This window comes from Amycolatopsis balhimycina FH 1894 (assembly GCF_000384295.1).
In the GTDB taxonomy this organism is placed as follows: domain Bacteria; phylum Actinomycetota; class Actinomycetes; order Mycobacteriales; family Pseudonocardiaceae; genus Amycolatopsis; species Amycolatopsis balhimycina.
The window spans coordinates 5,934,559-5,990,978 of the sequence record NZ_KB913037.1 but is presented as its reverse complement, the minus strand read 5'-3'; the positions used below and the strand labels follow the sequence as shown (position 1 = coordinate 5,990,978).

The window sequence follows — 56,420 nt, the reverse complement described above, 5'->3', positions numbered from 1 at the left end:
GTGGCCGGCCGTTGCGGTCGTGGTGGTTGCGGTGGGCGGTCTATCACCTCAAGCTGCCCGGCTGGCTGCACGCCTGCGGTCTCAGCGTCCGGGACGCCGCGCTCCCGGTCGAGGTGACCGTGAACCTGGTGGGTCGGCGGAAGGCTTCGCGGGCGACGGCTCGGCAGTCCGGGGTCCAGGTGCCCAAGGTCCTCGGCGCCCGCTCCGGCCCGTCCTGGGATGAGGTGAGGGTTCGGCTCGTGCCGGGTCAGAAGCCGGAGGACTTCGACGAGGCGGCTCGTGCGTTGGCGTCGGCGCGGAAGGTCGCTCGGTGTCAGGTGCGGGAGTTGGAGCCGAATGTGGTGTCGGTCGACTTTCAGCGCCGGGACCAGCTGGCCGCCGTCGTGCAGGCCCCGGCCCTTCCCGAAGGGCAATCGACAGTCGACCTCCGGCGCGTGTGGGCCGGTCGCACCGAGTACGGCCACGACTGGCGGGTGCCGTTGCTCGGGTCCGGGGCGCACTGCCTGACCGCCGGTGCGTCGGGTGCGGGGAAGAACAGCGTGATGTGGTGCCCGCTGGTGTCGGCGGCCCCGGCGATCCGGTCCGGGCTGGTGCGCATGTCCGGGATCGACCCCAAGGGAATGGAGCTCGCCTACGGTCGCGGCATCTTCACCCGCTACGCGGTGTCCGGCAAGGACGCGGTCGAGCTCCTGGATGGCCTGGTGGAGGAGATGGAATCCCGGAAGCGGGAGTTCGCCGGGCGGGTCCGCACCATCCCGCTGTCGACTGAGTACCCGTTGGAGCTGCTGGAGTTCGACGAGATCGGGGCCCTGACCAAGTACACCGATCGCAAGACCCGGGAACAGATCGTCGAACGCGTCGCTCTCCTGAACACCCAGGGCCGGGCGCTGAACATCTCGGTGCGCGGCTATGTGCAGGAGCCGACCAAGGACACCGTCCCGGTCCGCGAGCTGTTCACCCGCCGCGTCTGCCTTCGGGTCACCTCCAAGACCCACGTCGGCATGGTCCTCGGCGACGGCGCCTATGAGCGGGGCGCGTGGGCCAACCGCATCGGAGACTCCGAGGCCGGGGTCGGGTTCGTGTGGGGCGAAGGCATCCGCGAACCCCTGCGCATCCGCGCCGGATGGGTCTCCGACGAGACCGTGAAGGCGCTGGAGCACTACGTCACCAACGGTGGGGCTCGGCCCGCGCTCGGCAGCGAGGGAGTGGCCGCGTGAACACGCTGATGGTCTACCTCGACGCCATCCGGGACCACCTCGACCTGCACCAGCTCCCGCCGGTCTGCACGGTCAACATCCGCACCCGCTCGTACCCGGTCGCGGTGCAACTGGACGTGGACGGCCTGCCCGAGGTGGCCGGGGGCCTGCTGGCCTGGGCGAACACCCTCGACGACGTGACGGCCTCGCTTTGGCGCGTACCCGGCGCCGACCGGGTGCACCTGACGGTGAATGGCCGGACGCCGTGCGGTGTCCCGATCGAGGTCTACAGCAGCGTCCACTTCGACGCCGACGTGTTCCCGGACCTGCCGGACGGGGCGCGGCAGGACATGCCTGTGTTCCAGCTTCGCCAATGGACCCGTTCCGGGGAGGTGGCCGCCTGATGGCCGACCAGGAACAGATCCAGCCGGCCACCGGGACGCGGGCCGAACGGATGCGGACCCCGCTGGCCGCCGACGTGATCCGGGCGACGGCGGAGAAGCACGGCGTCTGCGTCCGCCCGTTCACGATGGAGGTCGGCGACACCGAGACCGGCGAGCTTCGCTACGTCCCGGTCCCGTGCGGCTCCACGGTGGAGTCGGTGTGCCTGCCGTGCGCGCGGAAGGCAAAGGCGCTCCGGCAGGCCCAGTGCCGCGAGGGCTGGCACACGACCGAAGAACCAGTCCTCGCCGCCGAGCCGCCGTCGGAGGACCACAAAGAGCTGTTGACCTACCGGGCGGACCTGGTGGCGGCGTATCGGGAGGTGGTCGAGCACGACCAGGCGGAGGCGGAGGAACTGCGGGAGGAGATCACCGGGGTCGACGCGGAACTTCGGCAACTCGGCATGCGGGGCCGACTGCCCGCCCTCGACGTCCCGACCAAGCGGGCGGTGAAGCGCTCGACCCGTCGTCGGCAGGACGCGCCGAACCTGCCCCGGCAGAAGGTCGCGAAAACCACCGTGGGCCGGGAGTACGCGGGAAAGTTCCGGCCGTCGATGTTCGTCACGCTGACCTGCGACACCTACGGCCCGGTCCGTGATGGCGCGCCGGTCGACCCGGCCCGGTACGACTACCGGCGGGCCGCTCGGGATGCGGTGCACTTCTCGGCGCTGGTGGACCGGTGGTGGCAGAACCTGCGCCGGGTCGTGGGCTGGGACGCGCAGTACTTCGCCACCGTCGAACCCCAGAAGCGGACCGCTCCGCACCTGCACGCGGCGATCCGCGGGGCCATCCCGCACGACGTCATCCGGCAGGTCACCGAAGCGACGTATCACCAGGTCTGGTGGCCGTCGCACGACCAGATCGTCTACACCGAGCGGCTGCCGGTCTGGGACCCGGATACCCGGGCGTTTCTGGACCCGGACACCCGGGAGCCGCTGACCGGCTGGGACGACGCGGTGGACCAGGTGGAGGACCCGGCGCACGTCGTCACGTTCGGGCGGCAGGTGCACTCGAAGGGCATCCTCGGCGGCACTGAGGAGGCCGGCCGCCACATCGGCTACCTCACCAAGTACCTCACCAAATCCACCGGCGAGGTCGTCGAGGCGGACACGGCGCGGCTGCGCGATCACCACGACCGGCTGCACGCCGAACTATCGGTCACCCCGTGCTCGCCCCGCTGTGCGGTCTGGCTGATCTACGGGGTCCAGCCCAAGGGTGCGAGCAGCAAGACGACGCCGGGGCACTGCAAGGGACGGGCGCATCGGCGGACGACGCTCGGGCTGCCGGGGCGTCGGGTGCTGGTATCGCGCAAGTGGTCGGGCAAGACCCTCGACGACCACAAGGCCGACCGGAAGGCGTCCGTTCAGCAGGCGTTGGCGGCGATCGGGATCGAGAAACCGCAACCAGACCCGGCCCGGCTGGTCTGGCGGAAGGTCGAGCCGGGAGACCCGCAAGTCCCGCCCCGGCCGCACCTCGTCATGCGCGCCATCGCGGAGCGGATCACGTGGAAAGCCGAGTACGACCGGGCGCTACTCGCCGCCGCCGGACCACCCGGGGACGGTCCGGAAACTTCGGCAACTCAGCTCGCAGCCTGATCGACACGGGGGAGAAAGCATGAACACCAGCAAGAACAACGAGGCCTCGAACGTGTCCGACCTGGGCGCGCTGTTGACCACGCCGGAGCTGTGCGAGTTCTTGGGCATCAGCCGAGACACGCTGTACGAGTGGCGGGAGATCAACACCGCTCCCCCGGCAATCAAGCTGCCCAACGGGCACCTCCGGTTCCCGATCGCGGACCTACACGTCTGGTTGGTCGAGCGGCAGGAGCGTGCGGCATGAAGCCGACGCACAAGGTCCGTCTCTGGGAGATCAAGACCATGCCGCCGGACCCGAAGACCGGCAAGAAGCGGCGACGTCCGTACGGCGTTCGCTGGGTCACGGCTGGTCGGGAACACTCGCTGTGGTTTGCCACGAAGGCGCTGGCGAAGGCCGAGCTGCTGAAGCTGCAACAGGCGATGAATCGCGGCGAAGCCTTCGATATCGAGACTGGGCTTCCGGAGTCGATGTACCGGGAGGAGCGTTCGCCGACGCTGCTGCGCGTCGCCAGGGAGTTCTTGGTGTCCGCCTGGCCGGACATGTCGCCGAACTCGCGCGGGCGACTCGTGGACGGGTTGGCTGTGGCGGTGCAGGGCTTCTTGAGCGAACGGCCGGCCGCCGATCCTGCCGTCGTGCGGCGGGTACTGACGACGTTCGCGCTTCCGCCCACTGATGCTCGTGTGGAGCTGAAAGCGGACGGCCGGGAGTTGGCGGCCTGGCTTGAACGGCACTCTCGGCAGGTGGCTGAGCTGAACGATCCGGAGGGCGTGACCGAGCTGAGCCGGGCTCTGCGGACCAACCTCGACGGCAAGAGGGCGGCTGCGAGCACGGTGGACACCAGGAAGGGGGCAGTCGTTCAAGCGCTGAGGTTCGCGGTCGACAAGTCGTACCTCGGCGAGAATCCACTGTCGGGCGTGAAGCTGCACAAGTTCGGGACCGAGCTGGCAGTGGACCCCGGGGTGGTCGTCAACCCGCTGCAAGCTCGTGAGTTGCTGGCGGCGGTGACGTACGTCCGTCCCCGGGGCCAGAACCGCTCATGGCGGGCGTTCTTCGCATCGATGTACTACGGCGGCGTCCGACCAGGCGAGGCTCGGTTCCTGGCGGAGCAGCACTGTGAGCTGCCCCGGCGGGGTTGGGGCGCGTTCGTGCTGCCGGGCTCGTTGGGGCGTTCGGCGGCCCGGTACAGCGACGACGGTCAGACCTACCAGGCTCGCTCGCTCAAGCACCGGGCGGAGGAGCATGTCCGGACGGTGCCGATTCCGCCGCTGCTCGTCCGCATCCTGCTGGACCACCTCGATGAGGTCGGTACGGCGACGGATGGCCGGCTGTTCCGTGGCCTGGACGGCGGGCCGATCAGCAACGCGTCGTACACGGACGTCTGGCGGCTGGCGCGGGCGCTCGGGCTCCCTCCACGCCTCGCCGCGTCGATGCTCGCCGGACGGCCGTATGACTTGCGTCACGCTGCCGTCTCGTCGTGGATCGCTGCCGGGGTGCCGCTCCCCGACGTCGCGAACCGGGCCGGACACACGGTCGACATGCTGACCAAGGTCTACGCCAAGTTCGTGCACGGGACGCGCGATGCCGCCAACCGCCGGATCGAGGACTTCCTCGAAGGTGATCTCGGCTGAACGCGCTACGGTGGATGTGCCCTCGGACAAAACACCAGGTCCGGGGGCACATCCGCGTTCCGGGTTTGTTCCGCGCCTGTTCCGTGGACACCACCGAACCACCGATGATCGTCACAGACAGTCCCAGACGCCGGAACTTCGGCAATCGCACCTTTTGCCTGACACAAGGCGGAAAGTCACTCTCACCAGCGCGCCGAACAGTGACTGAATGTCACCGAAAATCCGCCGGTGTTCTAGCCACGTGAGTGCCAGTCGTGCAAGGAGGGTGCACCCGGGCGTGTGAGCCGCCCACGTGGGCGGCCTGACCGGCCGGTTTGTTCCCCCGGGGGCCGGTCCACCCGGCGAGCTCTTACCCCCTGGGTGAGTTTCTGGTTAGGTGCTCACGTCTGGCACCTGAACCCTGGGGGTTTATGCCCATGTCCCGCCCTGTCCCGAGAACGGCGGCCGTCGCCGCCGCCGTTGCTCTTCTCGCCGGTTTGGCCACTCCCGCGTACGCCGATACCAGCAGTCAGCGGCAGCGTGACTTCGCCGCCGCCGCCGGCGAGTTCGGCGTTCCCGAGAACGTCCTGCTCGGCGTCTCCTACCTGGAGTCCCGGTGGGACTCCAACGCCGGCACGCCCAGCACCTCCGCCGGCTACGGCCCGATGCACCTCACCGACCTGCGCGCGGCCGGGGTGGCGACCAGCCACCACGACGAAGGCAGCGAGGACCCGCGCGGCGACGACGCCCGTCCCGCGCTGCACCCGCAGGCCGGGCCCGCCGTGCCGCCGCCCGCCGAACTGCAGACCGTCGACCGGGCCGCGCAGCTGCTCCGGACCGACGCGGCGACCCTGCGGACCGACACGACCCAGAACATCCGGGGCGGCGCCGCCCTGCTCGCGCAGTTCCAGCGGGAGCTCGGCAAGAACAGCGGCGGCGACGCTCAGGACTGGTACGGCGCCGTCACGCGCTACAGCGGCTCCACGGACGCCACCGCCGCGCAGACCTTCGCCGACGAGGTCTTCGACACCATCGCCGGCGGCGTGACCCGCACCACCGACGACGGCCAGCAGGTCACGCTCGCCGCGACGGCCGGCCTCACGCTGCCGCAGCACGGCGGGAACCCCGCGGGCGTCGAATGCCCCCGGCGCGTCGCCTGCGAGTCCGTCCCCGCGCCCTACCAGCAGCTGCCGAAGGACGACTACGGCAACCACGACCTCGCGAACCGGCCCGAAAGCCAGAAGATCGACCACATCGTCATCCACGACACCGAGGGCTACTGGGACAGCGTCCTGAAGCTCGCCCAGGACCCGACGTACGTGAGCTGGCACTACACCATCCGCTCGAACGACGGCCTGATCGCCCAGCACGTGCCGGCCAAGGACGTCGCCTGGCACGCCGGCAACTGGTACGTCAACGCGAAGTCCATCGGCATCGAGCACGAGGGCTTCGCCGCCAAGGGCACGTGGTACACCGAGGCCATGTACCGCTCGAGCTCGAAGCTCGTCGGCTACCTCGCGCGCAAGTACGGCATCCCGCTCGACCGGGCGCACATCATCGGCCACGACAACGTGCCCGGCACGACCCCGGCGACGATCAAGGGCATGCACTGGGACCCGGGCCCCTACTGGGACTGGTCGCACTACTTCGACCTGCTCGGCGCGCCGCTCGGCGGGTTCGGCCTGCCCGGCTCGTCGCTGGTCACCATCGACCCGGACTTCGCGAAGAACCAGCCCGCGTTCACCGGCTGCGACACCGCCGGGCAGCCGTGCGCGCCGCGCGGTTCCGAGGCGGTCGTGCTGCACTCGGAGCCCAGTGAGACCTCGCCGCTGCTCAAGGACGCCGGCCTCCACCCCGACGGCTCGGTGTCCACAATGGACGTCGCCGACGTCGGCAGCCGCGTCGCGACCGGGCAGCAGTACGCCGTCGCCGAGGTCCGTGGCGACTGGACCGCGATCTGGTACCTCGGGCAGAAGGGCTGGTTCCCCAACCCGCGCAACGCTCGCGTCGCGAAGCCCGCGATCGGCTGGGTCGTGACGCCGAAGCCCGGCCTCGCGTCGGTGCCGGTGTACGGGCGGGCCTACCCCGAGCCGGAGGCCTACCCGGCGAACGTGCCGGTGCAGGCGATCACGCCGCTGCCGTACACGCTGTCCGCGGGCCAGAAGTACTCCTCGGCCGGGACAGCCGGCTCGGAGTACTACTACGCGGTGACGTTCGACGTGTCCGATCACGTCGTCGTCAAGGGCAAGCTCAGGTACGTCCAGATCCAGTTCGGGCACCGGATCGCGTTCGTCAAGGCGGACGACGTGCGGATCCTGCCGGCGTTCTGACGCGATGTCCGTGAATGGCACATTGAGGGACTTCAAGTCCCTCAATGTGCCATTCACGGCTTTTCAGGCGTCGAGCGCGACCTTCGCCCCGGCCGCCTGTTCGGTGTTGCGGCGCGTCTTCGCCCAGCCGTTGCGGCCGCGCACCAGGCGGAACAACGCACGCCACGACGTCACGTAGAACGTGTAGATGTACGCCGCGTAGGCGAGGCCCATGCCCAGGCCGCGCAGGATGTTCTTGCTGCGCAAGCACTTCAGCTGGTAGATCGGGCCCCAGACGAGGAACGGCAGCAGCCCGAACGAGCCGTAGACGGCGAACAGGATCCAGGCGCCGCCGGTGAACCACGTCCACATCTGCGCCGGATCGCCCGCGGTGCCGGCCACCAGCAGCACGAACGGGATCGGGTACAGCAGCGAGCCGAGCAGCTGCAGCCACGGCTGGGCGAGGTAGTACATCATCTCCGCCGCGCCGAGGGTGCTGACGTGCGGTGAATCCCAGATCCGCCGCAGGTAGCGGGCGCACTGCATGGTGCCCTGACCCCACCGCGTGCGCTGCACGAGGAACCGCCGCAAGCTGTACAGCCCTTCCTGCGACACATGGGAATCCGGGGTGAACCCGGTGCGCCAGCCCGCTGTCAGCAGGTGGACGCCGAGTTCGAAGTCCTCCAGCAGCGAGCCGCGCCACGGCTGCCCCTCGCCGCCCGCGATCGAGTCGAGCGCCGTCAGCCGCGTGAACTGGCCGTTGCCGCCCATGGAGATCGTGCCGGTGAACCCGCGGGACGTCTGGATTGCCGCGATCGCCGTCCGGAACTCCAGGTCCTGCAACTGGGCGAGCTTCAGGCCGAACCAGCGGCCGACCGGGTTGCGCGACGGCGGCGGCGTCCCGGCGTTGCCCATCCGGACGTCGAGCTGCACGGCCCCGACCTCCGGGTCGCCGAAGAGGTGGTCCGCCGCACAGACTTCGAGGCAGTTCGGCGCCGGCCGGCCGTCGGCGTCGACGACCACCACGACGACGTCGTCGCGCGAAGCGTCCGGGCCCATCCAGTCGTTCAGGGCCCGGTAGGCGGCGTTCAGCGCGTCCCCCTTGCCGGTCCGGGCCTCCGGCCGCACGCGCGGCACCAGGTGCAGGTACGGGTCGTAGCCGCCGTGGCGCCGCCACAGCATCCGGACGACGCGGGCGGTGCGGTCCTCCGAGTCGTCGTCGACGACCCAGACGTGCGCCTTGCGGAACGTCGTCCGCAGATAGCGGATGGTCTCCCGGATGACCGTCTGCTCGTCGCGGCACGGCACGAAGAAGTGCCAGGTGAAGCCGGCCGGATCGCCGACCGGGGCGGGTTTGCGGCGCAGGTAGGGCACCACGATCACGACCACGTAGACGAGGAACGCCACGCTCATGGTCAGCGCGAACGCCTGCGTGATCGCCAGCAGGACCTTGACGCTCATGCCTTCTTCTTCCGGGTGGCCAGCCAGACGAACAGGACGATCGAGACGGCGCCGCCGAACACGCTGACCATCGAGCCGAGCAGCGTGTGGCCCCAGTAGTAGCCCTCGTCGGTGCCGAACCAGTGCACGAGACCGACGATCGTGAGAATGCGCAGCTGGTTCACCAGAACGACGACGACAGCGGAAATGCCGAGCGAAAAGAAGAGCCGCCGGGCATTCGAAGGCCGGAAGTACATCATGACCATCGTCACAACGACCAAGGGGAGCAAAAGGAACGCCGAAGAACATTCTGGCGTCATTCTCAACCCGAACGGCGCAGCACTGCTCAACCCAAAGTAAACGGACTCCCGATCGGGGGCGACATAAACACCCGATGTAGTGAACAGATCGAGGATGGCCCCGGCGAGCCGCACTTCCAGCTCGCGGTAGAACCGCTCGGCCAGCACCACCGCAACACCCGCGGCAGCCAGCGCGCTCAACGCCATGACCAGCGGAAACTTTGCCATTCCTGCGTTCGGAGCGCTCGCTACGGCCACGACGTTCCTCTCGGTGTCGATTCTTCGATCAAGCTGCGGACCCCGGGCGAGCGTAAGACATGAGTGGCCCACGTTTCCACCCCGAAGGAGGGAAACGCCGACCCAATCGGCTGGACCTTCACCAAACTTGTTCCGCCGTTCGAGTGACGCCGAACGCGACCTGCGGAAACACCGAACGGCCATACCCGATCCGGTGATTCGGGAAATATCGAGTGCTATTCGCGCCGCACTTCGCGATAGTCGATTCGCGTGCCGAGTCGAGGCAAGCCGGTTCCCTCCGCGCCGCGGTCACGCACCCCCCGATAACTCCAGCGAAATTCGGAGGATCAGTTGAAGAAGAGCTCCCTCGCGCGCCGTGGCGGCCTGCTCGCCGCGGTCGTGGCGAGCGTCGTGCTCGCCGGCGCGGCCCCCGCTTCGGCGGCCCCCGGCGACGGATCCGCGTACGGCGTCAAGGTCGACGTCAAGCTGCTCGGCCAGGAAGCGGTGAAGGCGGGCCCGTTCGCGGCCGCGAACACCGCGGGCCCGACCAGCAGCAGCCTGGCGAAGGTCGACCTGCCCGGCATCCTCAAGGCCGGCGCCATCAACACCGAGGCCAAGCGCGACGAGAACTCCGGTGCGGTGACGGCGAAGGCGAGCACCGCCGACGTCGGGCTGCCGCTGCTCAAGCCGGCCCTCGGCGACGTCGGCATCAAGCTCGTCGAGGCCGTCTGCACCGCGACGCAGAAGGGCGTCGAGGGCAGCACCAAGCTGGTCGGCGCGAACCTCGGCAGCATCGGTGCCGTCGACGCCACCCCGGCGCCGAACACACAGATCAAGGTGGGCCTCGGCCCGGTCAACGTCGCGACGATCATCCTGAACGAGCAGATCAAGAACGAAGACGGCAGCCTCACGGTCAACGCCGTCCACGTGAAGCTGCTCGGCGAAGGCCTCAAAGCGCTCGGCTCGGGTGACGTGATCGTCTCGTCCGCGACCTGCGGCCCGGCCGCTCCGCCGATGCCGCTGGCGTCCGGCGCGGGCCTGTGGATCGGGCTCGGCCTGCTCGGCGCGATCGCGGTCCCGGTCGGCACGCGCATCCTCCGCCGTCGCGCGGCCCGGGCCTGAGTGAGGCCCGGATGTACAGGATGCCGGGTGCGGGCGTCGGCGTGGCCGGAGGTGGCGTGGGCACCCTCGCCGCCACCGGCGCCGACCTCGGGTGGTGGCTGGCCGTCGGCGTGCTCCTTGTCCTGCTCGGGACCGGTGTGCTGATCGCCGTCCACCGCCGCAACCGCCGTCTCTCCCAGGCGCGGGATTGAGACACGGGCCGCCGGCGTGTGCCCCTCGCGCGCCGGCGGCCTACGGGAGAAATTGCAGAGCCTGGATACTGGGCAACTCCTACGGCCTGCAGGCGGAAATTTTCCGGGATACTGAACTACGTGGAGAAGGAGCACCGCACGGTGGATGTGATGGTGCTGGCCGGGACCCGGCCGGAAGCGCTCAAGCTCGCGCCGCTCGCACTGGCCCTGGACAGGCATCCGGTGCTGCGGCCGGTCCTGGTGCACAGCGGCCAGCACGCGGGCATGGTCGAGCAGGCCCTGGAACCGTTCGGCCTCGCCGCGGACGCGTGGCTGGACGTGCCGCCGCGGGTCACCGGCAGCCAGGCGGAGCTCGTGGCCGGCCTGCTGCCCGCGCTCGACGGCGTGCTGCGCCGGCACACCCCGGCCGCGCTGGTCGTCCAGGGCGACACGACGACGACGCTCGCGGGCGCGCTCGCCGCGTTCTGGCTGGGCATCCCGGTGGTCCACCTGGAAGCCGGGCTGCGCACGCACGACCTCGCGGCGCCGTTCCCGGAGGAGGCCGCGCGGCAGATGGTGTCGAGGATCGCGGCGCTGCACCTGGCGCCGACACTCGGCGCGGCGGCGGCCCTGCGCACGGAAGGCGTTGCGCGGCAACGGATCGCCGTCACGGGCAACACCATCGTCGACGCGGTGCTGGAGATCGCGGCCCGTGACGTCCCGGCGCGGGACACGGCGCTGGCGTTGCTGGAAATGGAGATCGCGGAGGCGGGTGAACGGCTGGTGCTCGTGACGTCGCACCGCCGCGAGTCCTGGGGTGAGCCGCTCGAGCGGACCCTGGCCGCGGTGCAGCTGATCGTGGCCGAGCACCCGGACGTGCAGGTGCTGTTCCCAGCCCACCCGAACCCGCGGGTCCGCGGCCAGGTCGAGGCGGCGCTGGGCGGGCTGCCGCGGGTGACGGTCACGGACCCGCTGGAGTACCCGGACCTGGTCCGCGCGCTGCGGCTGGCGTCGCTGGTGCTGACGGACTCGGGCGGTATCCAGGAGGAGGCGCCGACGTTCGGCACCCCGGTGCTGGTGCTGCGGGACGTCACCGAGCGGGCGGAGGTCGTCGAGGGGGGATGCGCGTGGCTGGTGGGCACGGACACCGCCCGCATCGCCGACACGGCGGCGCGGGTCCTGAGCGGTGAGCTGCGTCCCGCGCAGGTCGGAAACCCTTACGGCGAAGGCAATGCGGCGATCCTGGCGGTCGCGGCGATCGAGGAGCTGCTCGGGGTGGCGTCCGCGGCCCGGCGCGAGGTCGCGGCTTCCTGAGTGCTCTCAGCGCGGGGAATCCCCGTCGCCGAGGAGTGCCCGCCGCAGCGGCTCGCGCCAGGCGCCGAGTTCGAGGTCGAAGGCGCCGAAGTCCGTGCCGAACTCCCAGTAGGCCCAGCTCATCCCGAGCCGCTCCGCCTCGGTCCGGACGAAGGTCGTCCACCGCGCACGGGAGGCCATGTCGGCCCGGGAGAAGGCTCCGAACTCACCGACGAACAGCGGAATCCGCTGTTCGCGTCCCCACGCCGCGACCTTGGCCAGATCGGTGCGCACGGCGTTCTCGTCGGCGGCGTCGCCCCAGGTGCGACCGAGCCATCGAGCCGCCCCCTCGACCCAGCCGGCGCCCTGGTGGGTGAACTCGAACGGGGCGTAGTAGTGGATCGTGGCGATCAGGTGGTCGTCGCCGGGGACGGCGAGCGCGGTCAGCGCGTCGGGGCTGTTCATCTCGGCGGGCCCGATGATCACGGTGCGCTCCGGGTCCGCCGCGCGGACGACGGCGAGTGCCTCCGCCAGGATGGCGTTCCACCGGACCGCGGTGAGCTGACCGCGTGGCTCGTTGAGCAGTTCGAAGCAGAGCCGGCCTGAGTGACCGGCGTAGCGGGCCGCGATCTGCTGCCAGAGCGCGAGAAAGCGCGGCCCGTGTTCCTCCGGCTCGGTGCAGAACTCGTGGTAGTGGTGGACGTTCACCACGACGTTCAGACCACGGCGGAGCGCCGCGTCCACGCCGGCGTCGACGCGCTCGAAGAACGCCGGATCGATCGAATACGGCGGGGCGGCTTCGGCGTGGGCCGACCACCGGACCGGCAGGCGGACGGTGTCGAAGCCGGCCTCGGCCACTTCGTCGAAGTACCGCTCGTCGAGTGGCAGCTCCGGACCGTCACCCCACGCGTCGAGCGCGTTGCCGAAGTTGATTCCCCGCCCCAGCCACCGCTTCATGTCAGAGCGAGACCACCTCGACCGGCAACGCCGGGTTCGCGCTGAAGTCCAACGCCGATGTCGGGCGCTTCGCCGCCACCACGTGCGCACCCAGGGCCGCGATCATCGCGCCGTTGTCCGTGCACAGGCGCGGGCGCGGGACGCGCAGCTCGATCCCCGCCGCCGCGCAGCGCTCGGCCGCCAGTTCCTTCAGCCGCGAGTTCGCCGCCACGCCGCCGGAAATCACGATCGTGCCGATTCCCTGTTCCTTCGCCGCGCGGATCGCCTTCGCGGTCAGCACGTCCGCGACGGCCTCCTGGAACGACGCCGCGACATCGTCCACCGGGATCTCCTCGCCGCGGCGAGCCGCGCCTTCGACCCAGCGGGCCACCGCCGTCTTCAAGCCGGAGAAGGAAAAGTCGAACTTCGCGTCGCGCGGCCCCGTCATGCCGCGCGGGAACGCGATCGCCGCCGGGTTGCCGTTCTTGGCCGCGTTGTCGATCGGCGGGCCGCCCGGATACGGAAGACCGAGGACGCGCGCGACCTTGTCGTACGCCTCCCCCGCCGCGTCGTCCACTGTGGACCCCAGCTCGGTGATCGAAGACGCGATGTCGTCGACGCGCAGCAGCTGCGTGTGCCCGCCCGAAACCAGCAGCGCGAGGCAGGGCGTGGGCAGTGGCCCGTGCTGCAGCGTGTCGACGGCGATGTGCCCGGCCAGGTGGTTGACGCCGTACAGCGGCACCTCCAGCGCCGTCGCATACGCCTTGGCCGCCGAGACGCCGACGAGCAGTGCGCCCGCCAGGCCCGGGCCTGCCGTCACCGCGACGGCGTCCACATCGGACAGTGAGAGACCGGCGGTGGCGAAGGCACGTTCGGTCGTCGGGACCATCGCCTCCAGGTGCGCGCGGCTGGCGACCTCGGGCACCACGCCGCCGAAGCGGGCGTGCTGCTCCACACTGGAGGCGACCTCGTCGGCCAGCAGCTCGACCGCGCCGTCGTCGTGCAGCCGGACCAGGCCGACGCCGGTCTCGTCGCACGAGCTTTCGATGCCCATGATGATGCGTGACATCAGCCTGCTACCTCGTCTCGCGCCCGCGCCGGGCGGACCATCGTGTACGCGTCGGCGCCGGAGGGCTGGTAGTAGCGCTTCCGGATGCCGAGCCGTTCGAAGCCATGGCTCTCGTACAGCGCGAGAGCCGTCGTGTTGTCCGTGCGGACCTCGAGGAACACCGGTGCCTCGAACTCGTCGGCCCGCTCGAGCAGCGCCCGCAGCAGCGTCTTGCCGATGCCTTTGCCTTGGTACTCGGGGGCGACGCCGATGGTGTGCACGGTCGCCTCGTACTCGCCGCGGCGGCGCCCGACGACGGCCAGCCCGGCGTAGCCGAGGAGCTCGTCGCCCTCGTCCGGGCGCGCGGCGAGGTAGAAGTTGCCCGCGTCCAGCTCGGAGTGGAACGCGCGGGAGCTCCACGGGTCGTCGCCCGGGAAGAGGATCTGCTCGATCTCGACGCACCGGGCGATGTCCCTGCGGCGCAGCGGCTCGAGTCTCACGGAGCGGTCACCCGTTTCGGGGCGGCGGGCTCGACGGCGTCGGGACGGCGCAGGTACAACGGCGTCAGCGGTTCCGGTGTCTCCGAAGCGAGCAAAGCGCTCCGAGCGGCCTTCACCAGCCCCGCGGGCGACGGGAAACGCGGCTCGATCGGCCGGACGCCGAGCACGGCGGCGTAGAGGAGGGCACCGTCGCCGGCCGCCACCTCCACGCCGGTCTCGACGTCGGCGGGGCGCTGGACGTGCGGCCCGTCGGTGCGCTGCCCGGCGGCGTCGTAGGCGGCCCAGTAGACCTCGCGGCGGCGCGCGTCGGTCATGACGAGGAAAGCGCGGTCGCCCGGTGTGACGTCGGCGGAGGTGACATCGGCGGCCAGTGCGTCGAGGCTGCAGACCGGGTACACCGGGATGCCGAGGGCGTAGCCGAGCGCTGCGGCAGTGGCCATCCCGGCGCGCAGGCCGGTGAAGGGCCCGGGGCCGACACCGGCGACGATCGCGTCGAGGTCCTTGAAGGACACCCCGGCGGCTTCGGCAGCGGCCAGCGCGTGCGGGGTGATCAGCTCGCCGTGGGCTCGGGGATCGACCGTGACACGGTCTCCGCGCGTCTCGACCCTGTCGCCGTCCAGCGCGACGACGCCCGCGGTCACCGCCGGGGTCGAGGTATCGATCGCCAGTACCAACACGGTGTCCCAGCCTACGACCAGCGCCTTCGGCCGCTTGCTGCAGGGGACGGATCAGCACGGTAACGTGCGTTTCGAGTTCGACACTGGGAGGTCCCCGCGGTGCCCGACCCCTTGTTCCCCAAGCTCGGCGACGGCGCCGCCAAGGAAGCCCTGCGCTTCGGCGAACACACGCTGACCTATGCCGAGCTCGCCGCGGTAGCCGGCGGCCTCGCCCGCGACCTGCCGCGCGACCGCGTCGCGGTGTGGGCGACCCCGACCGTGCACACGAGCGTCGCGGTCGTGGCCGCGCTGCTCGCCGGAGTGCCGGCGGTGCCGCTCAACCCGAAGATCGGCGAACGCGAGCTCGCGCACATCCTCACCGACTGCGCACCGGCCCTCGTCCTGGCCGAGCCGGGCGCCGAGCTGCCCGCCGGCCTGGCCGAGCTCCCCCGCCGCGACATCCCGCTGACCGGCGGCGACGCCGGGACGTGGGACGAGCCGGACCCCGAGACGCCCGCCCTGATCGTCTACACCTCGGGCACCACCGGGCCGCCGAAGGGCGTGGTCCTCCCCCGCCGCGCGCTCGCGACCACACTGGACGCCCTCGAGGACGCGTGGGGCTGGACCGGCGGCGACGTCCTGGTGCACGCGCTGCCGCTGTTCCACGTGCACGGGCTGATCCTCGGCATCCTCGGCCCGCTGCGCCGCGGCGGCTCGGTGCGTCACCTCGGCCGGTTCTCGACCGACGGCGTCGCACACGAGCTGGCGAACGGCGCCACCATGATGTTCGGCGTGCCGACGATGTACCACCGCATCGCGGGCGAAGCCGGCGAAAACCCCAAGCTGGCCGAAGCCCTGCGGGGCGCCCGCCTGCTGGTCTCCGGGTCCGCGGCGCTGCCGGTGCACGACCACCAGCGGATCACCGAGGCGACCGGCCAGCAGGTCGTCGAGCGCTACGGCATGACCGAGACGCTGATGAACACGAGCGTCCGCGCGGACGGCGAGCGCAAGCCCGGCACGGTCGGCGTTCCGCTCCTGGGCGTCGAACTGCGGCTGGTCGGCGACGCGGGCGAGGTGATCGACGACGTCGACGCGGTCGGCGAGATCCAGGTGCGCGGCCCCAACCTGTTCACCGAGTACCTCAACCGCCCGGACGCGACCACGGCCGCGTTCGACGGCGGCTGGTTCCGCACCGGCGACATGGCGACGCGCGACGCCGACGGGTACGTCCGCATCGTCGGTCGCAAGGCGACCGACCTGATCAAGAGCGGCGGCTACAAGATCGGCGCGGGCGAGATCGAGAACGCGCTGCTCGAACACCCGCACGTCGCCGAGGCGGCCGTCACCGGCGAACCGGACGACGACCTCGGCGAGCGGATCGTGGCGTGGATCGTGCCGTCCGGTGAGCCACCGGCCGCCGAGGAGCTCGCCGACCACGTCGCGAAGCTCCTCGCACCGCACAAGCGCCCGCGGGTCGTCCGGTACCTGGACGCGTTGCCGCGCAACGACATGGGCAAGGTCATGAAGCGGGCGCTCGGTGCCTAGGCAGCCGGCGCGCGAGGTCCTCGCCGCGATTTCGACCGGCTTCGCGGAGTTCCCCACGCCGTTGCGCGACGAACCGGCCGACGGCCCGATCGGCTGGCCGGGCTACCGCGAAGCCCGCGCCGCGGCCGCGGAACGCACGGGTGAGAAGGAGTCGGTCGTCTGCGGGACGGCGAAGATCGGCGACGTCGAAGCCGTGCTGATCGCCTTCGAGTTCGGGTTCCTCGGCGGGTCGCTCGGGCAGCGCACCGGCGACCGGATCGAGGCGGCGTTCGCGCACGCCCGTGACGCGCGGCTGCCGGTAGTGTCGCTGGTCTCGACCGGTGGCAGCCGCATGCAGCAGGGCATGCGCGCCCTCATGCAGCTGCAGCGGGTGGCACGGGCGTCGGCGCTGACGCGGGCGTCGGGCATCCCGCGGATCTCGGTGCTGCGTGACCCGACGACCGGCGGCGGCTGGGCGACGCTCGGCGCGGGCGCCGACGTCATCCTCGCGCTGCCGGAAGCCCAGGTCGGGTTCGCCGGGTCGCGCGTGCGGCCGCCGGACGCGCCGGAGGCTTACACCGCGGAAGCGAAGCTCGAATGGGGTCAGGTCGACGCCGTCGTCTCTCCCGGCGAGCTCGCCCCGGCGCTGGACCGGTGGCTGCGGCTGCTGACGGCGCGTTCGTCGGCGGCCGCTCCGCCGCCTTCGGCGCTGCGTCCGGCTTCGCCGCCTTCGACGGGCTGGGAGGCGGTCCAGGCGGCGCGGTCACCATCGCGGGCTCGGGCGGCGGAGTACCTCGACGCGTACTTCGACTGGCGGGAGGACGTCAGCGGCGACCGCGTCGGCGGGGTCGATCACGGGGTCGCGTGCGGCTTCGGCTGGCGTGACGGGCGGACGATCGCGTACGCGGCGCAGTGCGGTACACCGACGCTGCCGTCGGGTTTCCGCACGGCCGCGCGGCTGGTCAAGCTGGCATCACGGCTGAGGATCCCGGTGCTGACGCTGGTCGACACCCCGGGCGCGGCGAACGACGCGGCGGCGGAGCAGGCGGGCGCGGGCGGCGCGATCGCGGAGATGTTCGAGGCGGTGGCGACGGCGTCCGTCCCAGTGACGACGCTGGTGATCGGCGAGGGTGGCTCGGGCGGGGCACTGGCGTTCGCCGCGGCGGAGTCGACGTGGGTGGCGCCGGACGCGTACTTCTCAGTGACGTCCCCGGAAGCCGCGGCGGCGATCCTGAAGCGCCCGGCTTCGGAGGTGCCGGAGATCGCCAACCAGCTGCGGCTGCGGCCCCAGGACCTGGTCGACCTGGGTGTGGCCCGCGCGGTAGTCAGCCCGGCTTGAACGTCGTGAACGACTCTTTCCTGGCGTCGGACGTCAGGAAAGAGTCGTTCACGACGTCGCGTCAGCCCTGGCGGGCCGGGGTGACCAGCTCGCCGGTGCGGCCGGCCCAGGTGCCGTGCGGTTCCAGGGTGACTTCGCGGACGTCGTCCTCGCGGCGGTCCAGGCGGACCACGAGGTAATCAGCAGACAGGCGCTCCGCCGAATCCTCGCCCCACTCGACCACGATCGCCGAGCGCTCCAGGTCCGTGTCGAGGTCGAGGTCGTCCAATTGGGACAGATCGCCGCCGAGGCGGTACGCGTCCACGTGCACCAAAGGCACTCCGAGAGCGCCCGCCGGGTGGACCCGGGCCAGGACGAACGTCGGCGAGCTGACGCGGCCGCCGACGCCGAGGCCGTCCGCGATGCCGCGCGTCAGCGTCGTCTTGCCCGCGCCGAGCGGGCCGGCCAGGAGCACCAGGTCGCCCGCGCGCAGCGCGCGGCCGAGCGCGCGCCCGAAGTCCATCGTGTCGTCGGGGGTCGGGAACACGAAACTCAACGCTGCCACCACCAGGTTCGCCGGGACGAGGATTCGCCGTCCACACCGGAACAGCGTTGCAGGAGATCGATCAGATGGCTGTTCACCAGCTCGGGCTGCTCGAGCTGGACCATGTGGCCGGCGCCGCGGACGCGCACCAGCTCGGCGTCCGGCAGCTCGGCCGCGATCCGCTCGGCGTGCGCGATCGGCGTGAACCGGTCCGAATCGCCGCCGATGACCAGCACTTCCGCGTGCTTCAGCCCGGCCAGCGCGGCGTAGCGGTTGTGGCTGCCGAGGGTGTCGATGAAGTTGACGAGCCCCCGCACCGGCGTCACTTCCAGCATCTCGAGCATGAAGTCGACCAGCCGGGGCGCGACGTCGCGGCTGCCGAACGCCAGCCGCCGAACCGCCTGCCGCGTCAGCTGGCCGCCCGCCGCGCGGACGAACTCCACCAGCCCCGGCTGCCACCCGGCGAGACCGCCGGCGGCGCGCGTAAGCGGGTTGTACTTCGACAGCAGCGAACGCGGCAACCCGCGTGCGCCGACTTCGCCCGCGGCCGTCGCGATGAAGGCGACTCCGCAGACGCGGTCTTCGAACAGCGAGGGGAACTCGGCGGCCAGCTCCATGATCACCATGCCGCCCATCGAGTGCCCGATCAGCACGATGGGCCCCTCGGGCACCACCGACCGCAGCACGCAGTCGAGGTCCCGCGCCAGCTGTTCGATGGTCGACGTCCTGGTGGAAGCCGCGCCGGACAGCCCGTGGCCGCGGTGGTCGTAGTACACCTGACGCACGCGAGGCAGCCGAAGCGACGCGAGGTCGCGACGCTGGAAATGCCAGCAGCGCCGCGAAAGCGCGAAGCCGTGTACTCCCACGACGGTCAGTTCCGGCTTCCCGCCGTCCTCCGGGTCGATCTCCTCGACCGAAAGCGGCGTGCCGTCCTCGGCCGCGACCGTCGAAGCCCGGTCCGGCTTCAGCTCCCCCAATGGCTCGTCCACGTACGGATCCTCACTGTGCCGCCGCTGCTGCGCGGCGACGGCGATGGCGGCGGCGGTCCCGGTGGCCACGGCCCCGACTCCCCCGGCGATGGCCAGCAGTCGACGTGAAGGTGTCACGAGCGCTCCCCCAGATACCGGCGCCGGACCCGCGGGCGGTACATCGAGGTGACGATTTCGTAGTCGATGGTGCCCAGCTTGTCGGCCCATTCCCGGGCGGTCGGCTCGCCACGGGTCCCGGCGCCGAACAGGACGACCTCGTCACCGACGGCCGGTTCGTCGTCGCCGCAGTCGACGACGAGCTGGTCCATACAGACCCGCCCGGCGACTTGCCGCCGCCGCCCGCCGAGGAAGACGTCCATCCGCCCCGACAGCGACCGCGGCACGCCGTCCGCGTACCCGGCCGGGACGAGCGCGAGGGTGGTGTCGCGGGACGCGGTCCAGGTGTGCCCATAGGACACCGATTCGCCGGCCTCGATCCGCTTGACCAGCGCGACGGCCGACCGGAACGTCATGGCCGGGCGAAGGTCTTCGTCCTGGGGCACGGGGTTGAGCCCGTACATCGCGATGCCGGGCCGCACGAGATCGAAGTGCAGGTCCGGCCGGGTCAGCAGGGCCGCGGAGTTGGCCAGGTGCCGCATCGGGTCGAGCCCGGCGGCGCGGGCGACGTCGTAGGCGTCGGCGAAGCGTTTCGCCTGCAGGTCGATCGACGGATGCCCCGGCTCGTCCGCGCACGCGAGGTGGGACCAGACCGCGACGACGTCGATCCGCGGTTCGGCGGCCGCCGCTTCGACCAGCCCGGCCCACTCGGCGGGCGGGCAGCCGTTGCGCGAGAGCCCGGTGTCGATTTTGAGGTGCACGCGGGCCCGGGTACCCGCGGGCGTCGCGGCGGCGATGCGAGATAGCTCACCTGTGCTGCTCACCCCGAGGTCGACGCCGGCCTCGATGCCCGGCGCGAAGTCGGCCTCCGGGGCGTCCAGCCAGCTGAACAGCCGGGTCGTGATCCCGGCTTCGCGCAGCGCGAGGGCTTCGCCGAGCGAGCAGGTGCCGAGCCAGCTCGCCCCGGCCTCGACCGCGGCGCGCGCCACCGGCAGCGCGCCGTGGCCGTAGGCGTCGGCCTTCACCACGGCCATCACCTGGGAGCCGGGCGCGCGGGCGCCCAGCAGGGTGAGGTTGTGGCGGATCGCGTCGAGGTCGATGTCGACCTGCGCCCGGGGGCTGTGCTCGTGGGAAAAACTGGAGGTCATGGCGCCCTCCAGTTTCCCATGACCCGAGGTCAGGGCAGGCGCAACCCGGACGTGGCGGAGAACACGTGCAGCTCGTCGGGACGGATCCGCAGGTGCAGGGTGTCGCCCATGGCCGGCGGCGTGCGCGGGTCGACCCGGACGACGACGTTGGGCCGGGTGTCGTCGGCGTCGGTCTGGGCGAGCTTGCCGTAGACGAACGCGTCCGAGCCGAGCTCCTCGACCAGGTCCACCTTGATCGGCAGGGTGCCGTCTTCGCCGGTGGCGACCTCGAGGGCCTCCGGCCGGAAGCCGAGGGTCACGGTGTCACCGTCGGCCGCGGCGATGGTCTCGCGGGACAGCGGCACGCGCGCGCCGCCCACCTCGGCACCGTCGGCCGTGAGCTTCGCGGTGGCGAGGTTCATCGCGGGCGAGCCGATGAAACCGGCGACGAAAGCGTTTGCGGGCCGGTCGTACAGGGCGCGCGGGGTGTCGCACTGCTGCAGCAGGCCGTCCGACAGCACGGCGACGCGGTCACCCATCGTCATGGCCTCGACCTGGTCGTGCGTGACGTACACGGTCGTGACGCCGAGGCGGCGCTGGAGCGCGGCGATCTGCGTACGCGTCGACACACGCAGCTTGGCGTCGAGGTTCGACAGCGGCTCGTCCATCAGGAAGACCTGCGGCTCGCGCACGATCGCGCGGCCCATCGCGACGCGCTGGCGTTGACCACCGGAGAGCGCCTTCGGCTTGCGGTCGAGGTAGTCCACGATGTCGAGCAGCTTCGCGGCCTCGAGGACCTTCTGCTTGATCTCGGACGCGGGGCGGCCGGCGATCTTCAGCGCGAAGCCCATGTTCTGCGCGACCGTCATGTGCGGGTACAGCGCGTAGTTCTGGAATACCATCGCGATGTCACGCGAGCGCGGCGGCAGCTGGGTGACGTCGCGGTCGCCGATCCAGACCGCGCCGTCGTCGATGTCCTCGAGACCGGCGAGCATGCGCAGGCTGGTCGACTTGCCGCAGCCGGACGGGCCGACCAGCACGAGGAACTCGCCGTCGGCGATCTCCAGGTCCAGTGCGTCGACCGCGGGACGCTCCGAACCGGGGTAGCGCCGGGTCGCCTTGTCATAGGTGATGGAAGCCATCGGTCAGTCCTCTCCGAGATTCCGCCGGACCCCGTAAGCCGCTTCGCGGGCTTCGAGGTGGCGCTGCTGGATCCGGTGGCCCTCGGCGCGCTGCGCCTCGGTCGGCTCGTCCAGCTCGAGCCGGAGCTTCTGGTTCTCCTGCCAGGACGGGGGTTCCGCGCCGGCCGAGAAGGCCCACGCCGCCTGCCGCGCCGCGCCGAGCGCGACGTACTCGGCGACTTCGGGCAGCTGCACGGGCACGCCGAAGACGAGCGGCGCGACCGCGCGGACGGCGGCCGACTGCGCGCCACCGCCGATCAGCAGCACGCGCTGGACGTCGAGACCGTGCGTGCGCACCGCGTCGAGGCCGGCGGCGAGGCCGCAGAGCATGCCTTCGACGGCGCTGCGCGCGAGGTTCGCCGGAGTCATGTTTTCCCTGGTCAGACCGGCGAGCGAGCCGGTCGCGCCGGGCAGGTTCGGCGTCCGCTCGCCGTCCAGGTACGGCAGGAAGGTCAGCCCGCCGGCGCCCGGCTCGGCGGTCAGGGCGAGGCGGTCGAACTCGCCCAGCGTCGCGCCGAGCATCGTCGCCGTCGCGGTGAGGACACGGGCGGCATTGAGGGTGCAGGCCAGCGGGAGGAAGCGGCCGGTGGCGTCGGCGAACCCGGCGACCTCGCCGGACGCGTCGGCGGCGCCGGTCTCGGCGACGCCGAACACGGTGCCGCTGGTGCCGAGCGACACGACGACGTCGCCGGGCTTGAGTTCCAGCCCGAGCGCGGCGGCCATGTTGTCGCCCGTGCCCGCCGAAACGAGCACACCGTCCGAGGTGTGGCCGGCGGCGTCGGCCGGCCCGAGCACGGTCGGCAGCTCCGGCGTCCGGCCGCCGAAGGCGTGGCTCAGGACGTCGAGACGGTAGGCGTTGTCGGACGGCGAGAAGTAGCCGGTGCCGGACGCGTCGCCGCGGTCGGTGACCGGGTCGCCGCCGGTGAGCTTCCAGGTCAGCCAGTCGTGCGGCAGCAGCACGCGCGCGACGCGGCCGGCGAGCTGCGGCTCGTTCTCGGCCAGCCAGCGCAGCTTCGTCACGGTGAAGCTGGCGACCGGCACCGAGCCGACGGACTTCGCCCAGACCGACGGGCCGCCGAGCTCGTCGACGAGGTCGAGGGCCGCCTGCGCGGAGCGGGTGTCGTTCCAGAGCAGCGCCGGCCGGACCACGTCGTTGTTTTCGTCCAGCGTGACCATGCCGTGCTGCTGGCCGCCGACGCCGATGGCCTTGACGTCGTCGAGCAGGCCCTTCGTCGCCTCGCCGAACGCCTCCCACCAGGCGTCGGGGTGCACCTCGGTGCCCTCGGGGTGCGGCGCGCGGCCGGTGCGGACGATCTCGCCGGTTTCGGCGTCGCACACGACGACCTTGGTCGACTGCGTGGACGAGTCGATGCCGGCGACCAGCTCAGCTGTCATAGGGCTGCCCCTCTGCGACGTGTTCGACGATCTCGATCGTGGTGCCCGCGTTGAGCGCGGCCTCGATCTCCTCTGTGGGCGTGGCCTCACCGGTGATCAGCAGGTCGTAGTCGCCGACGTCGCCGTGCGAGTAGGTCGCGGTGCGGCCGAACTTCGAGTGGTCGACGACGAGGACGTTGTGATTCGCGACCTTGATGGCCGCCTTCTTCAGCTCGGCGTAGTCACGGTCCGGGTGGAAGAGCCGCCCGACGGCGACGGCGGTGACCGAGACGAACGCGACGTCGGCGCGGATGCTGTCGAGCAGGTTGATGACCTCGGGACCGGCGCAGGAGTCGTACTCGTGGCTGTAGCGGCCGCCGGCGAGGACGACGTCGACCTGGGGCCCGAGCAGCCGGGCGGCGTGCAGCGAGTTCGTGACGACGGTGAGGGCGTCGATCTCGGCCAGGCGCCTGACCAGCGGGAGGAGGGTCGTGGAGTCGTCGACGAAGACGGTCTGGCCCGGCTGGACGTGCTTCGCGGCGGCTTCGCCGAGGGCTTCCTTCTCACCGTGGTGGAGGGTGTCGCGGAAGCGGGCGGCGGTCTCGATGGTGAGCGCCGGGTAGGCCTCGACCTTGCCGCGGAGCTTGCGCAGGAGCCGGCGTTCGGCCAGGTCGTCGAGGTCGCGGTGGATGGTCATGAGGCTGACCTTGAACCGCGTCGTCAGGTCGTCGATGCGGGCTTCACCCTGCTCGATGACGTGGTCGAGGATGTCCTGCCGGCGCTGCTCGACGACGGCGTCGGACGGCCGGGTCTTCCGGTCCCCTGTGGATGCTGTGCCGCCGCTCACACGGACTTCTTACCAGATTTATCCCGCGAAGTTAACAGAGAACTCGATAAGTCTTCTCAGGACGTTAGCGAGCGGATCGAGCGGATCGCCTCCGGGATCGCGTGGACCAGCCCGGATGCCGAGGTCGGGGCGTTCTGGGCCGCGATCGCTCCGGCCAGCGAGTGCACATCGGCCGCCGCGGCGGCGGCCAGCCAGGGGTCCAAACCGGCCGCCAGGAGAGCGCCCACCAGACCCGACAGCACGTCACCCGAACCGGCCGTGGCCAGCCAGGCTCCTCGGGGACGGTTCACCACCACCCGGCCGTCCGGGGCCGCGACCACCGTGCAGTGCCCCTTCAGCAGCACCACCGCGTTGTACTTCTTCGCCGCTTCGCGCGCCGCCGTCACCCGGTCCGGGCCCGGCTTGCGGCCCATCAACCGCTCGTACTCGCCCGCGTGGGGCGTCAGGACCAGCGGCGTGTCCGGGTCGCGCGCGTCGAGGACGTCCGGGGACTTCGCGATGATCGTCGTCGCGTCGGCGTCGGCGCAGACCGGGACGCCCTGGCTCAGGACATACCGCAGCACATCCCGGCCGTCGGAGCCGGTGCCGATGCCCGGCCCGACCACCCACGCCTGGACCCGGCCCGCGTCGGCCACCGTGCCGGTCGCGATGACCTCCGGCCACTGCCCGCGGACGACGTCGGCCGCGTGGCCCGCGTACCGCACGAGACCCGAGGTCGCGCGGACGGCCGAGCCCGCGGCCAGCACCGCCGCGCCCGGGTAGGTCGCCGAGCCCGCCGCGACGCCGACGACTCCCTGGCTGTACTTGTCGTCCTCCGGGCCGGGCACCGGCCAGGCGGCCGCGACGTCGACGATGTCGAGCCGCCGGAGGTCCGGGTCCGTCAGCTCGAGGCCGATGTCGACCAGCACGACCTCGCCGCACCACGACGGCGCGAGCGCGTGCACCGGCTTCAGCGCGCCGAACGTCACCGTGCGGGTCGCCTTCACCGCCGGGCCGTCGACCGCGCCGGTGTCCGGGTCGACGCCGCTGGGCAGGTCGACCGCGACGATCGGCGCCTCGACCAGGTCGACGAGCCGTGCGGCGTCCGGCCGCAGCGAGCCGCTGGCGGAGATGCCGACGATCCCGTCGACCACGACGTCGGCGCGGTCGATCCACTGTGGACCGTCCTCGGCAGACGCCACCCGGCCGCCGGCACGCTTCAACGCCTTGAGACCCGCGGGGTGCGCCTTCTCGGGTTTCAGCAGGATCGCCGTGACGGCGACTCCGCGCCGGCGCAGGAACGCCCCGGCCCACAGCGCGTCACCGCCGTTGTCGCCGGAGCCGACCAGCAGGACGACCCGGCGTCCGGACACCCCGCCGGTGTGGTCGTCGAGCAGGTCCGCGATCTGCACCGCGAGCCCGAACGACGCCCGCCGCATCAGCTCGCCTTCCGGCGTGACGGCGAACGCCCGCCCCTCCGCTTCGCGAATCCGTTCCGTGGTCCAGATTCCCTGCACGGCGGCGGCCTCCCTCTTACGCGGTGTTATTCCACGGTGACGGACTTCGCCAGGTTACGCGGCTTGTCGACGTCGTACCCGCGGGCGCGGGCGATCTCCGCGGCCAGCACCTGCAGCGGCACGGTGGAGACCAGCGGCTGCAGCAGCGTCGGCACCGCCGGGACCTCGATCAGCTCGTCGGCGAACGGCCGGACCGTCTCGTCGCCCTCTTCGGCGATGACGATCGTGCGGGCGCCGCGCGCCTGGATCTCGCTGATGTTCGACACGAGCTTCGAGTGCAGCACCGCGCGGCCCTTGGGCGACGGCATCACGACGACGACCGGCAGGCCGTCTTCGATCAGCGCGATCGGGCCGTGCTTGAGCTCGCCGGCGGCGAAGCCCTCGGCGTGCATGTACGCGAGTTCCTTGAGCTTCAGCGCGCCTTCGAGGGCGACCGGGAAGCCGACGTGGCGACCGAGGAACAGGATCGCCTTCGAGTCGGCGATCCGGCGGCCGAGGTCCCGCACCTGCTCCACAGTGGACAGTACCTTTTGGACGGCCGCGGGCATGGCCTCGAGCTCGGCGAACTCGCGCGCGACCTCGTCCGGGTACTTCGTGCCGCGGGCCTGCGCCAGCGCCAGGCCGACCAGGTAGTTGGCCGCGATCTGGGCGAGGAACGCCTTGGTCGAGGCGACGCCGATCTCGGGCCCGGCGTGGGTGTAGAGGACGGCGTCGGACTCGCGCGGGATCTGCGCGCCGTTGGTGTTGCAGACGGCCAGCACGCGCGCCTTCTGCTCGCGGGCGTGCCGGACGGCCTCCAGCGTGTCCGCCGTCTCGCCGGACTGGGAGACGGCGACGACCAGCGTGTCGCGGTCGAGGACCGGGTCGCGGTAGCGGAACTCCGACGCCAGCTCGACCTCGACCGGCAGGCGCGTCCAGTGCTCGATGGCGTACTTGGCGACCAGGCCGGAGTGGTAGGCCGACCCGCAGGCGACGACGAAGACCTTGTCGACGTCGCGGAGGTCCTGGTCGGAGATGCGCTGCTCGTCGAGGATGATCCGGCCGGACTCGAAGTGCCCGCGCAGCGTGTTGGCCAGCGCTTCGGGCTGCTCCTCGATCTCCTTGAGCATGAAGTACTCGTGGCCGCCCTTCTCGGCGGCGCTGAGGTCCCAGTCCACGGTGAACGGCTTCGCCTGGGCGGCGTCGCCGTGGAAGTCCAGGACCTCGTAGCCCTCGCGGGTGATGACGACGAGCTGGTCCTGCCCGAGCTCGACGGCCTCGCGGGTGTGCTCGATGAAGGCGGCGACGTCGGAGGCGACGAAGTGCTCGCCCTCGCCGACCCCGACGACCAGCGGCGACGACCGACGGGCGGCCACGATCGTGTCGGGGTGGTCGGCGTGCGTCACGACCAGGGTGAACGCGCCTTCGAGGCGGCGGCAGACCATGGCGACGCTGGCGGTGAAGTCGCCCTTGGTGTCGCCTTCGGTGTACGCCCGCGCGATGAGGTGAGCGGCGGTCTCGCTGTCGGTGTCGCTGGCCATCTCTACGCCGTCGGCTTCGAGCTCGGCGCGGAGGGTGGCGAAGTTTTCGATGATGCCGTTGTGCACGACGGCGACACGCTGCGAGGCGTCCCGGTGCGGGTGCGAGTTGCGGTCGATCGGCGCACCGTGGGTGGCCCACCGCGTGTGCCCCATGCCGGCGGTGCCGCCGAAGTTTTCGCGGCCGACCTCGTCGAGCCGGCCTTCCAGGTTGGCCAGCCGGCCGGCCTTGCGCTCAACGGTCAGCGCGCCGGCGCCGTCGAGGACCGCGACACCGGCCGAGTCGTAACCGCGGTACTCCATGCGCCGGAGCCCACCGAGGACGACGTCCAGAGCCGGGCGGTGCCCGACATATCCCACGATTCCACACACGCGCACCAGCCTAACGAGGGACATTCGGCGGCCCGATGGGGTCCGGAAACGACCTCTGACCTGCACAGACGCGCGCGGCCGTGGTCCGGACCAATGCTCGGTCACCCACACGGGTACCGCGCGCCGAGCACCCCGATGTGGCGTTGGTTGCGTCCAGCGCACCGAACGCCACATCGGGTGCGTCCAGCGCACCCAACGCCACATCGGGGCGTTTGAGACCTGGGCGGGGCGGCGGCGAGCCGCGGGTGAGCGGGCACAGTAGGGTTCCGGCCATGGCCAGCAAGCCCAAGCAGCTGCTCGCGGAGTTGACGCACCCGGGTCCGCACGAGGTCCTGCGGGGCAACCTCGCCCTGGTCGGGCTGCCCGGCGTGGTGTTCACGCCGCGCGCCGGCCTCGGCCTGCCCGCCGTCGCCTTCGGGCACGGCTGGCTGCAGCCGCCCGATCGCTACCGGCAGCTGCTGCACCACCTCGCCAGCTGGGGCATCGTCGCCGCCGCGCCGGCGACGCAGCGCGGGCCGCTGCCGTCGCACCGGCTGCTCGCCGCCGACCTGCTGACCACCCTCGACGTCGTCACGACCGTCCGGCTCGGCCCGGACGGCATCAGCGTCGACCCGGCCAAGCTCGGCCTCGCCGGGCACTCCTCCGGCGGCGGCTCCGCCGTCCTCGCCGCGGCCCAGGACGCGCGAAGCGAAAAGCCGCGGATCAAGGCCGTCGCCACGATCACCGCCGCCCAGACGCTGCCGTCGGCCACCGAGTCGGCGAGGGCGATCACCGTCCCCGGCCTGCACCTCGCCGCGGAGGGTGACCTGGTCGCTCCGCCCGTCGCGCACGCCGAAGCGATCGCCGGTGCCTGGGGCGGCGACGACGTCCAGCTGCGCTACCTCGGCAAGGCGTCCCACCTGGGCGTCACCGAGGGCAGGCACTGGTCCCAGGTGATCATGCACGGCAAGCCCCACCGCGGGACCCAGAAGCTCACCCGCGCGCTGTTCACGGCGTTCTTCCTGACGCACCTGACCGGCACCGACAAGTACCGGCCCCTGCTCGACGCGGACGTCAAGCACGCGCCCATCGAACGCGAAGAAGAGCCCGCCCACTGAGGCGGGCTCGTCCTCAGTCGACCAGCCAGGAGTTGTTCGAGAAGTCGTCGTCGTCGAAGGACTCGGTGCGGGCGTGCCGCGGGCGGCGGGCCGGCGGCGCGGGCTGCTCAGGCGGCGGCTCCGGCGTTCCGGCGGGCATCGGCGCCGTGTGCGCCGAAGGTGCCGGGTCCGGCACACCGGGCACGGACGGCGCGATCGGCGGAGGCGGCGGGGCGGCGGCCTCGTGCCGCGGCTCCGGCCGCGAATAGCGCGCGAACTCGTCGACCGGGGCCGCTCCGTCGTCTTCGGGGCCGAACGACATCGTGTGGTCGCGGTCGGCCAGGGCCTTCTCGGTCAGCCAGCCGCCGGACTGCTGGTGCCGCTTGTTCAGCTCCTGCATGCGCTCGATGTAGCGCGCGTGCACCGCCGCGTCGCGCTTCATCGTCTCCATCGCCGCGGCCTTGCCCTCTTCGACGTGCCGCTCGCGCAACCCCCGCTGTTCCTGCTGTTCCCGGGTGGCCGTGGCCAGCGCGTTCATCGCGGCCGCCAACCTGTCCGCAGCGCTCATCGGTGCCTACCCCCTCATCGCTCGTAGCTGATCGAACGCTCGCCGTCGTCGTCCAGCGACCCGCTGATCCGCCCGCCGGACCCGCTGGTCTCGAAGACCGCGCCTTCGACGCGGTACTGGCTCGGGCCGCGCTGCTGGTCACCGCCGCCACCGCCGCCGCCGGGCGACCCGCCCATCATGCCGCCCATCATGCCCATGCCGGGCATCGAGCCGGACGACGAGGCGCCGCCCATCGGCGCCGACGCCATCGCGTGGTCCATCCCGGTGGGGGCGACGCCGAGCCCGACGTCCGCCGAAGCCACCGGCGTGGTGGCGCCGGTGGTGGCCCCCGCTTCGAGCGCGGTGCCGTCGCCGGTGATCGCGTTCCCGAACCCCGCCGTGGTGGTCGCGTCGGCCGAGCCGCCGGCACCGACGTCCGCACCGCCGCCGGCCGAGCCGCCACCGCCCACCGCGGCACCGCCGCCGTCGCCGCCCGCGCTCGCGTCGGCGGTCACGGCGCCGGCGTCCACGCCGCCGGGGGCGGTGAACCCGCCGGCCACGGCGGGGGTCGTCGGGACCGGCTGGCCGTCGGCGGTCGCCGGCAGCGTGGTGACCTTCTCCGGCTTGCCGTCCGCACCGACCGGGCCGGTCGCCTTGTCGCCGCCGGCGCCCTTGTCCTGGCCGGCGCCCTTGTCCTGCCCGTCGGTCTTGGCGTCGCCGCTCTTCTCGTCGTCCAGGGTGTAGGTGGTCGGCTCGCCCTTGCCGTCGTCGACCGTCACCACGGTGGGCCCGTCCGGGCCGTCCGGCTGCTCGGCGGTGATCTTGAGGTTGCCGTCCTGGATGTGGATCTTGCCGTCCGGGCCCGGGTGGTACGCGCCGTCCGGCCCCGGCTTGCCGTCCTTCGTGCCCTGCGGGCCGAAGTCGCCGGTCTTGCCGTCCTTGCCGTCGGCCCCGGCGGCGCCGTCCTTGGCCTCGCCGTCCTTCGGGTTGTCGAAGTCGAGCTTGTAGTCCTTCGGGTGACCCTTGCCGTCGTCGACCTTGACGTCCATCTTGCCGTCCTGGTCGGGCTCGGTCATCGAGATCTTGTTGTCACCCTTCTGGACCGTGACGTTGTCGTGGTCGACGTCCTTGATCGTCTCCCCGGTCTTGGGGTCGATCGGGTAGGGCTGCCCGGTGTCCGGGTTGACCTCCAGCGGCTTGCCGGTGACGGGGTTCGTGCCGTCGCCGGGCTTGTGCTCCGGCTCGGCGGTCGGCGGCGGGGACGCCGACGGCGTCGTCGTGCCGCCGCCACCCGTGCCGCTCCCGCCTCCGGTGCCCGTCCCGGTCCCGGTCCCGGTGCCGGTCCCCGTGCCGGTCCCGGTGCCGTTTCCGTTGCCCTCGCTGGGCTTCGGCGCGGTGGCCGGGTCGGGGAACGGGTTCGTGTACTCGGCCATGAACCGCGTCAGGGTGTGGAAGTGCTGGTTGATCGTGTCGGTGGTGTTCTTGCACAACGCCTTGAAAGCGTCGTAGCGCTGCCCGAAATCGGCCGCGAAGCTGCCCTTGAGCCACTGCTTCGCCGCGCCGATCGCGTATTCCTTGTTGTCGTCGTTCAGGTCCTTGCTGTCGTCGCGCAGCCGCTTCTCGAGGTCGTTGCCCGGGCACACCGAGTCGAGCCAGTGCGCGATGTCGAGCAGCTTGTCCTTCGAGCCGACCTTGCCGTTCGCGACCTCGACGACCTGCTTCGCGATGTACAGCGGCGCGGTGGCGACCTTGTCCGTACGCAGCTTCAGCACCTCGTCGACCTTCGTCTTCAAGGAGGTGTAGATGTGCGTCATGGTCTCGGGGACGAGCTTCCCGACACCCTCCATCTGCGTCAGCAGTTCCTGGGCGTCGGGCTGGATCCGCTGCTCGTACTTGACCTTGGCCGCCTTGGCGCCGTCGCCCTTCCAGTCGTGGAACAGCGTGTTCAGCGAGTTCGTGGCGTCGGTGCGGGTCTGGTCGACGACCTGGTGCGACTTGGTCATGTCCTCGACCTCGTCGAGGAACTTCTGGAAGTCGATCTCCCGGTTCTCGTGGAACTTGTCCCAGACGTCCTTCTTGTAGTCGATGGCGCCCGGGCAGTCCGGCATCTTGTTCCACACCTGGTCGGACCACTGCGAGAAGAAGTCGAGCGCGGGGTTGCCGAGGTCGAGCACCTCGTCGGACTTCTTGACGCCGACGCCGCCGACCCCGGGGGGCGTCTGGGTCTGCAGGTCCTGCTCCGCCTTCTTGGCGGCGTCGTTCTGCGCCTTGTCGGCCTGCGCGTTCGAGTCGTGCTCGGCCTTGGCCTTGGCGTAGGCCTGGTCCGGGTTCCCGAACAGCATCGCGGTGAGGAGGGCGTCCTTGGTGCCCGCGGTGACGTACGGGTCGTCGAGCATGGCCTGGATCTCGGCCTTGGTGGGCTGTGCCATCAGTTCGACCCCGCCTTCTTCGCGGCCGCCGCCTGCTGCTCGTCGGCGGTGGTGTACTTGGTCGCGGCCGTGCCGACGCCGCCGCCGAGCTGGGTCAGCTGGCCCGCGTACCCCTTCATCGCCGCGCCGATGCTGTCGATCCCGGTCTTGTAGTCGGTGAAGTACTGGCCGTGGACGCGGCCGAAGGACTGCTGGGCCAACGGGGTCGGCGCCACCTTGCCCGCCTGGCTGGTGGTCTTCTCCGCGGCGCGTTCGAGCGCGGTCTGCGCCGTGAGCATCGCGTCTGAACTCGCCTGGTAGCCGCCGTCCGGCATGACCAGCGCCCCCTCCTCGTAGGTGAAACCCTTCGCCCCGCACTGTCCCGACTACGACGCACGCCGACGGCCTGCGGTGCCATCGCATATGCACACAGAATGTACCGAGCGGCTGTCCGGGCCGCCCGGGCCTTCACCCGGTCCGCTGCCCCAACCGGACCACGGGCCGGTCGCCCTCGATCGTCTCCGCGAGCACCTCGGCGGCGTTCCGGATGTCGACCAGCCGGTCGAGCTCGTCGAGGTCGATTTCGAGGCCGAATTCGACCTCGACCTCCACGAGCAGCCGGACCCGTTGCCGGGAGTCGACACCCATTTCGGCGAACGGGGTGTCCGTGTCGATCGTCGCGGCATCGACGTCGAACACCCGGCACACGAGGGCGGTGATCCGGTCGAAGTAGTCCGCGGCGGGCATCTACTGATTGTGACTCATGCCCGCACTCAGCGGGGCCGTTTGGCCCAAAAGCGGGTCCTGGCCGCCGACCGGGACACCTTCCCGCTCGAGGTCCGCGGCAACGAACCGGGCTTGACCAGCAGGAATTCGTGCACCCGGAGGTCGTGGCCGGTGACGACGGCCCGCTTCGCCGCCCGCGCCACCTCGTCTTCGGACACCCCGGCGCCCGCGGCGCCGCGGGCGCGTTCGGCGACGACCACGAGCTTCTCCCCCGCCGGGTCGTCCACGCCGAACGCGGCGATCCGGTCCGGCCCCAGCACCGGGTGGGCCGCGGCGACGGTCTCCTCGATGTCGTGCGGGTAGTGGTTGCGGCCGTCCACGATGATCAGGTCGCGGATCCGCCCGGTGACGTAGAGCCGCTCGCCGTCCCAGCGGCCCAGGTCGCCGGTGCGCAGCCAGCCGTCCTCGCCGCCGAGCCGTCCGCCGAACACCGCGGCGGTCAGCTCGGGACGGCGCCAGTAGCCGTCGGCGACGTTGGGCCCGTGCACCCAGATCTCGCCGGTCTCGCCGTCCGGCACGGCGACGCCGCGGTCGGGGTCGACGATGCGCAGCCGCTGACCGCGCGGCCGTCCGGCGGAGACCAGCTCGCGGCCGTCCACCTCGGCCACGAACGGACCTTCGGCGTCGCCGGCGGCGACGAAAACGGTCCCTTCGGCCAGCCCGTACGACGGCCGGTACGCCCCGCGAGGGAACCCGTAGGGCTCGTATGCGGCGAGGAACGTCTCGACGGTCTTCGCGCGCACGGGCTCGCTGCCGTTGAGCGCGACGTGCACCCCGGACAGGTCGAACTCGCGGCGCCGCACCTCGGGCACGGCTTCCACCAGCAGGTCGTACGCGAAGTTCGGGGCCGCGGTGAGCGTCTTCGGGTACGCCGACATCATCGTCAGCCAGCGGGCCGGGCGGCGGACGAACTCCAGCGGCGCCAGGAACACCGACCGCCCGCCGCTGTGCACCGGCCCGCAGACCAGCTGGATCAGCCCCATGTCGTGGAAGAACGGGATCCAGCCGACGCAGGTCACAGCGGAATCGACGGCGTAGGCGGCGCACACCTGCCAGCAGGCGGCGGCGAGCGCGCGGTGGCTGATCACGACACCGGCCGGGGAACGGGTGGTGCCGGAGGTGTACTGCAGGTAGGCCGGGTCCGCCGGGCGAACCGGAGCGGGCGGGAACTCGCCGGCCTCGGCCAGGGCGTCCACCGCGACGACGGCACGCGGCCGCGGGACGCCCGCCAGCTCGCGCACCCGCTCCAGCAGCGGCTCGGAGGTCAGCCAGACGGCGGCGTCGCAGTCGTTCAGCGCGCCGGCGAGCCGCTCGCGCTGCGCTCGCAGGTCCGGCGCCGACAGCGGGACGGCCACGGCACCGGCGTAGAGCGCGCCGAAGAACGCCACGACGTACGACAGGTCCTGCCGCGCGATGATCGCGACGCGCTCGCCGGGTTCCACCAGTTCGCGCAGCACCGCGGCGACGGCGCGGACCCGCACCAGCAGCTCGGCCCAGGTCAGCGTGCGCTCGGCGAGTTCGGCGCCGCCGGAGCAGTCGAGGTGGGTGAAGGCCGGGCGGTGGTCGGCGGCGCGGGCGGCCAGCCGGTGCGTCAGCGGGGTCGCCAGCACGTCTTCGGGAACCTCGTCCGGCACCACGGCATCATACGGAGGTGGACGACTTCCTCGTACTGGACGCACGGGCGGACCGGACCGCCGTGCTCCGCGACCCGCGGCTGAGCTCGAGCCCGGACACGTCGGTCCCGGCGAACCTGCTGTTCATGGACGGCGAGGAGCACCGGCGGCTGCGGGAGGTCGTCAAGGAGGTCATCGCCCTGACCGAACCGCTGCCCGCCGAGGTCGGCGCCGGAATCGAAGAGATCGTGAGCGGGCTGGCGGACCGGGCCGAATTCGACCTGGTGGCCGACTTCGGCCTGCCGGTGGCCGCCCTGGTCGCCGCCGCCGTGCTGGGTGCGGGACCGTTCGACGACCGGTTTCTCGCGGCGCTCTCGGAGACCACGGCGAACCTGAACGTGTGGTCGGGGGAAGCCTCTCCGGCAGGCGACGTCGCGGCGCTGCGCGTGGCGATGTTCTTCCTGAAGGCCCCAGCAGCCGAAGGCGGTGGGCTGGCCCTGCTGCGCCGCGCGTGCGCGGAGGGGCGGATCAGCGAGGACGAGCTGATGGTGACGCCGGTGATGCTCGCGCACGCGGCGTACGAGAACTCGATGAACTTCCTGGCGGTGGCCGGCCTGGGCATGGTGACGACCCCGGGCAGGTGTCCCGGCGCGGCGGAAGTGCGGGGGCTGGTCCAGGAGATCGCCCCGACCCGGTACGCGGCCCGGCGGGCGACGGGCGAATGCGTGATCGCGGGCCGGCCGCTCGAGCCGGGCGCCAAGGTGGCGATCCCGCTGGGCGACGGCCTGGCGTTCGGCCTGGGCCGGCACGCGTGCCCGGGATCGCGGGTGGCGGTGGCGGAGGGCGAGATCGCGCTGCGCGCGCTGGCGCGGGTCCTCACCCCGGACCACACCGTCACCGAGGTGGCCTGGAAGGCCCACCCGGTGTTCCACGGCCTGGCCTCGGCGCAAGTGGTCGTGCGTGTTCAGGCGGGTTAGAACCCGCCTGAACACTCACGACGGGTCAGGAAACGGCGGAGACCACACCGGCCAGGCGGTCGGCCGCGGCCTGGGCCGTCGACTGCGCCGGAGCCTCCACCATCACCCGTACCAGCTGCTCGGTGCCGGACGGGCGCAGCAGCACCCGGCCTTCCTCGCCCAGCTCGGCTTCGACCTCGCCGACGGCGTCGCGGACCTCGGACGAGCCGGCCACCGCCGCCTTGTTCGCGACCGGGACGTTCACCAGCACCTGCGGCAGCCGGTTCATCACCGCCGCCAGGTCGGCCAGGGACTTGCCCGTCGCCGCCATGCGGCTCATCAGGCGCAGCGCCGTCAGCAGGCCGTCGCCGGTGGTCGCGTGGGCCGGGAGCACCACGTGGCCGGACTGCTCGCCGCCGAGGGCGAAACCGCCCGCGCGCAGCTCCTCCAGCACGTACCGGTCGCCCACCGCCGTCGTGACGACCGTGATGCCGTGGGCCTTCATCGCCAGGTGCAGGCCGAGGTTGCTCATCACCGTCGCGACCAGCGTGTCCTTGGTCAGCTCGCCGGACTCGGCCAGCGCGAGCGCCAGCACCGCCATGATCTGGTCGCCGTCCACCAGCTCGCCGGCGGAGTCGACGGCCACGCAGCGGTCGGCGTCGCCGTCGTGGGCGATACCGAGGTCGGCGCCGTGCGCGACGACCGCCTCGCGCAGCTTCTCGGGGTGGTTGGACCCGCAGTGCTGGTTGATGTTGATGCCGTCCGGGTCGGCGTGCAGCGCGACGACCTCGGCGCCGGCGCGGCGGTAGATCTCGGGCGCGGCCGCGGCGGAGGCGCCGTTGGCGCAGTCGACGACCACCTTGAGCCCGGCGAGCGGGTGCGGGGTGACCTCGAGCAGGTGGGCGGCGTAGCGGTCGAGTGCGTCTTCGACGTCCGTGACGCGCCCCACACCCGCGCCGGTCGGGCGCACGGCGTCGGCGGCCAGGCCGGCTTCGATCTCGTCCTCGATGCCGTCGGGGAGCTTGTGCCCGCCCGCGGCGAAGAGCTTGATGCCGTTGTCGGGCATCGGGTTGTGCGACGCGGAGATCATCACGCCCAGATCGGCATCGAGCGCGCCGACCAGGTAGGCGACGGCCGGCGTCGGCAGGACGCCGACCAGGCGCACGTCGGCCCCGGCGGACGTGAGGCCGGCCACGACGGCGGCCTCCAGCATCTCGCCGCTGGCGCGCGGGTCACGGCCGACGACCGCGACCGGCCGGTGCGAGCGGTCGTGCGCGGCGAGCACGCGGGCGGCGCTGGCCGCCAGCGCCATGGCGAGCTCCGGCGTCAGCTCGGCGTTGGCCAGGCCACGCACCCCGTCGGTCCCGAACAGGCGTGCCATCTGTCGACCTCCTCTTTGTGGTGACCCAGTACAACCACCACGACAACCTAACGACCCTGACGGACCGCGAGCTCCTGCCCCCGGATATCGCTGCGGCCCCCGGAAACGACACAGTGCCGGTCGTTACCCCGGAAACGCCGGAGCGCCCATCCGATGGACGGATGGGCGCTCCGGTGAGTTGCGCCGGAAGGCGCGATCAGCGCTTGCTGTACTGCGGGGCCTTACGGGCCTTCTTGAGGCCGTACTTCTTCCGCTCCGTGGCGCGCGCGTCACGGGTCAGGAAGCCGGCCTTCTTGAGGGCCGGGCGGTCGTCCGCGTCGACCTCGATGAGCGCGCGGGCGATCGCCAGGCGCAGCGCGCCGGCCTGGCCGGAGACGCCGCCACCGTGCAGGTTGGCGAAGATGTCGAACGATTCCGGCTTCTCGACCAGGACCAGCGGCTCACGGATGAGCTGCTGGTGCACCTTGTTCGGGAAGTACTCCTCGAGGGTGCGGCCGTTGAGCTTGAACTCGCCGGTGCCCGGGACGACCCGCACGCGGACGACGGCTTCCTTGCGGCGGCCGACGGTCTGCGCGTTGCCGCCGGCGGCCCGCGACGGGCGCGGCGCGGCAGCGGACTCGCTGGTCGCGACCGGAGTCTCGCTGGTCGCGACCGGGGTTTCGCTGGTCGCAACCGGAGTTTCGCTGGTGGCGACCGGCGTCTCGCTGGTCGCAACCGGGGTTTCGCTGGCCGCGACGGCGCCGGTCTCGGTCGCCTCGGTGGCCTCGACGACCTCGGGGGTCTCGGTCTCGGTGCTGGTCACAGACTGTTCCTCACTCACTGCGCGACCTGCGCGATCTTGGTGATCTCGCGCGCCTGCGGCTGCTGCGCGGCGTGCGGGTGCTGCGGGCCGGCATACACCTTGAGCTTCTTCGCCTGGGCGCGGCCGAGCTTGTTCTTCGGCAGCATGCCCTTGACGACCTTCTCGACCAGGTGCTCGGGCTTGGTGTCGAGCAGCTCGCCGAACGAGCGCTTCCGCAGACCGCCCGGGTAACCGCTGTGCCGGTAGGCGAACTTCTGCTCGCGCTTGTTACCGGTGAGCGCGACCTTCTCGGCGTTGACGATGACGACGAAGTCGCCGGTGTCCATGTGAGGGGCGTAGGTCGGCTTGTGCTTGCCGCGCAGCAGCGTGGCGACCTCGGTCGCAAGCCGGCCGAGCACGACATCCTCGGCGTCGATCACGTGCCAGGCACGAGTGACGTCGCCGGGCTTGGGGCTGTACGTGGGCAAGGGTCTACCTCGTCGTCAACATTGCGTGTGGGTTCTGTGCGGGCCTAGCGCTGATGCGCCGCAACGCACAACGACATATGAAGATACCCGCACGCCCACCGCACCCGTGCATCGGGGGTGGGTGGAAGCGCCCATACTAGGCTCCGGGCGGCCCGGGCGCAGCCGGGACTCTACCCGGTTTTCCCCGCGAAGTGCCCGCACGCACCGGCGCGACACGCGAGGATGGGACGATCCGGGGCACAGTCGAGCAGGGGACGGCGATGCGGAAACGACCGAAGGCGATCTTCGTCCTGGGTGCCCTGCTGGCCCTGGTCAGCGCCTGCGGCCAGGCGAAAGCGGGCACGGCACTGCCGAAGGGCGACGACGCGGCGGACTACGTCGGCGGCAAGTTCGAGCAGGTGATCGGCAAGCTCTCCGACGCCATCACCGACACGCGCGACGTCACCAACTCGCTGGACGCCTACTTCAAGTTCGACGACAAGTGGATCCACAGCGTCGTCACGTCGGCCCGCACCGGCAGCCCGGAGAGCCGGGCGGTGCGGCACCGCTCGCTGAAGAACCCCGACGAGATCATCGACACGTTCACCCCGGCGGACGGCGCGGTCGAATACACCTACCTCGGCCCGGTGTACGTGCAGAAGGGCGTCTCGCCGACGGCGTGGGTGTCGATGCCGAAGCCCGAAGCGGGCACGCTCCTGCCGTGCGCGTGGGGTGGCGTGCTCACCCCGTGCCGGATGGCGGCCTCGGCCCTCGACGCCTACAAGGCCGACAAACGCGCCGTGCGCGGGGCGAAGAGCCTCGGCGACGGCAAGACCGCGCTGACGGTGAACGTGCCCTTCGGGACCTTCGTCCAGAACCGGGTCGAGATCCTGCCGCAGAACCTGGTCGACCAGGTCGGGCCGGAGCTGAAGAAGGCCGCGGTCCCGGCCACGATCACGCTGAACCCGGACGGCAGCCTGGTCTCCTTCGTGCTGGACGCCAAGTTCGCCGGCGACGGCCACCGGCTCGAGCTCAAGTACGACTTCAGGTTCACCGGCCCGGCGAGCCCGCAGGACATGCCGAAACTGCCGGACGCCTCGCAGATCACGGTGCTGCCGGACCGGGCGGCGATGGACGACTTCTACCGGCGGCTCGGCGAAGCGCAGGGCAGCTGAGGCGTGACCACGACCCGAGGTGATCTCCGATGACACCACCGTCCCAGCCGCCCGGCCCGCAGCAGCCGCAGTGGTGGCAGCCCCCGGCCGACCCGCGGGGTGCGCCTCCGCAGCCCGGCGCGTGGCAGCTCGAGCAGCAGGCGACCGGCCCGCACGCCGGCCAGTGGCAGCCGAACCCGGACCCGGGTGCGGTCACCGGTTCCCCCACGGGCCCGTGGAACCCGGGCCCGCCCGGACCGACCGGGTCGTTCTCGGGGCCGTGGCCGCCGGGACAGCCGCCGGGCGGTCCGTGGGCGCCGCCGTCCCAGCCGGTCCCGCAGCCGCAACCGGGGCCGCCGGCGCCCGGTCAGTACGGCGGCGGGTTCCAGCCGGCGCAGTACGGCGGGCTCGGCGCGTTCCCCGCCGAGCCGGCGAAGAAGCCGAAGTCGAAGAAACCGTTGCTGCTCGGCGGAATCGCCGTCCTGGTGCTCGTGGCGGGCGGCGGCGCCGCGTGGCTGCTCGGCGCGTTCCGCGGTGACGTGCTGGACCGGCAGTCCCTTCAGGACGGTGTGGTGAAGGTCCTGAACGAGAACTACGGCGAGCCCGACGTGAAGAACGCGCAGTGCCCGGCGGACGAAGCCGCCGTGAACGGGACGACCTTCGACTGCACCGTCACCATCGGCGGGCAGCAGAAGAAGGTCACCGTGCGCGTGCTCAACGACCGGCCGGAGTACGAGGTCGGCGCACCGCACTGAGTCACCTTGCCCGCACGGGAGTCACCTTGCCCGCACGGGAATCATCCTTGCCCGCACGGGAGTTTTTCCCTGCCCCGCAACGGCTCTGTTGCCACGCAAAGAAACGGCGGGGCCCGCCGTGGTTTCCGGGGTCACCGGCTCAGAACAGGCCTTCGACGGCCTTGTCCGTGGTCTGGTAACCATCGGAGATCTGCGGCAGGGCGGCGGCGATCTGCGCCAGAACCTGCTTCAGGTCCTCGAACTTCTGGTCCCAGTTGCGCTGGGCCTGGTCGTACTGCTCCTTCGCGGAACCGGTCCAGGTGGTGATCAGCGGCTTGAGGTCGTCCTTCAGCTGGTCGAAGGCGGCCTGCAGTTCGCCACCGGTGGCCTTGCAGTCGTCAGCGGCAGCCTGGATGGTGGCGTAATTGACGAGAATGTGGCCGTCGGGCATGGTGCACTCCTCTTATGCGGGAAAGTTCGGTGTCGGCAGGGAAGTCGAAGTGAAGATCAGGGGTTGAGGCGGTCGAAGCCCGCGTTGACCGCGCGCATGATCTCCTGCTGCTCCTGCTCGGACTTCTCGTACTTCGAGCCGGCTTCCTTGAGCAGGTCGGCGATCTTCTGCAGCGACTGGTTGATGCCGCGGGCGTCCTCGTCGAAGCGGTTCATGACGTTGTCGAACGCCTTCGCCGCCGCGCCCTGCCAGCCGGCGCGAGTGGCCTCGATGCGGTCGCGCAGCGTCGCCAGGTTGGTGTCCATGTGCGCGCGCACCTCGGTCACCTTCTGCTCGGACGAGGTGAACTGCTCGACTGTCCCCGTGAATCCAGATCCAGCTCCAGCCATGCTGAAACCCCCTTCATAAGAGTGGTTGTGTCCGTACCGAGCTTGTTCGTCGTACGGCCCTACGACGCAGACACTGCCACGTCCGGTTCCCCCTTGTCGTGGTTTGCCCGCAAGTAGTTGCTTGCGTGAACGCCCACGCCGGGAACCGATCGCCGCGGGTATTCCGAGTAACCCCCGATTCAGCGACAGTTCACCCGAAAAAACGTTCCCCACCAGCGGAATTAACACACGCACAGCGAGCGCGGAGACGGCGTCAGCGATCTCGTTTCATGATTCGCATCTGGGAAAAGTCTTCTTCGTCGTCACCCGGCCGAGGGGCGTCGGCGGGAAGTTGCGAACGCGAAGGAACCGGATCGGGAACCGCGGGGACCGCCAGCCCGCGGGCCCGGCGGAACCGTTCGGCGGCGGCGCGCAGCGAGCCGGGTGCCGGATCGGCGGACTTCGCCCCGCGCCCGCTGCTCTTGAGGAGCTCCGCGTTCTCGCTGTGCCGGCGCAGGCTGCGCGCCTTCGCGTTCCCGGCGACGCGGCGCGCGTGCGTCACCGCGTCCTGCCCGATCCGAGTGAAGGACGCCGCGGCGCTTTCGAACTCCCGGGACGGCACGGCGGGCCCCTCTCTCAGCTGACGATCTCGACCGTGCGCACGGCCTGCGCGCAAGCCGTGGCGACGCGGTCCCGGAGCTGGGCCGTGGCGTACTGGCACCCGACGTGGACCCGGATACGGCCCTTCGCGACGACGTACCAGTCGACCTGCAGATCGGGCCGGTTCGGCTTGCTCTCGTGGTACCCGATCACCGTCTTGCCGGCGTAGGCCAGGTTCGGGTTGAACGCGCTCCAGCGCTCGGGGTCGGCGTCCGCGCTGCGCTTGAGCTCGCCGGCGAGCTTCCGCGGGTCGGCGGTCGCGTCGTAGTCCATGACGTACTCCTGCGCGACCAGGAGGTCGTTGCCGTCGCGGGCCTCCTGCGGGTGGATGACGACCTGCCGGTCGGCGACCCGGTCGTCGGTCTGGACCCAGTCTTCGGGCGCGACGAACTTGAAGTCGTACTGCGAGAGCGTCCGGCCGCTTTCGGGCCGGCTGCCGGCGCCGGGTTTGCCGTACACGAGGATCCCGCCGACGACGAGCGCGGCCACGACGATCACGACGACAGCGGCGATCCCCCACAGGCGGCCCCGCCCCGGCGGCTTCGCGGCCGCTTCGCCCGCCCCGACGGGCCGCACGCCCGGCGCCGCCTGCCCGGCGGGCGGCGCGGCCGGCGTCCAGGGGCGGGCCACCGGCTGGCCGTGCGGCGGGGACGGCGGCGGTGACGCCTGCCGGTTCGCGTTCGGCGGGAACCCACCCGGCGCGGCCGGGGTGCGTGGCGGGGCCGGGCGCGGGGCGACGTCGCCGGGCCGGACGACCTCCGTGCGCTGCGCCGCCGGGCCGAGGGCGCCGCCGGGCACCGCGGCGAGCCGCGCCATCGCTTCGCCCGGGAGCGCGCCGGTGCGGTCCGGGTCCACCAGCACCGCCCGCAGCGCGCCGCGCGCGACGACCGTCTCGGGCTGGTCGAGGCTCGTCGGCACGATGCCGGCGCGTTCGTGCACCAGCCGCGAGATCATCGGGATCCGGCTCGACCCGCCGACCAGGAAGATCGCCGTCAGCTGCTTCGGCCGCAGGCCCGCGTCGCCGATCGCCGCGACCGTCAGCTCCACCGCGCGGCCCAGCGGCGCCGCGATCAGCCGTTCCAGGTCTTCGCGGGTGACGTGCGCGTCGGCGAACGGCGGCGGCATCGGCACGTCGGTGTAGGCATGCCGCGACAACGTTTCCTTCGCGCCCCGCACGTCCTGCCGCAGCACCCGGCGGCGGCGCCGGTCGGTCAGCTCCCGCCCTTCGACGAGCTGACGCCACGCGTCTGGATCGGCCGCGGACACCAGCGAACCGACGTGCTCCAGCAGCGCCTGGTCGATGTCCGCGCCGCCGAACGACGGGTCGCCGCGGGTGGCGAGCACCTGGAAACCACCGCGCCGCGGACGTCCGGCGCGGTCCCGCGCGGTGTCCGGCGGCAGCCGCCGCACCACGCTGACGTCGACCGTGCCGCCGCCCAGGTCCAGCACCGCCAGCGCGTCACCGGGGCGGCCGCTGAACTCCACGGTGCGGTCGGTCGCCACGTCCTGCGGCGCGAACGTCGCCGCGTGGTAGACCGCCGCCGCGACCGGTTCCGGGACCAGGGCGACCTCGCGCGCCAGCCCGCCGGCGGCCTGCCGCAGCAGCCGGGTGCGGATCGCGCCCCAGTCCGCGGGGTGGGTCAGCACCAGCAGGTCGGCCTCGGCGTCCCCGGCCAGGCGGCGCGCCTCGGCGACCGCGCGCCCCAGCACGGCGTGCACGACGTCGGTCACCCGCAGGACGCTGTCGCCCAGCAGCAGCTCGCCTTCGTCGATCCGCCGCTTGGGGTTCGGCTCGTACCGCGACGGGTCGACGGCCGCCTGCCGCTCGGCCTCCTGGCCGACGAACAGCGTGCCGTCCGCCGCCGCGTACACCGCCGAGGACATCAGCGGCTGGCCGTCGATCACCACGACCTGCGGCTCGCGCCCGTTCACCGAGGCGACGACACAGGTACTCGATGTCCCGAAGTCCACCGCAACCCGGACCGTCACCAGCAGCTCCCGCAGTATTCATTTCCCGCGCCAGGCCGGCGGGGCGCGCCCTCGGGGAGGAACCTACCCCCCGCCCGAGGGCGCCCCGCCGCCGTACTCAGTCGGGTTGGATCCACGAGACCTGGATGAGCTGCTTGCCGTTCTTCCGCGTCAGCAGGTTGCCCCGGCCCGGCGGCATCGCGCTCGGCTTGATGTTGCCGACCAGCGCGCCTTCGTCCCGGGAACCGTTCATGACCATGCCCGGCGCCGCGATCTCCTTGAGCTTGCCGATGATCGGGTCGTACATCGCCTTGCTCGCGCCACCGGTGCGCCGCACGACCACCAGGTGCAGGCCGACGTCCTTGGCCTGGGCCAGGAAGTCGGAGATCTTCCGCAGCGGGTTGGTCGACGACGTCGCCACCAGGTCGTAGTCGTCGACCAGGACGAACAGCTCCGGCCCCTTCCACCAGGAGCGGGTCTTCAGCTGCTCCTGCGTGACGTCCGGGCCGGGCAGGCGCCGCGTCATCGAGTTGAAGACGTCGTTGACCATGCTTTCCAGCTGGTTCGCCGACACCGCGTACCCGAGCAGCGAGTCGCCCTGGACGAAGCCGAGCATCGTGCGCCGGTAGTCGACGAGCAGGATGAGCGCTTCCTGCGACGTGTAGCGCTCCGAGATGCCCCGGGCGATCTGCCGCAGCAGGTTGGTCTTCCCCGACTCGCCGTCCGCGAACGCGTAGAAGTGCGGCTCCGCGTTGAAGTCGAGGTAGATCGGCTGCAGGTTCTCCTCGTTGACCCCGATCGGGATCAGCTTGGAGTCGCGGACGCTGTCGAGGTTGAGCACCTCTTCGTAGGTGATCAGCTCCGGCAGCAGGCGGACCTGCGGCGCGACGCGGCCACGCCACGCGCCCCGGATCTTCGCCACAGCGTCGGCCACGCCGGCGGCGATCGTCTCCGGGTCGCTGGACCCGTCGATCCGCGGCAGGCCGGTCATCATGTGCAGCTTTTCGCGGGTCAGGCCGCGGCCCGGCCGCCCGGCCGGGACGTTGACCGCCACGCGCCGGTCGATGTCCGACTCGGTCGTGTCGCCGAGGCGCAGCTCGAACCGGGTGCCCAGCATGTCCTTGATCGCCGGGCGGATGTCCGCCCACCGGTTGGCCGCGATCACGACGTGCACGCCGTAGGACAGACCCTGCGTGGCGAGCCGGGTGATCGAGGTTTCCAGCTCTTCGAAGTCGTCGCGCAGGGCCCGCCAGTTGTCGACGACGAGGAACGCGTCGCCGAACGGGTCCTGGTCCGGCCGGATCTCGCCGCGGCGCTTGCGGTTGCGGAACTCGGTCATCGAGTCGATGCCCAGCGCGCCGAACCGGCCTTCCCGCTCGGTGAGCAGGGTGGTCAGCTCGGCCACGATCCGGCGGGCCTTGTCCGGCTCGCGCCGCGCGACCGCGACCCCGCCGACGTGCGGCAGGTCGGCCAGCCCGGCCAGGGTGCCACCACCGAGGTCGAGGCAGTAGAACTGCGCCTCGTCCGGGGTGTGCGTCAGCGCCATCGACATGATCAGCGTCCGCAGCATCGTCGACTTGCCCGACTGCGGGCCGCCGACGATCACGCCGTGCCCGGACGCGCCGGCGAAGTCGGCCCACAGCGGGTCGCGCCGCTGCTCGTACGGGCGGTCGATGATGCCCAGCGGCACCTGCAGCCTGCCGTTGCCGAAGAAGCCGACCGGGGACAGGCCGCGGTCGTCGGTCGGGTTCAGGTTGGGCAGCAGCGTGTCGAGCGAGTTCGGGTCCTTCAGCGGCGGCAGCCACACCTCGTGCGCCGGCGGGCCCTGGCCCACCAGCCGCGCCACGATGACGTCGAGCTCGCTGGGTTCGACCGCCTCTTCGGGCGGCCGCTGCTCCTCCTGCACCGGCGCCGCCTCGATCAGCTGCGGCTCCGGCTCCTTCGGCAGCTCGACGAAGTCCGGGACGAACAGCTGCGGCCGCTTGTCCGCGCGGACCACGGTCGCCGCCGGGCCCGCCGCCTTGATGCCGGCCGGCCGGTAGGGGCCCGAGACGTAGGACGCCTTGAACCGCACCAGCGTCGACGTGTCGTACTTGAGGTACCCGCCACCGGGGACCGACGGCAGCTCGAACGCGTCCGGCACGCCGATCGCGGCACGGGACTCCGCCGCCGAGAACGTCTTGAGGCCGATCCGGTACGACAGGTGCGAGTCGAGACCGCGCAGCTTGCCTTCCTCGAGGCGCTGCGAGGCGAGCAGCATGTGCATCTGCAGCGACCGGCCCAGCCGGCCGATGGCGACGAACAGGTCGATGAAGTCCGGCTTCGCCGACAGCAGCTCGGAGAACTCGTCACAGACGATGAACAGCGCGGGCAGCGGGTCGAGGTCGGCGCCGTTTTCGCGCGCTTTCTCGTATTCCCAGACGTTCTTGAAGTTGCCGCCGTTCTTCAGCGCCTCCTGGCGCCGGTTCATCTCGCCCGCCAGCGCGTCCCTCATGCGGTCGACCAGCGTGACCTCGTCCGCGAGGTTGGTGATGACCGCGGAGACGTGCGGGGCCTTGTCCAGGCCCATGAACGTCGCGCCACCCTTGAAGTCGACGAGGACGAAGTTCAGCGTGCTCGACGAGTGCGTGGACAGCAGACCCAGCACCAGGGTGCGGAGGAACTCGGACTTGCCGGAACCGGTCGCCCCGATGCAGAGCCCGTGCGGGCCCATGCCTTCGGCGGCGGCTTCCTTGATGTCCAGCTCGACCGGCTGGCCGTACTCGCCGACGCCGAACGGGACGCGGTAGCGGTCGCGGATCGGGCGCGGCCGCCACGCCTGCTGGACGTCGAAGGTCATCGGGTCGCCCGGGATGCCGAGCAGCTCCAGCAGCGACGGGTTGGACAGCAGCGGCTCTTCGTCGCCGACGTCCTGGCCCGCGGCACCGCCGACGCGGTACGGCGAGATGAGCCGCGCCAGCGACTCGGTTTCGACCAGGCTGAGGGTGTCCGGGCGGCCGAACCACTCGACGCCGCCGGCGCTGCGCGCGCCCAGCCGGTCGGGCTCGACGACCAGGCGGAGGCCGCGGCGGGCGGCGAGGTTGCCGAGGGAGTCGGACAGGTCGACCAGCGTGACGCCGACCAGGCCCTCCTCGAGGACGATCTGCTCTTCCCGGGTGACCTCGGCGTCGTCGATGATGATCACGACGTGCGGCTGGTCCGGCGCCGGGGTGGCGTTGCGGGAGAAGCGCTGGCGGTCACGCAGTTCTTCGTCGAGCCAGTTTTCGATCTGGGCCAGCGAACCGGCCATCATGCGGAGCTGGCCGATGCCGTCCGACAACGTGGGGTGCTGGGCGTGCGGCAGCCACTTCGCCCACTCCCACTCCTCCTTCGCGCGGCCCGCGGTGGCGACCGCGACCAGCACGTCGTCGGGGCTGTGGAAGGCAACGAGCTGCGCGAGCATCGCGCGGGTGAGACCGCGGGTCAGGGCGCGGTCGCCCTGCATGCTCACCGCGGCGAACCCGCGGAGGGTGATCTGGGTCGGCAGGTCCGGCACGATCGAGTGCGCGCGCACGAACCGGCGCAGCGCGAGGGTGGCGATCGGCTCCAGCTCGTCGACGGGCCCGGTCTGGGGCGGGACCAGCCGCGTCGCGAGGCGGTGCGAGCTGCGCCCGACGCGCAGGTGCAGGAAGTCCTGGTCGTTCTGGCGGCGTTCCCACATGCGGCGGCTGCCGGCCAGCGGCCACAGGGACTGCGGGTCGGGGTGCACCCACTCGAGCGCGGCGCGCTGGTCGACCATCGCCTCGCGGGCGCGGTCGCGCATCTGGCCCAGGTAACGGAGGTAGTCCTTGCGGTCTTCGTCCATCTCGGCGCGCTTGGCGCCGCCGCCCTTGCCGCCACCGCCGCCGGCCATCATCCCGAGCGTCCCGACGACCATCATGCCGCCCATGGCCATCATCATCGGGTTCCGGTTGCTGGCCTGGAACATGAAGACCATCATCCCGAGCGACGCGACGATCATCACGACCGGAAGCGCCTTCATGACGATGTTGCCGGGGATGACCCGGGGCACCTCGGGCGGCGGCTCGAGGTGCACCTCGCCGCCCGGCGGCCGCGGTGCCGCCAGCCGCGGCGACTTCTTGAACTGCAGCGTGCTCATCGAAGGACCCCTCATTCAAACTCGACGATGGCGGCCACCGCTTGTTTGGCGCACTCTGGTGCGCGAACAACCTATCGAACGCCTCGGGGGAATTCCGCCGGATGCCGGAACCCCTCGTGAACGCTGCCCTGCCGTCGTGGAGGAAGTGTACGGCCCGCCACCGACAGTAATGCCGGGTTCCGGCCCGTGAGCTGCCGATGCCGGTGATTTTCGGACGTTCGATGATGCCGGCCCGGGGCTTCGGTATAAGTTCCCCCGGGAGACGTCTCATCAGAGCGGGGGCAGTGCGGTGGCTACGGGCACGACAGTTTTCAGCAGGGTGACGGTCGTCGCGCCCTCCACCCGGATCGACGTGGCCCTGCCCGCCGACGTCGCGGTGGCCGACCTCCTGCCGATGCTCCTGGAGATGGCCAAGGAGTCGTCGCCGGACGGTGGCGCCCGCCACGGCGGCTGGGCGCTGGCGAAGCTCGGCGACGCCCCGCTCGACCCGAGCCGCACGCTGGCGTCGCTCGGCGTCGTCGACGGCGAGCTGCTGCAGCTGCGCAAGCGCAACGAAAACCCGCCGCCACCGCTGTACGACGACGTCGTCGACGCGATCGCGGAGTCGACCCCGGACAGCTTCCGCCCGTGGACCAAGGAGACGGCGAACCGCTTCGGGCACGTCGCGGGCGGGCTGGCGCTGGTCGCCGCCGCTATCGCGCTGTTCATGAGCGGTTCGTTCTACGGCGGCAGCGCGCTCGGCGCGGCCATCGTCGGCGGCATCGGCGCGATCGCGTGCGTCGCGGTCGGCGCGACGCTGGCCAAGGCGTACCAGGCGGAATCGACGGGAGTGCTGATCGCCGCGGCCGGTGGCCTGCCGCTGGCGTTCGTCAGCGGCTTCTCCATCGTGCCCGGGCTGTCCCTGCGGGCGAACCTGCTGCTCGGCGCGGTCCTGGTGATCATCGTCGCGTCGGTCTGCATCATGGTGATCGGTGCCGGCATCACGACGTTCATCGCGGCGGCGACCGCGGGCACCTTCGGCGGGCTGGCCTTCCTGTTCGGCACGCTCGTCGCGCACCCCGCGGCCGGGATCGCGGCCGGCACGGTCGCGGTCGCCCTCGCCTGCATCTCGATCCTGCCGCGCGCGACGATCTGGCTCGCGAAGCTGCCGCTGCCGCACGTGCCGAGCAACGCCGAAGAGCTGAAGGAAGACTCCGGCTTCCCCGACTACCGGGCGATCGAGCGCCGCACGGCGGTCGCCCACAACTACATGACCGGCCTGATGGTCGGCTGCGGGGCCACGGTCGCGATCTCCGCGGTCATCGCCGCCACCGCGCCGGGGGCGTTCGGGATCATCCTCGGCGTGGTCGCGACGCTCGTCCTGCTGCTGCGCGCCCGCGCGTACGCCAACGGCAGCCAGGCGATCGCCCTGCTCACCACGGGCCTGGTCTCGGCGACCGGGATCGCCGCCGGCTGGCTGGTCTCGGCGAGCGCGCAGAACCGCCTGCTCTACGTCTTCGGCGTGCTGGTCCTGCTCGCGGCGGGCGCGCTGGTCGTCGGTGTGATCTTCCCCAACCAGCGGTTCTCGCCGCCGCTGCGGCGCACCGTGGAGATCATCGAAGCGATCTGCATCGCCTCCGTGCTCCCGCTCGCCCTGGGTGTGATGGACCTCTACACCACCCTGCGGCACCTGAACTTCAAGTGACCGGATCGGGTGAATCTCGGATGGCAGTGGCACGGCGTTTCGGCACCACCCGGCGGACGGCGACGGCGCTGCTGGCCGGCACGATCGGCCTCCTGTCCCCGCTGGCCCTGACCGTCCCGGCGGGGGCGCAGGAAGCGCCCGCCGACGGTTACTTCGCGGCCCCGCCGCCGGTCGACATGGACAAGCTGATCCCGGACGAGCGCCGCCCGGACAAGAAGTACAAGCCGTCCAAGGCGTGCGTGCAGCGCAGCACCCTCGGCCAGAACATCGTGCTGAAGAACCGGCCGTGGGGCCAGGAGTACCTGCAGATCTCGAAGGCGCAGGAGATCGTCGAAGCGGCCACCGGCAGCGTCGGCGGCGGGGTCCGGGTGGCCGTGATCGACACCGGCGTCACGCGGCACCCGTGGTTTCAGAACCGGCTCGAGTCCGGCGGCGAGTACGTCGCGACGCCGTCGAAGGGCCAACCCGACGGGCTCGAGGACTGCGACGGCCACGGCACCGAGGTCGCCGGGATCATCGGGGCGAAGCCGGACAACCCGGAGGTCGGGTTCATCGGCGTCGCGCCGGATGTGACGATCCGGTCCTACCGGCAGCTGAGCGAGAACTACGAGCCCGACACCTCGACCGCCACCCCGCCGGCGAGCAGCACGACGGGCGGCGCGCCGTCGTCGAGCACCACCCCGCCGACCGGGTCGAACACGGCGCCCCCACCCAGCGGTGGCGGTAACGGCAGCGAAGGTGACGGGACGTCGCCCGGGCAGACCAACGGCGGCCGCCAGCTGGAGAAGGCCGGCACGGCGGGCACGTTGAAAACGCTCGCCGAGATCATCCGCGGCATCGCCGACCGCAACGAGGCCGACGTCATCAACATGTCGGTCGACAACTGCCGGCCAGCCAACGGCTCGATCACCACCGGCGAACAGCAAGTCCAGGCGGCGGTCCACTACGCGGCGTCGAAGAACATCGTGATCGTCGCGGCCGCGGGGAACGCCACCGACACCTGCCCCCAGAACGACCAGCCGGACGCGCGCAAGCCCAAGACGATCGTGACGCCGCCCTGGTTCGCGGACGACGTGCTCTCCGTCGGTGCGATCGAGGGCGAGACCGGCAGTGTCGCCCCGTTCAGCGTGCACGGTCCGTGGGTCGGCGTCGCGGCGCCGGGCACGAAGATCATCTCCCTGGATCCCGCCGAAGGCTCCGACAGCCTCGCGAACCTGACGTTCGAAAACGGCGACAAGGCCAGCGAAATCCAGGGCACGAGCTTCGCGGCCCCGTACGTCGCGGGTCTGGCGGCGCTGGTCAAGGCGAAGTACAAGCAGCTCGACGCGAAGGGCATCATCAACCGCATCAAGGAGACGGCCCAGCACCCGGCCGCTCCGGGCGGCCGCGACAACTTCGTCGGCTATGGGGTCATCGACCCGGTGGCGGCGCTGACGCAGGTCCTGCCGTCGGAGGTGGGCAACCAGGCCCCGATGCCGGCTCCGCAGCTGGCCCAGCTCCCCCCGGCGAACGACCACAACTCGGCGCCGGTGATCGTGGCACTGGCCGGCACGGCGGGCGGCGTGGTGGCCCTGCTGATCACGTTGTTCGTGATGCACACGATCCGTCGTAACCGCCCGGCCGGGAACACCTCACCCCGCCGCTGACCTGCCAAGTCCGTGAATGGCACATCGAGGGACTTGAAGTCCCTCAATGTGCCATTCACGGCTTTCGGTTGTCAGCTGGGGGTTTCTGCTGCTTCGGCGGGGTTTCGTCCTCGCCGATCACCGGGGGTGCGACCAGGCCGGGCTCGCCCAGCAGCTCCGACGGCGTCGTGACCGGGCGCGTCTTCGACGGGCGCCGTCCTTGGCCGCCGCCCGTGCCGAAGGCGCCGAAGCCCATCATCGGCATCATCGGGACGCCGCCAGACGTGGCCTGGTGGTCCGGGGCGGCTGGCGGCTGCGGGGCGGGGGTGTCGGCGGGCTGCCCGTTCTCGACGGTGCCGGCGCCCGTGTGACGGCCCTCCGCCGGGTCGCCCGCCGCCGAGGGCGTCATGACTTCGTCGGCCGAAGCCCCGTCCGTGGCCTGCTCGCCCGCTTCGTTCAGGGCATCGTCGTGCAGCTTGAACCGCTCCTGCGGGTACCGGTGCCTGATCTCGATGGTCCGGGAAGCCGCGTCGGGGTCGTCGACGCCGCCGCACAGCCGGTCGAACGCCTCCATGACGTCGCGCGCGGTTTCGTACAGCGCCTTCGCCGAGTCCTGCGTCTCCTGCAGCTGCGCCCGGGCCCGCTTGGTGCCGCCGCTCGGGAGCAGCATCGTCTCCGACGTCAGCTCGGCCGCGTCCACCAGCACCTCGACGAGGTCGACGACCACGTGGCGGAGCGTCGTCACCATCTCGTCCAGCGCGCCGGCGAGGGTGTCGAGCGCTTCACGGAGGTCGCCGCCCGCGGCACCGACCTCGCGGATGTACGCGATGAAGGAGTCCGCGTCGCGGCCTTCCCAGCCCGCGTCGAGCCGGCCGAGCTCGCCGTCCAGGCGCGCCGAGACCTCGGCCGCCACCGACGCGGCCTGACGCAAACGGTCCGCTTCGGCGCCGAGATCGGCCCAGCGGCCGACCAGCGGGCGGAAGTACGTCTCGACGGGGTCGATCACGCCCAGCTGCCGCGAGAGGTCCGTGAGGTAGGCCAGGTACGGCTCGGCCGCCGCCGTGATGTCCTCGCCCGCCGGCACGGGTACCGGGGTGGCCAGCGGGTGCGGGATGGACTCGGTCGAGCTTTCGGCGATCATCCCTCAAGCCTCCCGGCCCGCTCGATCAGTTCCGCGGCTTCCGCGTCCTGCCCGCCGTGCCGGACCGTCACCTGCCGCAGGGCCGCCGCGGCCGAGCGCAACGCCTCCGCGCCGTCGGTCAGCTGACGCTGCAACGCGCCGGCCGCGCGGCCGTACGACTCACCGAGCCCGAGACGGGCCCCCAGCGCGCCGTACGACTCCGCGGTTACGCCCTCGCCCCCGACGTCGGCCGCCGCCGCGTCCAGGTCGTCAGCGGCCGCTTCGGCCGTCTTGGCGTACTCGCCCACGACGACGCCGTCCATCCTCAAGCCGGCCACGGCAACCTCCGCTCACCCGGAACCCTCAGAGCGTGTGACGCCCGCGGCGGACCGGCGGTTCCGGTCAGTTCCCCGGCTGACGGCCCGGCGTCGGGTACGTGCCGGCGTTCGGGTCGATCGGCACCGAGTCGAACTGCCGCAGGACGTCCTGCGTGTTCAGCGACGATCCGGTCGGCAGCAGCCCGATGATCGACTCCGGCGCGGGCTGCCGGTTGTTCATGCCGATCGCGTCCGCGGTCTGCGCGTCCGGGACGCTGTAGCGGATGCCCCGGTCGGAGATCAGCTGGATCTGGCCCTTGCCGAAGCTGGCCTTGCCGGTGGCGGACTGGACCACCGCGGCGAAGCCGGGCTTGAGGTAGAAGCCGTTGATCGGCACCCGGTTCGGGCCGGGCGTGGTCATCGCCATCGGGGCGAACTTGTCCCCGGCGTTCTTCTGCCCGGGCAGCTGCGTGTCGACGTACACCGAGGTGTGGGCGTCCTGGTCGGGCCCGGAGCCGGTCAGCGACCAGCCCAGGCACGCGACCGACGAGTTCTTCGTGGCGTCGAGGACCGTGGGGACCGAGCGCGGGAAGTCGTCGACCTGGATGTAGTCGGGGTCGGTGGGCTGCAGGGTGTGCGCGCCGGCGAGCCGGTCGAGGCCGAGCGTCTGGATGCTGCCGGAGCTGCCGTTCTTCGCGACGCGGATGATGTCGGCGACGGCGTTGGACACCGGCTGGATGCCGGACCGGGTGATCGCGTAGAAGTTCGGCGCCGCGCCGGCCGGCTGCGTGGCGAAGACGTCGCCCGCGGTCAGGCCGTCGAAGTTGCCGGGGGCCGAGCCACTCGCGATCTTCGGCGGGGACAGTTTCGCGACCTCCGGGATCGCGTTCAGCAGCCCCTGGGTGATCTTCCGCGTCGCCGGGGGCAGCCGCAGGGCGGTCCGGACGGCGTCGTTGGGGTTGTCGACGTCGATCTCGGCCCGCACGGTGTTCGCGTTCGGCCGGTTGCGCGAGCTCGGCAGGCGGTAGATCAGGTAAGTCTTGTCGTTGTCGGCCTTCGCCAGCAACGCGTCGTTCTCGCCCAGCTCGCTGCCGAGGCTGCTCGGCGCGACACCGCCGAAAACGTAGGTGTTGGTCTTGCCGGTGTCCGGGTTGGGCAGGGAAGGATCGAGCTGAACCTGGTCGCAGACCGCCCAATTGGGGGAAATCCGCTGGGAATCCGACGGGATCAGCTGCGGACCGTCCGGAATTCCAGTCAGTTTGTCGCGCGGAATGGACTGCAGCTGGGTGTCGGAAACGACCGTGGGATTCTTCACACTCTGCGCGCTCGCCGCGGCGGGCGCGGCCGGTGCCGCGGGCGCACCGGTGCCGCCGCTCTTCTGCTTCTGCTGGGCCAGCAGCAGAAGCCGCGCCGACGCGAGGTTGAACGTCGGGATCAGCTTCTTCGGGTTCCCCGTCACGACGTAGACCGTGCCCGACTGCTCGCCGATCACGATGTTCCCGGCGTCGGGTACCGACGGCGCCGGGCTGAGCAGGCCCCAGACGACGAAGACGATCATGCCGAGCCCGCCCAGCACGACCCCGACGATGGTGGCCCGCGTGTGGGTGCGCATCGGGTCGTGCAACATCACGGCGTCCCGCCGGACCAGCGCCGACTGCATCCGCCGTAGGACGAACTGATACGCCTGGACCTGAGACTTAGTCGTGGGTGTTGATGGCATTCTCGACCTACAGCTCTCCCCGTCGCGGTACGGTTCCGCAGGATAGCCGTACGGGGACCGTCTGGTGTGGGGTTTCTACCAACTCAAGCTAGTGTCGGACACCCCGGGACCCGGCTTCCGGGTACGCAGCAAGCACGAGGGGAAGAGAAAGCGCGGATGTCCGTCACCAACCCTCCACGTCCGCCTGGCCCGCCCGGGCCCCCGCCGCCCGGCCGCCAGCCTGGCCCGCCGCCGCGGCCGATGAGACCCGGTGTCCCGGGTGGACCCGGTGGCGTTCCCGGCGGACCTGGCGGACCCGGACCCGGTGGCGGCCCCGGCGGTCCCGGACGGCCCGCTGTTCCCCCGCGTGGCCCCGGCGGACCCGGTGGGCCTGGTGGCCCCGCTGGGCGTCCTGGTGGTCCCGGCGGCCCGGGTGGTCCTGGCGGTCCCGGAGGTCCTGGCGGCCCGGGTGGCCCCGGCGGACCCGGTGGCGGTGGGCCTGGTGGCCCCGGCGGCCCGAGCGGCCCCCAGGGACCTGACGACAGCGGCGCGCCCACTCCCCCGCCCGCGGTGCGGATGGCCCCGCCGGCACGGCGCCGCTCGTCCGGCGTGAACCTCGGCCCGCTCCCCGTCGCGAACCTCGTCGTGCTCGAAGTCGGCCTCGCGGTCGGCCTCGTCCTCCTCGCGATCGACATGTCGCTGAAGTACGTCGGGATCGGCATCCTCGGCTTCGCCCTCATCGTCGCGCTGCTGCGCTGGCGCGGCCGCTGGTTCACCCAGTGGGTCGGGCTGACGCTGCGCTACTCCTTCCGCTCCCACGACCGGGTCGCGAACCCCCTGCCGCCGAGCACCGTCGAGGAGCTGGCCGCCGAGGAGACCACGGTCACCGGCGCGGACGACGCCCGCGTGAACCTGCTCCGCATCGCCGTGCCGGACCTCGTGGTGGCGCACGGCGTCGACCACGAGGTCCAGCAGGTCGGCCTCGCGTGGAACGACGGCACCTGGACGGCGGTGCTGCTCGTCGAGCCGGCACCGGCGTTGATCACCCAGGCCGACGGCGCGCCGAGCCTGCCGCTGTCGGCGCTCGCGCCGTGCCTCGAAGACCGCGGCGTCGTCCTCGACTCGATCCAGACGATCTGGCACTGCTACCCGGGCAGCGCGGCGCTGCCGTCGGATTCGCCGGCGCTGAGCTCCTACATGGAGGTGCTCGGGCCGCTGCCCGCGGCGGCGCGGCGGACGACGTGGGTCGCCATCCGGCTGGACCCGAAGCGCTGCCCGGCGGCGATCCGCGAGCGCGGCGGCGGCGTCGTCGGCGCCCACCGCGCGCTGATCGGCGCGCTTTCGCGGGTGCGCAACGCGCTGGAGTCCCAGGGCGTGCCGACGCGGCCGCTGGACCCGGACGAGCTGCTGCGCGCGAGCATCTCCGCCGCGGAGCTGACGTCGGTCGCCGGCTCGCCGAACAAGGTGACGCTGCAGGAGCGCTGGTCCGGCGTGACCGCGGCCGGCATCGGGCACGCGAGCTACGCGATCACCGGCTGGCCGAAGGGCAAGATCACCGGCAGCCTGAACGCGCTGACGAGCGTCCGGGCGCTGTCGGCGACGCTCGCGATGTCGATCTCCCCGGCGTCCGACGAAGGCAAGATCGGGCTGCGCGGCGTGGTCCGGCTGAGCGCGCGGAACCCGCGTGAGCTCGACGCCGCGGACCAGCGGCTGCGGGGCCTGGCCGAGCGGCTGGACGTGACCCTGACGCCGTTGCGCGGGCTGCAGGTCTCCGCGTTCGCCGCGACGCTGCCGATCGGAGGTACGGCATGACTTCCCGCGTCCGTGACGCCGGGCAGAACACCGGTGTGTCGCCGGAGTTCACGGTGGACCCCGCGATGCTCGACGCGGTGAGCCCGTCGGGCGACCGCGGCGGCATCGTGCTCGGCTCGGGGCTGAAGGGCGAGCCGCTGACGATCTCGGCGCTGCGCTCGACGCCGACCCGCATCGTGCTGGTGGGCGGGCTGTACCTGGCGCGCCAGGTCGCCATGCGCGCGATGGCGGTCGGCGCGTGGGTCGTGGTCGCGACCGGGCGCCCGACCGAGTGGCAGGTGCTCTCCCGGGCGGCGGGCAGCCGCGACGGGCGGCCGTCGCCGCTGGTGCAGATCCGCCGGTTGTCGCCGGTCGAGCTGCCGCGGCCGTCGGAGGACGCGCCGCTGCTGGTGGTCACCGACGGCGGCCCGACGCCGCAGGACCTGTTCCCGCCGAGGTCGCCCTGGCAGACGACGATCTACGTGCTCCCGTACCTGCACCCGCAGGCGGGCGCGACGGCCAACGCGGCGGACCTGGTGCTGATGCAGCGCCTCCCGGCCGGCCAGGCCGAGCTGGCGGCCCGCATCTGGCGGCTCCCGCCCCAGATGATGCGCCAGCTGACGACGTTGAACGACGACCAGGTGGTGGCCCTGGGCCGCAACCTGTGGCGTCCCCTCCGCCTGGTGACCACGGGCAAGGAGCAGCAGCTCCTGGGCCCGGTCCGCCGCGGCGACTGACGCCCCACCCGTAAAGCCGTGAATGGCACATTGAGGGACTTAGAGTCCCTCAATGTGCCATTCACGGCTTTGGCGGTCACGGCGAGGTGCGGATGTTGCGGGTTTGCTCGGCGCGGACGGCCAGTTCGGCGTCCGGGGGATAGTCGACAGCCAGGAGCGTGAGGCCGTGGGCGGGCGCCACCGCGCTGTCGCGGATGCCGCTCTCCAGCACCTTCGCGGGCCAGGCGCCGCCGCGGCGGCCGTCGCCCACCAGGAGCAGCACCCCCACCAGGCTGCGGACCATCGAGTGGCAGAACGCGTCCGCCGAGACCCGGACCTCCAGCAGGTGCTCGGCCACCCGCTCCCACTCCAGGCGCTGCAGCTCGCGGATCGTCGTGCCCGTGTCGCGCTGCTTGCAGTACGCCGCGAAGTCGTGCAACCCCAGCAGCTCCGCGGCGGCGGCGTTCATCGCGTCCGTCGACAGTGGACGGCCCCAGGCCAGGGTGTCGTGGCGGCGCAACGGGTCCACGCCCCAAGGCGCGTCCGAGACCCGGTAGCGGTAGCGACGTCGGATCGCCGAGAACCGCGCGTCGAACCCGTCGGGAGCGACCCGGGCGCCCAGCACCCGGACATCACCCGGCAGCAGGCGGTTCCAGCGGCCCGCCATGCGGGTCAGGTCCGGGATGCCTTCCGGAGAGACCGGGACACGACCCGAAGGCTCGGAAAGGGGCACCACATCGACGTGC

51 protein-coding genes (2 of these 51 only partly in view) are annotated in these 56,420 nt (G+C 71.7%); 20 read left to right on the top strand and 31 right to left on the bottom strand.

All coding sequences use genetic code 11. From position 1 onward, the window contains the following. From A3CE_RS0127295 to A3CE_RS0127270, 6 genes are all read left to right on the top strand, one after another. A protein-coding gene (locus tag A3CE_RS0127295) for an FtsK/SpoIIIE domain-containing protein (protein ID WP_026468907.1) crosses the window boundary here: on the top strand, positions 1-1,217 show its 3' portion. It extends 328 nt beyond the left edge of the window; the window shows 1,217 of its 1,545 coding nt (coding positions 329-1,545); its start codon lies beyond the left edge, outside the window; it ends in the stop codon at positions 1,215-1,217. After that, positions 1,214-1,600: a hypothetical protein gene (locus tag A3CE_RS0127290; RefSeq protein ID WP_020643273.1), complete on the top strand. Its 387-nt coding sequence runs from the start codon at positions 1,214-1,216 to the stop codon at positions 1,598-1,600. The genes A3CE_RS0127295 and A3CE_RS0127290 overlap by 4 nt, the downstream gene beginning before the upstream one ends. Beyond that, complete coding sequence (locus A3CE_RS0127285) at positions 1,600-3,231, top strand: replication initiator (protein ID WP_051183936.1); 1,632 nt, start codon at positions 1,600-1,602, stop codon at positions 3,229-3,231. Before A3CE_RS0127290 ends, A3CE_RS0127285 begins: the two co-directional genes overlap by 1 nt. Before the next feature lie 19 nt (positions 3,232-3,250). Next, entirely contained in the window at positions 3,251-3,475 is a 225-nt protein-coding gene (locus A3CE_RS0127280) for a helix-turn-helix transcriptional regulator (RefSeq protein ID WP_020643271.1), read from the top strand. A gap of 38 nt (positions 3,476-3,513) precedes the next feature. Beyond that, positions 3,514-4,860: a tyrosine-type recombinase/integrase gene (locus tag A3CE_RS0127275; RefSeq protein WP_245589597.1), complete on the top strand. Its 1,347-nt coding sequence runs from the start codon at positions 3,514-3,516 to the stop codon at positions 4,858-4,860. Between the two features lie 416 nt (positions 4,861-5,276). Then, positions 5,277-7,169 (top strand): N-acetylmuramoyl-L-alanine amidase, encoded by a 1,893-nt coding sequence (locus tag A3CE_RS0127270; protein WP_026468904.1) that lies wholly within the window; start codon positions 5,277-5,279, stop codon positions 7,167-7,169. A gap of 63 nt (positions 7,170-7,232) precedes the next feature. Here the strand turns inward: A3CE_RS0127270 and A3CE_RS0127265 are convergent, their stop codons facing one another. Beyond that, entirely contained in the window at positions 7,233-8,609 is a 1,377-nt protein-coding gene (locus A3CE_RS0127265) for an XrtP-associated glycosyltransferase (RefSeq protein ID WP_020643268.1), read from the bottom strand. Continuing rightward, positions 8,606-9,094 (bottom strand): exosortase P, encoded by a 489-nt coding sequence (gene xrtP / locus A3CE_RS0127260; protein ID WP_026468903.1) that lies wholly within the window; start codon positions 9,092-9,094, stop codon positions 8,606-8,608. The genes A3CE_RS0127265 and xrtP overlap by 4 nt, the downstream gene beginning before the upstream one ends. Before the next feature lie 381 nt (positions 9,095-9,475). On the opposite strand from xrtP, the gene A3CE_RS0127255 reads away from it, so the two are divergent. From A3CE_RS0127255 to wecB, 3 genes are all read left to right on the top strand, one after another. Continuing rightward, a complete protein-coding gene (locus tag A3CE_RS0127255; RefSeq protein WP_020643266.1) occupies positions 9,476-10,246 on the top strand; it encodes a choice-of-anchor protein CoaP in 771 nt (256 codons plus the stop codon). An 11-nt stretch (positions 10,247-10,257) separates the two neighbouring features. After that, complete coding sequence (locus tag A3CE_RS0127250; RefSeq protein WP_026468902.1) at positions 10,258-10,437, top strand: LPXTG cell wall anchor domain-containing protein; 180 nt, start codon at positions 10,258-10,260, stop codon at positions 10,435-10,437. Between the two features lie 141 nt (positions 10,438-10,578). Next, positions 10,579-11,730, top strand: a complete 1,152-nt coding sequence (wecB, locus tag A3CE_RS0127245; protein ID WP_026468901.1) for a non-hydrolyzing UDP-N-acetylglucosamine 2-epimerase — start codon at positions 10,579-10,581, stop codon at positions 11,728-11,730. A gap of 6 nt (positions 11,731-11,736) precedes the next feature. On the opposite strand, the gene A3CE_RS0127240 is transcribed toward wecB, so the two are convergent. From A3CE_RS0127240 to tsaB, 4 genes are read right to left on the bottom strand one after another with little or no spacing between them, the layout of a single operon-like run. Further along, positions 11,737-12,666: a glycoside hydrolase family 5 protein gene (locus A3CE_RS0127240; RefSeq protein ID WP_020643263.1), complete on the bottom strand. Its 930-nt coding sequence runs from the start codon at positions 12,664-12,666 to the stop codon at positions 11,737-11,739. 1 nt (position 12,667) lies between these two features. After that, positions 12,668-13,714: a tRNA (adenosine(37)-N6)-threonylcarbamoyltransferase complex transferase subunit TsaD gene (gene tsaD, locus A3CE_RS0127235; protein ID WP_020643262.1), complete on the bottom strand. Its 1,047-nt coding sequence runs from the start codon at positions 13,712-13,714 to the stop codon at positions 12,668-12,670. Next, entirely contained in the window at positions 13,714-14,193 is a 480-nt protein-coding gene (gene rimI / locus A3CE_RS0127230) for a ribosomal protein S18-alanine N-acetyltransferase (RefSeq protein WP_020643261.1), read from the bottom strand. Before rimI ends, tsaD begins: the two co-directional genes overlap by 1 nt. After that, a complete protein-coding gene (gene tsaB, locus A3CE_RS0127225) occupies positions 14,190-14,870 on the bottom strand; it encodes a tRNA (adenosine(37)-N6)-threonylcarbamoyltransferase complex dimerization subunit type 1 TsaB (RefSeq protein ID WP_026468900.1) in 681 nt (226 codons plus the stop codon). The genes rimI and tsaB overlap by 4 nt, the downstream gene beginning before the upstream one ends. Positions 14,871-14,969: 99 nt before the next feature. Between tsaB and A3CE_RS0127220 the strand changes: the two genes are divergently transcribed. Next, entirely contained in the window at positions 14,970-16,394 is a 1,425-nt protein-coding gene (locus A3CE_RS0127220) for an acyl-CoA synthetase (RefSeq protein WP_020643259.1), read from the top strand. Further along, positions 16,387-17,712, top strand: a complete 1,326-nt coding sequence (locus tag A3CE_RS0127215; protein WP_020643258.1) for a carboxyl transferase domain-containing protein — start codon at positions 16,387-16,389, stop codon at positions 17,710-17,712. Before A3CE_RS0127220 ends, A3CE_RS0127215 begins: the two co-directional genes overlap by 8 nt. A gap of 61 nt (positions 17,713-17,773) precedes the next feature. On the opposite strand, the gene tsaE is transcribed toward A3CE_RS0127215, so the two are convergent. The 8 genes from tsaE to glmS are packed head-to-tail and all read right to left on the bottom strand — an operon-like array spanning position 17,774 to position 27,234. Then, positions 17,774-18,247, bottom strand: coding sequence for a tRNA (adenosine(37)-N6)-threonylcarbamoyltransferase complex ATPase subunit type 1 TsaE (tsaE, locus tag A3CE_RS0127210; protein ID WP_026468899.1), 474 nt, complete (start codon positions 18,245-18,247; stop codon positions 17,774-17,776). Then, on the bottom strand, positions 18,244-19,341 hold the full coding sequence (locus A3CE_RS0127205; protein ID WP_026468898.1) for an alpha/beta fold hydrolase: 1,098 nt from the start codon (positions 19,339-19,341) through the stop codon (positions 18,244-18,246). Before A3CE_RS0127205 ends, tsaE begins: the two co-directional genes overlap by 4 nt. Next, positions 19,338-20,468 (bottom strand): alanine racemase, encoded by a 1,131-nt coding sequence (gene alr, locus A3CE_RS0127200; RefSeq protein WP_020643255.1) that lies wholly within the window; start codon positions 20,466-20,468, stop codon positions 19,338-19,340. Before alr ends, A3CE_RS0127205 begins: the two co-directional genes overlap by 4 nt. Before the next feature lie 29 nt (positions 20,469-20,497). After that, a complete protein-coding gene (locus tag A3CE_RS0127195) occupies positions 20,498-21,589 on the bottom strand; it encodes an ABC transporter ATP-binding protein (protein ID WP_020643254.1) in 1,092 nt (363 codons plus the stop codon). A gap of 3 nt (positions 21,590-21,592) precedes the next feature. Continuing rightward, entirely contained in the window at positions 21,593-23,023 is a 1,431-nt protein-coding gene (xylB, locus tag A3CE_RS0127190) for a xylulokinase (protein ID WP_020643253.1), read from the bottom strand. Next, a complete protein-coding gene (locus A3CE_RS0127185) occupies positions 23,013-23,849 on the bottom strand; it encodes a DeoR/GlpR family DNA-binding transcription regulator (protein WP_020643252.1) in 837 nt (278 codons plus the stop codon). Before A3CE_RS0127185 ends, xylB begins: the two co-directional genes overlap by 11 nt. A gap of 56 nt (positions 23,850-23,905) precedes the next feature. After that, the gene (locus tag A3CE_RS0127180; RefSeq protein WP_020643251.1) at positions 23,906-25,345 is read right to left on the bottom strand and encodes a bifunctional ADP-dependent NAD(P)H-hydrate dehydratase/NAD(P)H-hydrate epimerase; all 1,440 of its coding nucleotides are present in this window, start codon (positions 25,343-25,345) and stop codon (positions 23,906-23,908) included. Positions 25,346-25,371: 26 nt separating this feature from the next. After that, positions 25,372-27,234, bottom strand: coding sequence for a glutamine--fructose-6-phosphate transaminase (isomerizing) (gene glmS, locus A3CE_RS0127175; protein ID WP_026468897.1), 1,863 nt, complete (start codon positions 27,232-27,234; stop codon positions 25,372-25,374). Between the two features lie 272 nt (positions 27,235-27,506). On the opposite strand from glmS, the gene A3CE_RS0127170 reads away from it, so the two are divergent. After that, a complete protein-coding gene (locus tag A3CE_RS0127170; RefSeq protein ID WP_020643249.1) occupies positions 27,507-28,331 on the top strand; it encodes a dienelactone hydrolase family protein in 825 nt (274 codons plus the stop codon). A gap of 13 nt (positions 28,332-28,344) precedes the next feature. Here A3CE_RS0127170 and A3CE_RS0127165 read toward each other — a convergent pair whose 3' ends face one another. From A3CE_RS0127165 to A3CE_RS0127145, 5 genes are all read right to left on the bottom strand, one after another. Then, positions 28,345-28,878, bottom strand: a complete 534-nt coding sequence (locus tag A3CE_RS0127165) for a hypothetical protein (protein WP_026468896.1) — start codon at positions 28,876-28,878, stop codon at positions 28,345-28,347. 14 nt (positions 28,879-28,892) lie between these two features. Next, positions 28,893-31,286: a collagen-like domain-containing protein gene (locus tag A3CE_RS56740; protein ID WP_020643248.1), complete on the bottom strand. Its 2,394-nt coding sequence runs from the start codon at positions 31,284-31,286 to the stop codon at positions 28,893-28,895. Next, complete coding sequence (locus A3CE_RS0127155; RefSeq protein WP_020643247.1) at positions 31,286-31,600, bottom strand: hypothetical protein; 315 nt, start codon at positions 31,598-31,600, stop codon at positions 31,286-31,288. The genes A3CE_RS56740 and A3CE_RS0127155 overlap by 1 nt, the downstream gene beginning before the upstream one ends. Before the next feature lie 133 nt (positions 31,601-31,733). Beyond that, positions 31,734-32,012: an acyl carrier protein gene (locus A3CE_RS0127150; RefSeq protein ID WP_020643246.1), complete on the bottom strand. Its 279-nt coding sequence runs from the start codon at positions 32,010-32,012 to the stop codon at positions 31,734-31,736. 26 nt (positions 32,013-32,038) lie between these two features. Next, complete coding sequence (locus tag A3CE_RS0127145) at positions 32,039-33,688, bottom strand: fatty acyl-AMP ligase (protein ID WP_020643245.1); 1,650 nt, start codon at positions 33,686-33,688, stop codon at positions 32,039-32,041. Between the two features lie 14 nt (positions 33,689-33,702). On the opposite strand from A3CE_RS0127145, the gene A3CE_RS0127140 reads away from it, so the two are divergent. Beyond that, positions 33,703-34,641 carry a cytochrome P450 family protein gene (locus A3CE_RS0127140; RefSeq protein WP_020643244.1) on the top strand — a complete coding sequence of 313 codons (939 nt, stop codon included), beginning with the start codon at positions 33,703-33,705 and terminating at the stop codon, positions 34,639-34,641. A 25-nt stretch (positions 34,642-34,666) separates the two neighbouring features. Here the strand turns inward: A3CE_RS0127140 and glmM are convergent, their stop codons facing one another. The 3 genes from glmM to rplM form a co-directional block, all read right to left on the bottom strand. Further along, complete coding sequence (gene glmM, locus A3CE_RS0127135) at positions 34,667-36,001, bottom strand: phosphoglucosamine mutase (RefSeq protein ID WP_020643243.1); 1,335 nt, start codon at positions 35,999-36,001, stop codon at positions 34,667-34,669. Positions 36,002-36,197: 196 nt separating this feature from the next. After that, entirely contained in the window at positions 36,198-36,803 is a 606-nt protein-coding gene (gene rpsI, locus A3CE_RS59340; RefSeq protein WP_020643242.1) for a 30S ribosomal protein S9, read from the bottom strand. Positions 36,804-36,817: 14 nt separating this feature from the next. Then, on the bottom strand, positions 36,818-37,270 hold the full coding sequence (gene rplM, locus A3CE_RS0127125) for a 50S ribosomal protein L13 (protein WP_020643241.1): 453 nt from the start codon (positions 37,268-37,270) through the stop codon (positions 36,818-36,820). A 260-nt stretch (positions 37,271-37,530) separates the two neighbouring features. Between rplM and A3CE_RS0127120 the strand changes: the two genes are divergently transcribed. After that, positions 37,531-38,424, top strand: a complete 894-nt coding sequence (locus A3CE_RS0127120; RefSeq protein ID WP_020643240.1) for a hypothetical protein — start codon at positions 37,531-37,533, stop codon at positions 38,422-38,424. Between the two features lie 29 nt (positions 38,425-38,453). Then, the gene (locus tag A3CE_RS0127115; protein WP_020643239.1) at positions 38,454-39,158 is read left to right on the top strand and encodes a DUF4333 domain-containing protein; all 705 of its coding nucleotides are present in this window, start codon (positions 38,454-38,456) and stop codon (positions 39,156-39,158) included. 139 nt (positions 39,159-39,297) lie between these two features. Here the strand turns inward: A3CE_RS0127115 and A3CE_RS0127110 are convergent, their stop codons facing one another. From A3CE_RS0127110 to A3CE_RS0127090, 5 genes are all read right to left on the bottom strand, one after another. Continuing rightward, positions 39,298-39,588 (bottom strand): WXG100 family type VII secretion target, encoded by a 291-nt coding sequence (locus tag A3CE_RS0127110; protein WP_020643238.1) that lies wholly within the window; start codon positions 39,586-39,588, stop codon positions 39,298-39,300. A gap of 56 nt (positions 39,589-39,644) precedes the next feature. Beyond that, complete coding sequence (locus tag A3CE_RS0127105) at positions 39,645-39,977, bottom strand: WXG100 family type VII secretion target (protein ID WP_084641806.1); 333 nt, start codon at positions 39,975-39,977, stop codon at positions 39,645-39,647. A 253-nt stretch (positions 39,978-40,230) separates the two neighbouring features. Beyond that, on the bottom strand, positions 40,231-40,578 hold the full coding sequence (locus A3CE_RS0127100; protein WP_020643236.1) for a hypothetical protein: 348 nt from the start codon (positions 40,576-40,578) through the stop codon (positions 40,231-40,233). A gap of 14 nt (positions 40,579-40,592) precedes the next feature. Continuing rightward, on the bottom strand, positions 40,593-42,605 hold the full coding sequence (locus tag A3CE_RS0127095) for a type VII secretion-associated protein (protein ID WP_020643235.1): 2,013 nt from the start codon (positions 42,603-42,605) through the stop codon (positions 40,593-40,595). A gap of 97 nt (positions 42,606-42,702) precedes the next feature. Continuing rightward, on the bottom strand, positions 42,703-46,722 hold the full coding sequence (locus tag A3CE_RS0127090; protein ID WP_020643234.1) for a type VII secretion protein EccC: 4,020 nt from the start codon (positions 46,720-46,722) through the stop codon (positions 42,703-42,705). A gap of 319 nt (positions 46,723-47,041) precedes the next feature. Between A3CE_RS0127090 and eccD the strand changes: the two genes are divergently transcribed. Next, positions 47,042-48,406, top strand: coding sequence for a type VII secretion integral membrane protein EccD (eccD, locus tag A3CE_RS0127085; protein ID WP_020643233.1), 1,365 nt, complete (start codon positions 47,042-47,044; stop codon positions 48,404-48,406). A gap of 20 nt (positions 48,407-48,426) precedes the next feature. Next, positions 48,427-50,052, top strand: a complete 1,626-nt coding sequence (locus tag A3CE_RS0127080; RefSeq protein ID WP_026468895.1) for a S8 family serine peptidase — start codon at positions 48,427-48,429, stop codon at positions 50,050-50,052. Between the two features lie 55 nt (positions 50,053-50,107). Here the strand turns inward: A3CE_RS0127080 and A3CE_RS0127075 are convergent, their stop codons facing one another. The 3 genes from A3CE_RS0127075 to eccB all read right to left on the bottom strand — a co-directional run bounded on the left by A3CE_RS0127075 (position 50,108) and on the right by eccB (position 53,188). Further along, entirely contained in the window at positions 50,108-51,172 is a 1,065-nt protein-coding gene (locus tag A3CE_RS0127075) for a WXG100 family type VII secretion target (protein WP_020643231.1), read from the bottom strand. Further along, positions 51,169-51,489, bottom strand: a complete 321-nt coding sequence (locus A3CE_RS0127070) for a hypothetical protein (protein WP_020643230.1) — start codon at positions 51,487-51,489, stop codon at positions 51,169-51,171. The genes A3CE_RS0127075 and A3CE_RS0127070 overlap by 4 nt, the downstream gene beginning before the upstream one ends. Before the next feature lie 64 nt (positions 51,490-51,553). Next, positions 51,554-53,188: a type VII secretion protein EccB gene (eccB, locus tag A3CE_RS0127065; RefSeq protein ID WP_084641804.1), complete on the bottom strand. Its 1,635-nt coding sequence runs from the start codon at positions 53,186-53,188 to the stop codon at positions 51,554-51,556. 250 nt (positions 53,189-53,438) lie between these two features. On the opposite strand from eccB, the gene A3CE_RS53630 reads away from it, so the two are divergent. The 3 genes from A3CE_RS53630 to A3CE_RS0127050 are packed head-to-tail and all read left to right on the top strand — an operon-like array spanning position 53,439 to position 55,695. After that, positions 53,439-53,780, top strand: coding sequence for a hypothetical protein (locus A3CE_RS53630; RefSeq protein WP_020643228.1), 342 nt, complete (start codon positions 53,439-53,441; stop codon positions 53,778-53,780). Continuing rightward, complete coding sequence (eccE, locus tag A3CE_RS0127055; RefSeq protein WP_020643227.1) at positions 53,744-54,979, top strand: type VII secretion protein EccE; 1,236 nt, start codon at positions 53,744-53,746, stop codon at positions 54,977-54,979. Before A3CE_RS53630 ends, eccE begins: the two co-directional genes overlap by 37 nt. Continuing rightward, positions 54,976-55,695, top strand: coding sequence for a hypothetical protein (locus A3CE_RS0127050; RefSeq protein WP_020643226.1), 720 nt, complete (start codon positions 54,976-54,978; stop codon positions 55,693-55,695). The genes eccE and A3CE_RS0127050 overlap by 4 nt, the downstream gene beginning before the upstream one ends. 76 nt (positions 55,696-55,771) lie before the next feature. Here the strand turns inward: A3CE_RS0127050 and truA are convergent, their stop codons facing one another. Continuing rightward, positions 55,772-56,420, bottom strand: partial view of a tRNA pseudouridine(38-40) synthase TruA gene (truA, locus tag A3CE_RS0127045; protein WP_084642132.1) — the 3' portion only. It continues 179 nt past the right edge of the window; only the last 649 of its 828 coding nucleotides appear in the window; its start codon lies beyond the right edge, outside the window; it ends in the stop codon at positions 55,772-55,774.

Excerpts from the sequence above, each read along its gene's own strand:
- A3CE_RS0127250 (WP_026468902.1), top strand. The coding sequence starts at position 10,258 with ATGTACAGGATGCCGGGTGCGGGCGTCGGCGTGGCCGGAGGTGGCGTG.
- A3CE_RS0127155 (WP_020643247.1), bottom strand. The coding sequence starts at position 31,600 with ATGCCGGACGGCGGCTACCAGGCGAGTTCAGACGCGATGCTCACGGCG.
- A3CE_RS0127280 (WP_020643271.1), top strand. The coding sequence starts at position 3,251 with ATGAACACCAGCAAGAACAACGAGGCCTCGAACGTGTCCGACCTGGGC.
- A3CE_RS0127150 (WP_020643246.1), bottom strand. The coding sequence starts at position 32,012 with ATGCCCGCCGCGGACTACTTCGACCGGATCACCGCCCTCGTGTGCCGG.
- A3CE_RS0127075 (WP_020643231.1), bottom strand. The coding sequence starts at position 51,172 with ATGATCGCCGAAAGCTCGACCGAGTCCATCCCGCACCCGCTGGCCACC.
- A3CE_RS0127265 (WP_020643268.1), bottom strand. The coding sequence starts at position 8,609 with ATGAGCGTCAAGGTCCTGCTGGCGATCACGCAGGCGTTCGCGCTGACC.
- A3CE_RS0127110 (WP_020643238.1), bottom strand. The coding sequence starts at position 39,588 with ATGCCCGACGGCCACATTCTCGTCAATTACGCCACCATCCAGGCTGCC.
- A3CE_RS0127105 (WP_084641806.1), bottom strand. The coding sequence starts at position 39,977 with ATGGCTGGAGCTGGATCTGGATTCACGGGGACAGTCGAGCAGTTCACC.
- A3CE_RS56740 (WP_020643248.1), bottom strand. The coding sequence starts at position 31,286 with ATGGCACAGCCCACCAAGGCCGAGATCCAGGCCATGCTCGACGACCCG.
- alr (WP_020643255.1), bottom strand. The coding sequence starts at position 20,468 with ATGACCTCCAGTTTTTCCCACGAGCACAGCCCCCGGGCGCAGGTCGAC.
- xrtP (WP_026468903.1), bottom strand. The coding sequence starts at position 9,094 with ATGGCGTTGAGCGCGCTGGCTGCCGCGGGTGTTGCGGTGGTGCTGGCC.
- glmM (WP_020643243.1), bottom strand. The coding sequence starts at position 36,001 with ATGGCACGCCTGTTCGGGACCGACGGGGTGCGTGGCCTGGCCAACGCC.
- A3CE_RS0127115 (WP_020643239.1), top strand. The coding sequence starts at position 38,454 with ATGACACCACCGTCCCAGCCGCCCGGCCCGCAGCAGCCGCAGTGGTGG.
- A3CE_RS0127195 (WP_020643254.1), bottom strand. The coding sequence starts at position 21,589 with ATGGCTTCCATCACCTATGACAAGGCGACCCGGCGCTACCCCGGTTCG.
- A3CE_RS0127170 (WP_020643249.1), top strand. The coding sequence starts at position 27,507 with ATGGCCAGCAAGCCCAAGCAGCTGCTCGCGGAGTTGACGCACCCGGGT.
- A3CE_RS0127240 (WP_020643263.1), bottom strand. The coding sequence starts at position 12,666 with ATGAAGCGGTGGCTGGGGCGGGGAATCAACTTCGGCAACGCGCTCGAC.
- eccB (WP_084641804.1), bottom strand. The coding sequence starts at position 53,188 with ATGCCATCAACACCCACGACTAAGTCTCAGGTCCAGGCGTATCAGTTC.
- A3CE_RS0127165 (WP_026468896.1), bottom strand. The coding sequence starts at position 28,878 with ATGAGCGCTGCGGACAGGTTGGCGGCCGCGATGAACGCGCTGGCCACG.
- A3CE_RS0127090 (WP_020643234.1), bottom strand. The coding sequence starts at position 46,722 with ATGAGCACGCTGCAGTTCAAGAAGTCGCCGCGGCTGGCGGCACCGCGG.
- A3CE_RS0127120 (WP_020643240.1), top strand. The coding sequence starts at position 37,531 with ATGCGGAAACGACCGAAGGCGATCTTCGTCCTGGGTGCCCTGCTGGCC.
- A3CE_RS0127050 (WP_020643226.1), top strand. The coding sequence starts at position 54,976 with ATGACTTCCCGCGTCCGTGACGCCGGGCAGAACACCGGTGTGTCGCCG.
- tsaD (WP_020643262.1), bottom strand. The coding sequence starts at position 13,714 with ATGTCACGCATCATCATGGGCATCGAAAGCTCGTGCGACGAGACCGGC.
- xylB (WP_020643253.1), bottom strand. The coding sequence starts at position 23,023 with ATGACAGCTGAGCTGGTCGCCGGCATCGACTCGTCCACGCAGTCGACC.
- A3CE_RS0127080 (WP_026468895.1), top strand. The coding sequence starts at position 48,427 with ATGGCAGTGGCACGGCGTTTCGGCACCACCCGGCGGACGGCGACGGCG.
- A3CE_RS0127285 (WP_051183936.1), top strand. The coding sequence starts at position 1,600 with ATGGCCGACCAGGAACAGATCCAGCCGGCCACCGGGACGCGGGCCGAA.
- A3CE_RS0127270 (WP_026468904.1), top strand. The coding sequence starts at position 5,277 with ATGTCCCGCCCTGTCCCGAGAACGGCGGCCGTCGCCGCCGCCGTTGCT.
- A3CE_RS0127275 (WP_245589597.1), top strand. The coding sequence starts at position 3,514 with ATGCCGCCGGACCCGAAGACCGGCAAGAAGCGGCGACGTCCGTACGGC.
- eccE (WP_020643227.1), top strand. The coding sequence starts at position 53,744 with ATGGCCCCGCCGGCACGGCGCCGCTCGTCCGGCGTGAACCTCGGCCCG.